At 61.8% G+C, this 56,071-nt stretch carries 57 protein-coding genes and 4 tRNA genes (1 of these 61 running past the window's edge); 9 read left to right on the top strand and 52 right to left on the bottom strand.

Annotation, left to right across the window (positions count from 1 at the left end; all coding sequences use genetic code 11):
* Positions 1-401 precede the first annotated feature (401 nt).
* The 4 genes from ABQU90_RS01560 (at position 402) to ABQU90_RS01545 (ending at position 6,703) form a co-directional block, all read left to right on the top strand.
* The gene (locus ABQU90_RS01560; protein WP_323517717.1) at positions 402-1,424 is read left to right on the top strand and encodes a zinc-binding alcohol dehydrogenase family protein; all 1,023 of its coding nucleotides are present in this window, start codon (positions 402-404) and stop codon (positions 1,422-1,424) included.
* 271 nt (positions 1,425-1,695) lie between these two features.
* Positions 1,696-3,735: an oxidoreductase gene (locus ABQU90_RS01555; RefSeq protein ID WP_323521775.1), complete on the top strand. Its 2,040-nt coding sequence runs from the start codon at positions 1,696-1,698 to the stop codon at positions 3,733-3,735.
* A gap of 224 nt (positions 3,736-3,959) precedes the next feature.
* Complete coding sequence (locus ABQU90_RS01550; protein ID WP_407078732.1) at positions 3,960-5,264, top strand: MFS transporter; 1,305 nt, start codon at positions 3,960-3,962, stop codon at positions 5,262-5,264.
* Positions 5,265-6,241: 977 nt separating this feature from the next.
* Entirely contained in the window at positions 6,242-6,703 is a 462-nt protein-coding gene (locus ABQU90_RS01545) for a cell wall hydrolase (RefSeq protein ID WP_055846073.1), read from the top strand.
* Positions 6,704-6,793: 90 nt separating this feature from the next.
* Here the strand turns inward: ABQU90_RS01545 and ABQU90_RS01540 are convergent, their stop codons facing one another.
* Entirely contained in the window at positions 6,794-7,033 is a 240-nt protein-coding gene (locus tag ABQU90_RS01540; RefSeq protein ID WP_323521772.1) for a CBS domain-containing protein, read from the bottom strand.
* A 198-nt stretch (positions 7,034-7,231) separates the two neighbouring features.
* Between ABQU90_RS01540 and ABQU90_RS01535 the strand changes: the two genes are divergently transcribed.
* On the top strand, positions 7,232-7,846 hold the full coding sequence (locus ABQU90_RS01535; protein ID WP_323521771.1) for a glutathione S-transferase family protein: 615 nt from the start codon (positions 7,232-7,234) through the stop codon (positions 7,844-7,846).
* 216 nt (positions 7,847-8,062) lie between these two features.
* Here ABQU90_RS01535 and ABQU90_RS01530 read toward each other — a convergent pair whose 3' ends face one another.
* Together ABQU90_RS01530 and ABQU90_RS01525 are read right to left on the bottom strand one after the other, a co-directional pair.
* Entirely contained in the window at positions 8,063-9,049 is a 987-nt protein-coding gene (locus tag ABQU90_RS01530; RefSeq protein ID WP_115512404.1) for a malate dehydrogenase, read from the bottom strand.
* Positions 9,050-9,167: 118 nt separating this feature from the next.
* Positions 9,168-9,662, bottom strand: a complete 495-nt coding sequence (locus ABQU90_RS01525) for a peptidylprolyl isomerase (protein ID WP_323521770.1) — start codon at positions 9,660-9,662, stop codon at positions 9,168-9,170.
* 243 nt (positions 9,663-9,905) lie between these two features.
* On the opposite strand from ABQU90_RS01525, the gene typA reads away from it, so the two are divergent.
* From typA to ABQU90_RS01510, 3 genes are all read left to right on the top strand, one after another.
* Positions 9,906-11,735, top strand: a complete 1,830-nt coding sequence (gene typA / locus ABQU90_RS01520; protein ID WP_055846087.1) for a translational GTPase TypA — start codon at positions 9,906-9,908, stop codon at positions 11,733-11,735.
* Between the two features lie 21 nt (positions 11,736-11,756).
* Positions 11,757-12,227: a DUF2127 domain-containing protein gene (locus ABQU90_RS01515; RefSeq protein WP_055846090.1), complete on the top strand. Its 471-nt coding sequence runs from the start codon at positions 11,757-11,759 to the stop codon at positions 12,225-12,227.
* 105 nt (positions 12,228-12,332) lie between these two features.
* Positions 12,333-13,946: an amidase gene (locus tag ABQU90_RS01510; RefSeq protein ID WP_323521822.1), complete on the top strand. Its 1,614-nt coding sequence runs from the start codon at positions 12,333-12,335 to the stop codon at positions 13,944-13,946.
* A gap of 91 nt (positions 13,947-14,037) precedes the next feature.
* Here the strand turns inward: ABQU90_RS01510 and ABQU90_RS01505 are convergent, their stop codons facing one another.
* Together ABQU90_RS01505 and ABQU90_RS01500 are read right to left on the bottom strand one after the other, a co-directional pair.
* The gene (locus ABQU90_RS01505; protein WP_115512406.1) at positions 14,038-15,165 is read right to left on the bottom strand and encodes a mechanosensitive ion channel family protein; all 1,128 of its coding nucleotides are present in this window, start codon (positions 15,163-15,165) and stop codon (positions 14,038-14,040) included.
* An 85-nt stretch (positions 15,166-15,250) separates the two neighbouring features.
* A complete protein-coding gene (locus ABQU90_RS01500; protein WP_323521769.1) occupies positions 15,251-16,648 on the bottom strand; it encodes a class II 3-deoxy-7-phosphoheptulonate synthase in 1,398 nt (465 codons plus the stop codon).
* 243 nt (positions 16,649-16,891) lie between these two features.
* Here ABQU90_RS01500 and ABQU90_RS01495 point away from each other — a divergent pair, with 243 nt between their 5' ends.
* On the top strand, positions 16,892-19,015 hold the full coding sequence (locus tag ABQU90_RS01495; RefSeq protein ID WP_323521768.1) for a TonB-dependent receptor: 2,124 nt from the start codon (positions 16,892-16,894) through the stop codon (positions 19,013-19,015).
* A gap of 454 nt (positions 19,016-19,469) precedes the next feature.
* On the opposite strand, the gene ABQU90_RS01490 is transcribed toward ABQU90_RS01495, so the two are convergent.
* The 47 genes from ABQU90_RS01490 to pth form a co-directional block, all read right to left on the bottom strand.
* A complete protein-coding gene (locus ABQU90_RS01490) occupies positions 19,470-19,988 on the bottom strand; it encodes a disulfide bond formation protein B (RefSeq protein WP_055846102.1) in 519 nt (172 codons plus the stop codon).
* 670 nt (positions 19,989-20,658) lie between these two features.
* Positions 20,659-21,042 (bottom strand): 50S ribosomal protein L17, encoded by a 384-nt coding sequence (rplQ, locus tag ABQU90_RS01485; RefSeq protein WP_003486665.1) that lies wholly within the window; start codon positions 21,040-21,042, stop codon positions 20,659-20,661.
* Between the two features lie 180 nt (positions 21,043-21,222).
* A complete protein-coding gene (locus ABQU90_RS01480; protein ID WP_002811635.1) occupies positions 21,223-22,221 on the bottom strand; it encodes a DNA-directed RNA polymerase subunit alpha in 999 nt (332 codons plus the stop codon).
* A 53-nt stretch (positions 22,222-22,274) separates the two neighbouring features.
* The gene (gene rpsD / locus ABQU90_RS01475) at positions 22,275-22,901 is read right to left on the bottom strand and encodes a 30S ribosomal protein S4 (RefSeq protein WP_002811641.1); all 627 of its coding nucleotides are present in this window, start codon (positions 22,899-22,901) and stop codon (positions 22,275-22,277) included.
* Between the two features lie 15 nt (positions 22,902-22,916).
* Complete coding sequence (gene rpsK / locus ABQU90_RS01470) at positions 22,917-23,309, bottom strand: 30S ribosomal protein S11 (protein ID WP_003486671.1); 393 nt, start codon at positions 23,307-23,309, stop codon at positions 22,917-22,919.
* Between the two features lie 10 nt (positions 23,310-23,319).
* Positions 23,320-23,676 carry a 30S ribosomal protein S13 gene (rpsM, locus tag ABQU90_RS01465; RefSeq protein ID WP_003486672.1) on the bottom strand — a complete coding sequence of 119 codons (357 nt, stop codon included), beginning with the start codon at positions 23,674-23,676 and terminating at the stop codon, positions 23,320-23,322.
* A 333-nt stretch (positions 23,677-24,009) separates the two neighbouring features.
* Complete coding sequence (gene secY, locus ABQU90_RS01460; protein WP_023902825.1) at positions 24,010-25,377, bottom strand: preprotein translocase subunit SecY; 1,368 nt, start codon at positions 25,375-25,377, stop codon at positions 24,010-24,012.
* A 7-nt stretch (positions 25,378-25,384) separates the two neighbouring features.
* Positions 25,385-25,828 (bottom strand): 50S ribosomal protein L15, encoded by a 444-nt coding sequence (gene rplO, locus ABQU90_RS01455; protein ID WP_012439114.1) that lies wholly within the window; start codon positions 25,826-25,828, stop codon positions 25,385-25,387.
* A 4-nt stretch (positions 25,829-25,832) separates the two neighbouring features.
* Positions 25,833-26,024: a 50S ribosomal protein L30 gene (gene rpmD, locus ABQU90_RS01450; RefSeq protein WP_006450646.1), complete on the bottom strand. Its 192-nt coding sequence runs from the start codon at positions 26,022-26,024 to the stop codon at positions 25,833-25,835.
* The gene (gene rpsE / locus ABQU90_RS01445; protein WP_055846109.1) at positions 26,017-26,559 is read right to left on the bottom strand and encodes a 30S ribosomal protein S5; all 543 of its coding nucleotides are present in this window, start codon (positions 26,557-26,559) and stop codon (positions 26,017-26,019) included. Before rpsE ends, rpmD begins: the two co-directional genes overlap by 8 nt.
* A 158-nt stretch (positions 26,560-26,717) precedes the next feature.
* Complete coding sequence (gene rplR / locus ABQU90_RS01440) at positions 26,718-27,077, bottom strand: 50S ribosomal protein L18 (protein WP_082473395.1); 360 nt, start codon at positions 27,075-27,077, stop codon at positions 26,718-26,720.
* Positions 27,078-27,165: 88 nt separating this feature from the next.
* The gene (rplF, locus tag ABQU90_RS01435) at positions 27,166-27,693 is read right to left on the bottom strand and encodes a 50S ribosomal protein L6 (protein ID WP_055846112.1); all 528 of its coding nucleotides are present in this window, start codon (positions 27,691-27,693) and stop codon (positions 27,166-27,168) included.
* A 15-nt stretch (positions 27,694-27,708) separates the two neighbouring features.
* Complete coding sequence (rpsH, locus tag ABQU90_RS01430) at positions 27,709-28,107, bottom strand: 30S ribosomal protein S8 (RefSeq protein ID WP_055846115.1); 399 nt, start codon at positions 28,105-28,107, stop codon at positions 27,709-27,711.
* A gap of 204 nt (positions 28,108-28,311) precedes the next feature.
* Positions 28,312-28,617, bottom strand: a complete 306-nt coding sequence (gene rpsN, locus ABQU90_RS01425) for a 30S ribosomal protein S14 (protein ID WP_005917137.1) — start codon at positions 28,615-28,617, stop codon at positions 28,312-28,314.
* A gap of 18 nt (positions 28,618-28,635) precedes the next feature.
* Positions 28,636-29,178 (bottom strand): 50S ribosomal protein L5, encoded by a 543-nt coding sequence (gene rplE / locus ABQU90_RS01420; RefSeq protein WP_055846118.1) that lies wholly within the window; start codon positions 29,176-29,178, stop codon positions 28,636-28,638.
* A gap of 11 nt (positions 29,179-29,189) precedes the next feature.
* A complete protein-coding gene (rplX, locus tag ABQU90_RS01415; RefSeq protein WP_006450639.1) occupies positions 29,190-29,507 on the bottom strand; it encodes a 50S ribosomal protein L24 in 318 nt (105 codons plus the stop codon).
* Between the two features lie 15 nt (positions 29,508-29,522).
* A complete protein-coding gene (gene rplN / locus ABQU90_RS01410; RefSeq protein WP_003486699.1) occupies positions 29,523-29,891 on the bottom strand; it encodes a 50S ribosomal protein L14 in 369 nt (122 codons plus the stop codon).
* 14 nt (positions 29,892-29,905) lie between these two features.
* Positions 29,906-30,175: a 30S ribosomal protein S17 gene (rpsQ, locus tag ABQU90_RS01405; protein WP_005993374.1), complete on the bottom strand. Its 270-nt coding sequence runs from the start codon at positions 30,173-30,175 to the stop codon at positions 29,906-29,908.
* Between the two features lie 11 nt (positions 30,176-30,186).
* Positions 30,187-30,372: a 50S ribosomal protein L29 gene (gene rpmC / locus ABQU90_RS01400; RefSeq protein WP_055846121.1), complete on the bottom strand. Its 186-nt coding sequence runs from the start codon at positions 30,370-30,372 to the stop codon at positions 30,187-30,189.
* Positions 30,372-30,785, bottom strand: a complete 414-nt coding sequence (rplP, locus tag ABQU90_RS01395) for a 50S ribosomal protein L16 (protein ID WP_003486706.1) — start codon at positions 30,783-30,785, stop codon at positions 30,372-30,374. Before rplP ends, rpmC begins: the two co-directional genes overlap by 1 nt.
* A 5-nt stretch (positions 30,786-30,790) precedes the next feature.
* Positions 30,791-31,525, bottom strand: a complete 735-nt coding sequence (gene rpsC, locus ABQU90_RS01390; protein ID WP_005993372.1) for a 30S ribosomal protein S3 — start codon at positions 31,523-31,525, stop codon at positions 30,791-30,793.
* A gap of 17 nt (positions 31,526-31,542) precedes the next feature.
* The gene (gene rplV, locus ABQU90_RS01385) at positions 31,543-31,878 is read right to left on the bottom strand and encodes a 50S ribosomal protein L22 (RefSeq protein ID WP_002811686.1); all 336 of its coding nucleotides are present in this window, start codon (positions 31,876-31,878) and stop codon (positions 31,543-31,545) included.
* A 12-nt stretch (positions 31,879-31,890) separates the two neighbouring features.
* Positions 31,891-32,160 (bottom strand): 30S ribosomal protein S19, encoded by a 270-nt coding sequence (gene rpsS / locus ABQU90_RS01380; RefSeq protein WP_005993369.1) that lies wholly within the window; start codon positions 32,158-32,160, stop codon positions 31,891-31,893.
* Between the two features lie 6 nt (positions 32,161-32,166).
* Positions 32,167-32,994, bottom strand: a complete 828-nt coding sequence (gene rplB / locus ABQU90_RS01375) for a 50S ribosomal protein L2 (RefSeq protein WP_003486715.1) — start codon at positions 32,992-32,994, stop codon at positions 32,167-32,169.
* A gap of 10 nt (positions 32,995-33,004) precedes the next feature.
* Positions 33,005-33,304, bottom strand: coding sequence for a 50S ribosomal protein L23 (gene rplW, locus ABQU90_RS01370; protein ID WP_002811694.1), 300 nt, complete (start codon positions 33,302-33,304; stop codon positions 33,005-33,007).
* Entirely contained in the window at positions 33,301-33,906 is a 606-nt protein-coding gene (rplD, locus tag ABQU90_RS01365; protein WP_055846344.1) for a 50S ribosomal protein L4, read from the bottom strand. The genes rplW and rplD overlap by 4 nt, the downstream gene beginning before the upstream one ends.
* A gap of 12 nt (positions 33,907-33,918) precedes the next feature.
* Positions 33,919-34,569 carry a 50S ribosomal protein L3 gene (gene rplC / locus ABQU90_RS01360; protein ID WP_055846123.1) on the bottom strand — a complete coding sequence of 217 codons (651 nt, stop codon included), beginning with the start codon at positions 34,567-34,569 and terminating at the stop codon, positions 33,919-33,921.
* Positions 34,570-34,580: 11 nt separating this feature from the next.
* Positions 34,581-34,892 (bottom strand): 30S ribosomal protein S10, encoded by a 312-nt coding sequence (rpsJ, locus tag ABQU90_RS01355; protein ID WP_003486723.1) that lies wholly within the window; start codon positions 34,890-34,892, stop codon positions 34,581-34,583.
* Between the two features lie 461 nt (positions 34,893-35,353).
* The gene (tuf, locus tag ABQU90_RS01350) at positions 35,354-36,544 is read right to left on the bottom strand and encodes an elongation factor Tu (protein ID WP_115527199.1); all 1,191 of its coding nucleotides are present in this window, start codon (positions 36,542-36,544) and stop codon (positions 35,354-35,356) included.
* Positions 36,545-36,590: 46 nt separating this feature from the next.
* Positions 36,591-38,708, bottom strand: coding sequence for an elongation factor G (fusA, locus tag ABQU90_RS01345; protein WP_055846638.1), 2,118 nt, complete (start codon positions 38,706-38,708; stop codon positions 36,591-36,593).
* A gap of 137 nt (positions 38,709-38,845) precedes the next feature.
* Entirely contained in the window at positions 38,846-39,313 is a 468-nt protein-coding gene (gene rpsG / locus ABQU90_RS01340; RefSeq protein ID WP_006450629.1) for a 30S ribosomal protein S7, read from the bottom strand.
* Between the two features lie 12 nt (positions 39,314-39,325).
* The gene (gene rpsL / locus ABQU90_RS01335; protein ID WP_002811712.1) at positions 39,326-39,700 is read right to left on the bottom strand and encodes a 30S ribosomal protein S12; all 375 of its coding nucleotides are present in this window, start codon (positions 39,698-39,700) and stop codon (positions 39,326-39,328) included.
* Between the two features lie 224 nt (positions 39,701-39,924).
* Positions 39,925-44,142, bottom strand: a complete 4,218-nt coding sequence (gene rpoC, locus ABQU90_RS01330) for a DNA-directed RNA polymerase subunit beta' (RefSeq protein WP_055846634.1) — start codon at positions 44,140-44,142, stop codon at positions 39,925-39,927.
* A 100-nt stretch (positions 44,143-44,242) separates the two neighbouring features.
* Positions 44,243-48,394 carry a DNA-directed RNA polymerase subunit beta gene (gene rpoB, locus ABQU90_RS01325; RefSeq protein ID WP_323521767.1) on the bottom strand — a complete coding sequence of 1,384 codons (4,152 nt, stop codon included), beginning with the start codon at positions 48,392-48,394 and terminating at the stop codon, positions 44,243-44,245.
* 298 nt (positions 48,395-48,692) lie between these two features.
* Positions 48,693-49,058 carry a 50S ribosomal protein L7/L12 gene (gene rplL / locus ABQU90_RS01320; protein WP_055846628.1) on the bottom strand — a complete coding sequence of 122 codons (366 nt, stop codon included), beginning with the start codon at positions 49,056-49,058 and terminating at the stop codon, positions 48,693-48,695.
* Between the two features lie 55 nt (positions 49,059-49,113).
* The gene (gene rplJ, locus ABQU90_RS01315; protein WP_055846625.1) at positions 49,114-49,647 is read right to left on the bottom strand and encodes a 50S ribosomal protein L10; all 534 of its coding nucleotides are present in this window, start codon (positions 49,645-49,647) and stop codon (positions 49,114-49,116) included.
* A gap of 546 nt (positions 49,648-50,193) precedes the next feature.
* Positions 50,194-50,892 (bottom strand): 50S ribosomal protein L1, encoded by a 699-nt coding sequence (gene rplA, locus ABQU90_RS01310; RefSeq protein ID WP_055846624.1) that lies wholly within the window; start codon positions 50,890-50,892, stop codon positions 50,194-50,196.
* Positions 50,893-50,895: 3 nt separating this feature from the next.
* Entirely contained in the window at positions 50,896-51,324 is a 429-nt protein-coding gene (rplK, locus tag ABQU90_RS01305) for a 50S ribosomal protein L11 (RefSeq protein ID WP_055846621.1), read from the bottom strand.
* Positions 51,325-51,521: 197 nt separating this feature from the next.
* Complete coding sequence (gene nusG / locus ABQU90_RS01300) at positions 51,522-52,079, bottom strand: transcription termination/antitermination protein NusG (protein ID WP_005993332.1); 558 nt, start codon at positions 52,077-52,079, stop codon at positions 51,522-51,524.
* Between the two features lie 13 nt (positions 52,080-52,092).
* Entirely contained in the window at positions 52,093-52,503 is a 411-nt protein-coding gene (gene secE, locus ABQU90_RS01295; protein WP_055846620.1) for a preprotein translocase subunit SecE, read from the bottom strand.
* A 49-nt stretch (positions 52,504-52,552) separates the two neighbouring features.
* Positions 52,553-52,628, bottom strand: a tRNA-Trp gene (locus ABQU90_RS01290).
* Between the two features lie 108 nt (positions 52,629-52,736).
* On the bottom strand, positions 52,737-53,927 hold the full coding sequence (tuf, locus tag ABQU90_RS01285; protein WP_115527199.1) for an elongation factor Tu: 1,191 nt from the start codon (positions 53,925-53,927) through the stop codon (positions 52,737-52,739).
* 46 nt (positions 53,928-53,973) lie between these two features.
* Positions 53,974-54,049: transfer RNA gene (locus ABQU90_RS01280), tRNA-Thr, on the bottom strand.
* A 33-nt stretch (positions 54,050-54,082) separates the two neighbouring features.
* Positions 54,083-54,156, bottom strand: a tRNA-Gly gene (locus ABQU90_RS01275).
* Positions 54,157-54,185: 29 nt separating this feature from the next.
* A tRNA-Tyr gene (locus ABQU90_RS01270) sits at positions 54,186-54,271 on the bottom strand.
* Between the two features lie 153 nt (positions 54,272-54,424).
* Positions 54,425-55,516: a redox-regulated ATPase YchF gene (ychF, locus tag ABQU90_RS01265; protein WP_323521766.1), complete on the bottom strand. Its 1,092-nt coding sequence runs from the start codon at positions 55,514-55,516 to the stop codon at positions 54,425-54,427.
* 71 nt (positions 55,517-55,587) lie between these two features.
* Positions 55,588-56,071, bottom strand: the 3' portion of a protein-coding gene (pth, locus tag ABQU90_RS01260; RefSeq protein ID WP_115527197.1) for an aminoacyl-tRNA hydrolase. Its footprint extends 101 nt past the window's final position; only the last 484 of its 585 coding nucleotides appear in the window; its start codon lies off the right edge, out of view; it ends in the stop codon at positions 55,588-55,590.

Below are 56,071 nucleotides of genomic sequence, written 5' to 3'. Positions count from 1 at the left end.
TTCTTTGGGAGATAAACCGATAGAGGCGTTGTTCTTGGTAAAGATGCTCGTCACATCCAGAGCCATCGGGGCGCAGATTAAGCCGGCCTCAGTGAAGATCGCGTTAACGGTCATATAACATGTGAAAGCAATCACCAGGGTTGCAAACCCCAGGCAATACTACGTATACAGTTTCATGAAGGAAAGGACCGGGCACTCACTTTCACCAGCCACCCCATCTGAACGGCAGCCGACTCAAGCCTGTTGAATACGGTTACAAGCCTGCTGGTTTTCAATGGTCACGACCATGCCAAAAACCACATTGGTGAACGCAAGGCCCCGTGCGAGCTGAATTGTGGGGCCGGTAGTTGCAGCTGACTCGCTTCACAACGCACCCTGAACTTCCCATCAGGAGAGCCCCGATGAAAGCCGTCGCCCTCACCCGCTATCTGCCGATCGACGATCCGGCATCGCTGCTTGACATCGACGTCCCCGTCCCTGCGGCGCCGTCGGGGTATGACTTATTGGTACGTGTCGAAGCGATCTCCGTGAATCCGGTCGATACCAAACTGCGGGCGCCGAAGCCGCAGCCCCTGACCGAGCCGAAAATCCTGGGATACGACGCGGCTGGCGTGATCGAAGCAGTTGGCCCGGAGGTCACCGCGTTTGCCGTGGGCGACGAGGTGTACTACGCCGGCGATATCGGCCGGCCCGGAAGCAACGCGCAGTACCAGCTGGTGGATGCGCGCATTGCCGGGTGCAAGCCCACCTCGCTGAGTTTTGCGCAGGCGGCCGCACTACCGTTGACCACACTGACTGCGTGGGAGCTTCTGTTCCAACGCATGCCGTTCGCGTTCGATGGCGCACGCAATCGCGGCCGGCATCTGTTGATCATCGGCGGTGCCGGCGGCGTGGGGTCGATCGCGATCCAGCTGGCGCGGCATGCCGGCTTCACGGTGATTGCCACCGCCTCGCGCCCGGAGAGCATCGAATGGGTGCGGCAGATGGGCGCGCAGCAGGTGATCGACCATCACCAGCCACTGCAGCCGCAGTTGCAGGCGTTAGGTCTGCCGCACGTGGATGCAGCGCTGAATCTGGCCGACACCGACCGCTACTGGCAGCAGCTGGGCGAGATCCTGGCGCCGCAGGGGCATGTCGGTCTGATCGTCGAGCCACGCGGCCCGCTGATGATTGGCGACCCGTACAAATCCAAGTGCATCGGCATCCATTGGGAGCTGATGTTTGCGCGGTCGCGCTACGCCACCGACGACATGGTGGAGCAGCATCGCATCCTCAACCGTACTGCGAGCCTGATCGATGCTGGTGAGCTGCGCACGACGCACACCGAGACGCTGTCGCCGATCAATGCCGACACCCTGCGCGAAGCGCATCGGCGACTGGAGGGCGGCAGCACGATCGGCAAATTGGTGCTGGCCGGGTGGTAGCCGCGGCGACTGGCGCCGCTTGTTTGCGGCAGTGAGACGCAATCCGAAGGCGCCCGCACCCGCCTTCGGGTTGCACGAGCGCTGTGATCGAGCGCCACCGCCGCAGCATGGGCAGACGCTCCGCAAGGCAGGTCTTGGCCTAGCGGACGGTGTGACGTCGGCCAACCTGCAGCTGCGTCGCGGCCGGCAGCGCGGAATTCGGCACCCAGGGCTTGCCGCCACGCCCGTTTGCCTGCATCGTGCGCACTCCGTACGCCAGCGTATCCATATCATGTCGCCCGCCACCGGCCCTTCCGCCTCCTCCTTTCCGCACCTGTTCACGCCACTCGATCTGGGTTTCACCCAGTTGCGCAATCGCGTCCTGATGGGCTCGATGCACACCGGGCTGGAAGATCGTGCGCGCGATTTCCCCAGGCTGGCCGCCTATTTCGCCGAACGCGCCGCAGGCGGAGTGGGCCTGATTGTCACCGGCGGCTTCTCGCCGAACGTGGTGGGTTGGCTCAAGCCGTTCGGCGGCAAGCTGTCGTGGCCCTGGGAAGTGCGCCCGCACCGCCAGGTCACCCGCGCGGTGCACCAACACGGCGCCAAGATCTGCATGCAATTGCTGCACGCCGGGCGCTATGCGTATCACCCGTTGTCGGTGGCGCCGTCCAAGCTGCAGGCGCCGATCAACCCGTTCACCCCGCGCGCGTTGTCGGCAGCGGCGGTGGACCGGCAGATTGCCGCGTATGCGCGCGCCGCGCGGCTGGCGCGCGAGGCCGGCTACGACGGTGTCGAGGTGATGGGCTCGGAAGGCTATCTGATCAACGAGTTCACCGCCGCGCGGACCAATAAGCGCAACGATGCCTGGGGTGGCGACGCAGCCAAACGCATGCGGTTTGCGGTGGAGATCGTGCGTCGCATCCGTGAAGCCTGCGGGCCGGACTTCATCATCATCTACCGGTTGTCGCTGGTGGACCTGGTCGAAGACGGCAACCAGTGGCAGGAGATCGTGGCGCAGGCGCAGGCAATCGAATCCGCGGGCGCGACCATCATCAACTCCGGCATCGGTTGGCATGAAGCGCGCGTACCGACCATCGCCACCTCGGTGCCACGCGCCGCATTCGCCGGCGTCACCGCCAAGCTCAAACCACACCTGCGCATTCCGGTGGTGGCGAGCAACCGCATCAACATGCCGGAAGTGGCAGAACGCATTCTGTCCGATGGCGCAGCGGACATGGTGTCGCTGGCGCGCCCACTGCTGGCCGACCCGGAGTGGACCAACAAGGCCCGCGCCGGGCAGTCGCACACCATCAATACGTGTATCGCCTGCAACCAGGCCTGCCTGGATCACGTGTTCGAAAACAAACTGGCTACCTGCCTGGTCAACCCGCGCGCGGTGCACGAAACCGAACTGATCTATACGCCCACCACGACACCCAAGCGCATTGCCGTGGTCGGCGCCGGACCGGCGGGGCTGGCGTGCGCGACGGTGGCGGCCGAGCGCGGGCATCGCGTCACCTTGTTCGATGCGAGCAGCGAGATTGGCGGGCAGTTCAATGTCGCCAGGCGTATCCCCGGCAAGGAAGAATTCAACGAAACGCTGCGCTATTTCCGTCATCGCATCGAAGCGACTGGCGTCCAGCTGCGTCTGAGTACCCACGTGCAGGCAGCAGACCTCAAGGACTTCGACGAGGTTGTATTGGCGACCGGCATCGAGCCGCGCAAGGTCGACTTCCCCGGCGCCGATCACCCGATGGTGGTGAACTACCTGGATGTGGTGCTGGGTCGGCATGTGGCCGCCCCCAAGGTGGCGATCATCGGCGCGGGTGGCATCGGTTTCGATGTCGGCGAATTTCTGGTGCACGCCGGGGAGTCGCCAGCGCTGGATCCGCAGCGCTGGATGGCCGAATGGGGCGTGGACCCGACCTTCGAAGCGCGTGGTGCGCTGGCCAAACCGCAACCCGAGCTCCCTACCCGTCAGGTCTGGCTGCTGCAGCGCAGCTCCGGCCGCCCCGGTGCCCGCCTGGGCAAGACCACCGGCTGGATCCACCGCGCAACGCTCAAGGCCAAGGGCGTCAAGATGCTCGGTGGCGTGGAGTATCTGGGCGTGGACGATGCCGGCCTGCGCATTCGCGTGGACGGCGCCGAGCAATTGCTCGATGTCGGCACGGTGGTGATCTGTGCCGGTCAGGAACCGCGACGCGAGCTGCTGGCCGCCCTGCAGGCCAATGGCCAGCAACCGCACCTGATCGGCGGCGCGGACGTGGCCGCCGAACTGGACGCCAAGCGTGCGATCAACCAGGCCAGCCGACTCGCGGCGGTGTTGTAATACGTCAGCCGATGACGCACCAGACAAGCCCGGGATAAGGTTGTGGTGCACCGCCCAGTCGCGATAGCAATCGAGCGGCAGGCCGCTTTCTCCAGGGGAAAGCGGCTTTAACGTTGCATCGGAACGGCTGCCACCCTCGCCTGCAATAACGTCCTCATCGCCTTCTCGCTGCCGTGGCATGCAGCGTTCTTCTTATTGTCTTGGATCGGGGCTATAAGCGGCGGATGCGGACGTCACCGACAACGCGCTTGCTTCCTCCCCTGTCAACGGACACGTTGCTGGCGTACACGGCTGCACACTTCGGCAAAAGCCTGCTCTGGTACACCGGCGAGTTGTTGCTGATCTTCGCCTTGACCGAATACGTGGAACTGAGTGCAACCGCTGCCGGCTTGTCGGTCGCAGCCGGGCTGCTCGTCAGTGCAGGCATGGGGGTGTTCGCTGCGCACCGCTGGCGTGCGGGTGTCAGCCTCGCATGGGCGGGGCGCGTGCAATGGCGAGGCATGTCGCTGGCGGCAGTGACGATGTCGTTGTTGTTTCTGGTTCCGGTATTGCCACCACCTGCACGCCTGCCTTGCGTGCTGTTACTCAGCCTGCCGTTTCGTGCGGCCTACGCCATGGGTGACGTCGCGCAGAACACGTTGCTTGGACTGTGCCGTTGGCCATGGCGCGGAGCGCAAGGCGTGAGTGCGCTGCGATTGATCGGCAGCGGCCTGGCCGCATTATTGATGAGTGCAGCGATCGGACTGCTGTTGCACACAGGGCATCATGCTGGGGCCGCGACTGCAATGACGGTTGTGGGCACGGTGAGTACCATCGCAATGACCTCGTCCTGGTGGCTGCGCCAGACGCTGCACACCCACACGCAGCACGTTAGTAGCCCAACTGCCGATCAATCGATCGCATCCTCGCGTAGCCATCCACGGTTGCCGATAGTGGTGATTGCGTTGCTGTCGCTAGCCTTGCCGACGTTTACCAAACTGGCGCCGTATCTGGCGCAGACGCTGGTCATCTCGCAGCGTTGGGGTAGCGCGCTCCTGATCAGCTACGCCATTGGCTCCGTGGTCGTACAACCGCTGGCCGCGCGCCTGCCTACCAGCGCGCGCCAGCGACTGGGATACAGCGGTATCGCGTTGGTCGGCTGCGGGCTGCTGTTTGCATTGCAGACAACGCGCAGCGTCTGGCCGGATGCGGCGCTGGCGCTTGGCGTGGGCATGGCGGCGGGCAGCGTAGGGCACTGGGTGTGGGCGCGTCATGCCGAACTCTCCATGCACTACGACCCGGCGCACCAAGCTCGCCGCTTTGCCATGCTGACCGCCGTCGCACAGATCGCGCTTGCGCTAGGCAGTGCTGTGGTCGGGCTGCTGCTCCATCTGTACAACGACCACGATGCACCTCAAGAGTCCCTGGCGTGGTCGATGGCGCTCGGGCCCATCGCCTGCGGCTTGGCCTGCCTGCTGCTGGCCTGGAGCACCCGCGCCTTCTCGCTTGCACGGCGATTGCCTGCAGAAACAACACCGACACCGCTATAAACTTGACCGCGCGCACCTAGTTGCACGTTACGCATTTTCTCGACGATTACCGCGCGAAAACGTGTCGCTGGTGCGTACCAAACACGCACGCGTCACTGTCGTGTTGGCCGACGTGGCCGAAGCACGATGCAGATCCAGTCGCTGCGTTAACCAACACCACGTTCGCAATCAAGACACGCAATCGTCCGAATCATTTCACCACCTCGAATATGCGCCTCTGAGCGATGCGCGTGATCGTAGATAGGACCTTGGACATCGATCACTGATGACGTAGCACCGCGACGACCACGCCATAAGACGTGGCGATCTCGGATGTCCGCCGATCCAGCAAGACACCGCGCAGATCTCGCTACAGTTGAGTAAAAGGTGATTGCGACGAAAGTGTCGTGGAGATCGTTGCGGCACCGATGCAGCAGCGCAGTTTTGCAATCGCCTACGACACTTCATGCGTACACGGGCAGACAACTGCTCGTTCAACAATGCCGCGGGATGTGCGACGCCGACGCGTACAAAACGTGCGACTGCTTGTGTGCGTCACTTCAACGACACGCGAATTCAATGACTGTTTTTTCGTTTCCAGATAACGCGTGCAGCCAGCGTGAAAGCAGAACTCATCAACGATCCAGGTGCGCCATCTGCGTAATTTCGAAACACGACCAACACACATGATCCCCTGTCGCCGCGCGAATGCGACGCGCATTGCATGGTGCGATGCATGAGGCATTACCGACGCAACCTAGGCGCAGCGGAGGCAAGCCCGCGTCAACCCCGCCCATTCAGCCAAGATTGTGTGATTGGCGCCTACCTTGCGCCAACTTTTTGACCCACCTCATGTGGTGGGCACCTTCGGTAGATCTCTCTTTCACCGAAGACCGGGCGGCCCGTGACAGGTCGCCTCCCCATGACGCCAAGCCTTTCGTACTGGTGCATTCACTTTGGATGCTCTACGAACCGGCCCATACGGAGCAAGGAGTTGTATGAAGATGATTTGGATATTCTGGCTGGCGCAGTTGATGCCGCAGCCAGCTGCAGATTCGCTGTGTTTGAGCACGACCGTTTATCTGGAAGCGCGCGACCAGACCTTGCGCGGCCAGCAGGCTGTTGCGGAAGTTGCGTTGCGTCGACTGGACAGCGGTTTGTGGGGCGACTCGATGTGCGAGGTAGTCACTGCACGTAAGCAGTTCGCACCGACAATCGTCGCGCCGGGCACGCAGTTGAAGAACGACGATGCCTGGAACAAGGCATTGGGCGTTGCACTCGCCGCAGAACGTAACTGGGCATTGCCTGTGGGTCAGCGCAAGGAGATCGTGCCTGGCGCCAGCCACTTTGCCGCAAGCGCGATTGCTAGCCCGAGTTGGCGGAATGCGTATCAGGTTGCCACCATCGGCGATCACACGTTCTACCGCGTGCAGAAGTTGCGGCCGCGTACTGCGTCGTAAAGACGTAGTGGACCGATAGCGCGTTGCAACGTGTCCACACCGTTGCGATACCGCATTCGGCTAGTAGCGCGGCGTTGTCGCACCAGCCGATCAGTGCGTAGCTCTATGCACGGTGTCTCGCGATCCACGCAAGCGCCCGGCGTGCGCCGCCAGCAAATCGCTACGCGTGATGATGCCGATGACGCGCAGCGTTTGTAGCGTGTCTCTGACAACCAAGCACCTGACGTCGGCGCCGGCCATGTGATCGGCTGCTTCGCGTAGCGAATGCTGTTCGCCAATGACAACCGCCGCGCCGCACGTGCGCGATTGCAGCACTGATGCGATCGCCATTGATGCGGCAACAGCGTCAGTACACGCGGCCGTGTCGTCTCGCACGAAAACGCTTTTCCACGTTACGCAGTGCGCTACACGTCGCGCTGCAGGTCGCAGTGCGCCCAGCGTTACAGCGCATTGCCGTTGATCCCATGGCGGCACAGCTGACCGCCCAACCCGGCTAAGCTTGCACCCCCTAGTCCTCACTGGATGCACATGAAGCTCTACACCAAGCCCGGCGCCTGTTCACTTGCAGACCACATTGTGCTGCGTTGGTCCGGGCTGCCGTTCGACCTGGTCGTGGTCGATGCAGCCACCATGAAGTCGCCCGAGTATCTGCAGCTCAATCCCGCAGGCGCAGTGCCGTTGCTGGTGGTCGATGATTGGGCGTTGACCCAGAACGCGGCCATCCTGAATTACATCGCCGATGTTGCGCCGCTCACCAGCCTGGGCGGTGACGGCAGTGCGCGTAGCCGCGCCGAAATCAATCGCTGGATCGCCTTTTCGAATGCCGATGTGCACCCGACCTTCAAGCCGATCTTCGGCAGCACCGCGTATCTGCAGGACGAGGCATTGATCGCGCGCAGTCACGACGATGCACGCAACAAGTTGCGCGCGCTCTACACGCGCGTCGATGCGCACCTGCAGGGCCGCGAGTGGTTGGCCGGCGACAGCCATACCGGCGCCGATGCCTATCTATTCGTGACCTTGCGCTGGGCCAATAAGGCAGGCGTGGACCTCAGCGGCCTGACCGCACTGGATGCGTTCTTCAAGCGCATGCAGACCGATGCGGATGTGCAGGCCGCCCTGAACGCCGAAGGCCTGTCGTAATCGGCACTGCGGTGTAACGGGTGACGTGATGCCACGTCACACGATAAGGCAGCCCATCGCAGCGCGTGCAGATCATCGCGTTGCGTCGCCCGCAGACCATCGCAGCAAATCGAACTCCGCATGCACGTTCATCGCCTGCATGCAGACAAAAAAACGCCGGGCAATGCCCGGCGTTCTTGTAGCAAATACAGCTTGTAGCAACTACAGCTGCGAACCTCAGCCCAGCAGGTGCGACACGCCGCTGCGCTCTTCTTCCAGCTCGGCCAGGGTCTTGTCGATGTACTTCTGGCTGAAGTCGTCGATCGGCAGATCCTTGACCAGGGTGTACTGGCCGTTTTCGGTGATCACCGGGAAGCCGAAGATCACGCCTTCCGGAATCCCGTAGGAGCCGTCGGACGGCACGCCCATGGTGACCCACTTGCCGTTGCTGCCCAGCACCCAATCACGCACGTGATCGATGGCGGCATTGGCAGCCGATGCGGCCGAGGACAGGCCGCGCGCTTCGATGATCGCCGCGCCGCGCTTGCCCACGGTCGGGATGAAGGTAGACGCGTTCCATTCCTGGTCGTTGATCGCATCGCCGATGGACGCGCCATCGGAGGTGGCGAAACGGTAGTCCGGGTACATGGTCGGGCTATGGTTACCCCACACCACCAGCTTTTCGATGCCGCCGACCGGCTTGCCGAGCTTCAGCGAGAGCTGGCTCAGGGCGCGGTTGTGGTCCAGACGCAGCATGGCGGTGAAGTTCTTCGGGTTCAGATCAGGCGCCGACTTCATCGCGATGTAGGCATTGGTGTTGGCCGGGTTACCGACCACCAGCACCTTGACGTCACGCTTGGCCACCTTGTTCAACGCCGCGCCCTGCGCGGTGAAGATCTTGGCGTTCTCCAGCAGCAGGTCCTTGCGCTCCATGCCCGGGCCGCGCGGACGCGCACCGACCAGCAGGGCCACGTCGATGTCCTTGAACGCCACTTCGGCGTCGTCGGTGCCGACCATGCCGGCCAGCAGCGGGAACGCGCAATCTTCCAGCTCCATCATCACGCCCTTGAGCGCGGCCTGGGCCTTCTCGTTGGACAGTTCCAGCAATTGCAGGATCACCGGCTGATCCTTGCCCAGCATTTCGCCCGAAGCGATACGGAACAGCAGGGCGTAGCCGATCTGGCCGGCAGCGCCGGTCACAGCAACACGAACAGGTGCTTTCATGGGGTGTTTCCTCTGCTAAAAAGCGTTGGTGGGGGTCGCGCGCTGGCGTGGCGCAAGGCCTGGCGGCGCGCTTTGACAAGCAAACGGCCGCACATGGCGGCCGTTCGATGGGGTGCGATCAGGCGGCGAGGATCTTGTTCCACTCCGCAACGCGGTCGGCCTTGGCGGCCAGCACGGCGTCGGTGTCGCCTTCGATGGTGAGCGTGTTGATGGTGTCGCCCTGGGCAACGCTATCCACCACGTCCAGGCCCTGGGTAACCTTGCCGAACACGGTGTGCTTGCCGTCCAGCCACGGGGTGGCGGTGTGGGTGATGAAAAACTGGCTGCCATTGGTGTTCGGGCCGGCATTGGCCATGGACAGCACGCCGCGCTCGTGGCCGACGCCATTGTTGGCTTCGTCTTCGAAGCGATAGCCCGGGCCGCCGCGGCCGGAACCTTCCGGGCAACCGCCCTGGACCATGAAGTCGGCGATGACGCGATGGAAGCTCAGGCCGTTGTAGAAGCCGCGCTTGGCCAGGTTGACGAAGTTGGCGACGGTGAGCGGTGCCTTCTCCGGGTACAGCTCAACAACGATCGGGCCGCGGGACGTGTCGAAAGTGGCGATCAGGGACATGGAAATCCTTGCAGGTTCTGGGGTGATCAACAGCCCATTAGGATACACCCGGGCGCGTGGACGACCGCGCAGTTACGACCATGGTCCAAGGCCGTCGCCGGGCCTGGATCCGCTCGCCGTCACGCTGCCTGAATGGGGGATCTGAATCGCCTTCAGGTAATCCGCAACGGCAGCGCAACGAAACCGCTATAATATTCGGCTTACCTCATCTCAAGACTGGCGCCAGACAGGGGCCCTTTCCGCATGTCCATTGAAAAACTCCGCAATATCGCCATCGTCGCGCACGTCGACCATGGCAAGACCACCCTCGTCGACTGCCTGCTGAAGCAGTCCGGCACCCTGTCCGAACGCACCGTCTTGGCTGAGCGTGTGATGGACAGCAACGATCAGGAAAAGGAACGTGGCATCACGATCCTGGCCAAGAACACGGCCATCACCTGGCAGGGCAACCGCATCAACATCGTCGACACCCCGGGACACGCCGACTTCGGTGGCGAAGTCGAGCGCGTGCTGTCGATGGTGGATTCGGTGCTGATCCTGGTCGACGCGATGGACGGCCCGATGCCGCAGACGCGCTTCGTGACCCAGAAGGCCTTTGCGATGGGCTTCAAGCCGATCGTGGTGGTCAACAAGATCGACCGTCCCGGCGCACGTCCGGACTGGGTGATCGACCAGGTGTTCGACCTGTTCGACAAGCTCGGCGCAACCGACGAGCAGCTGGACTTCCCGATCGTCTACACCTCCGCATTGAACGGCTACGCCAGCCTGGATTCGGACGTGCGCGACGGCGACATGACCCCGCTGTACGAAGCGATCATGCAGCACGTGTCGGCACCGGACGTTGATCCGGACGGCCCGTTCCAGATGCGCATCAGCCAGCTGGATTACAACAATTTCGTCGGTGTGATCGGCATCGGCCGCATCCAGCGCGGCGTGTTGAAGAAGAACATGCCGGTCAGCGTGATCGACCGCGAAGGCAAGAAGCGTCAGGGCAAGGTGCTGCAGGTGCTGGGCTTCCTGGGCCTGGAGCGCATCGAGCAGGACACCGCCGAGGCCGGCGACATCGTCGCCATCTCCGGCGTGGCCGAGCTGACCATCTCCGACACCGTGTGTGCGCTCGACGCCCCGGAAGGCCTGCCGCCGCTGACCGTGGACGAGCCGACCATCTCGATGACCTTCCAGGTCAACAACTCGCCGTTCGCCGGCAACAAGGACCTGTCCGGTGGCAAGTTCCTGACCAGCCGCCAGCTGCGCGATCGTCTGGACCGCGAGCAGGTGCACAACGTGGCACTGAAGGTCGAGGAAGGTTCCGACGCCGACAAGTTCCTGGTCTCCGGCCGTGGCGAACTGCATCTGTCGGTGCTGATCGAAAACATGCGTCGTGAAGGCTACGAACTGGCCGTGTCGCGTCCGGAAGTGATCATCAAGGAGATCGACGGCAAGCAGATGGAGCCGATCGAACAGCTCGTGGTGGACATCGAAGAACAGCACCAGGGCGGCGTGATGGAAAAGCTGGGCAGCCGCAAGGGCCAGCTGAAGAACATGGAATCGGACGGCAAGGGCCGCGTGCGTCTGGATTACATGATCCCGGCGCGTGGCTTGATCGGCTTCCAGAACGAGTTCCGCACCCTGACCCAGGGCTCGGGCCTGCTGTTCCACGTGTTCGACCATTACGGCCCGAAGGAACAGGGCGCCATCGCCAAGCGCCAGAACGGCGTGATGATTGCCAACGCACCGGGCGCCACTCCGGCCTATGCGCTGGGGCCGTTGGAAGAGCGTGGCCGTCTGTTCGCCGCTGAAGGCGACAACGTGTACGAAGGTCAGCTGATCGGTATCCACTCCAAGGACAACGATCTGACCGTCAACGCGATCAAGACCAAGCCGCTGACCAACATGCGTGCTTCGGGCAAGGACGATGCGATCAAGCTGACCCCTGCGATCAAGTACACGCTGGAGCAGGCACTGGACTTCATCGAGGACGACGAGCTGGTCGAAGTCACCCCGAAGGAAATCCGTCTGCGCAAGAAGGGTTTGACCGAAAGCGACCGTAAGCGCTCTGGCCGTTCCGGCTGAGTTACTGACTAAGCCACAGTCGTGAGCAACAAGCCTTACAGCCCGGATCCGCGCGCGCATCCGGGCCTCCACGCGATCGCCTTGCTAGAGGCGGTCAAGGGCGGGCTTGCGCTATTGGCGGCGACGGGCCTGGAAATTCTGGGCCCGCTCCCGCTGCAACATGCGGTCAGTACGCTGATTCGCCGTTTCAATCTGGATCCGGACCACGGCGCATTGCCGTCGTTACTCAAGACCATCAGCCCCGATGCAGTGCATCTGGCGGCCGCCGCAATGCTGGCCTACGGCCTGCTGCATGTGGTGGAAGCCTGGGGTCTGTGGCGTGCCAAGGCCTGGGCCTCGGTACTGGGCTGCCTGTCGGCGGCCATCTATCTGCCCTTCGATATCTACGCCATCGTCCGCCATCCTGGCTGGACCGCTTGGGCCGTGCTGGCGATCAACCTGATCGTGGTCGGCGTACTGGCACGCGATCTGGTCAAGCGCCGACGTCGCTGACCCTGCCTGCCCGTCCACGGGCGCGCGATCACGTTGTCACCCCGACGCAGCGACGTTAGCCTGCGGAAGGTCCCCCGCGGAAAACCTCCCATGCGCTCCACCACCTTGTGCTTTGCGCTGCTGCTGGCGTTGTGCGGCTGTGCGCATGCCGATGACACGATGCGTCCGGCAACCGACGCCGCTTCGGCTACCAAACCGCTTGACCTGATCGATGCCGACGTCGCCGGCCTGCAAGCGCGCATGGCCCGTGGCGACACCACCAGCCTGGCACTGACGCGCGCCTATCTGCAGCGCATCGAGACCATCGACCGCGCCGGCCCCACGCTCAACGCCGTGATCGAGCGCAATGCGCAGGCCGAAACGGATGCCCGCACCCTGGACGCAGAACGCGCCGCCGGACGCGTGCGCGGACCGCTGCATGGCATCCCGGTGCTGCTCAAGGACAACATCGACGCGCTGCCGATGGTCAACAGTGCCGGCTCGCTGGCGCTGGCCGAGTTTCGCCCTGCTCGCGACGCGTTTCTGGTGCAGCGCCTGCGCGCGGCCGGCGCGGTGATCCTGGGCAAGACCAACCTGAGCGAATGGGCCAACTTCCGCTCCACCCAGTCCAGCTCCGGCTGGAGCGCCCGCGGCGGGCTGACCCGCAATCCCTATGCGCTGGATCGCAATCCGTGCGGTTCCAGCGCCGGCACCGGCGCGGCGATCGCCGCCAGTCTGGCCACGGTAGGCATCGGCACCGAAACCGACGGCAGCATCACCTGCCCGGCTGCCGTCAATGGCCTGGTCGGGCTCAAACCCACCGTCGGCCTGGTCAGCCGCGACGGCATCATTCCGATCTCGGCCAGCCAGGACACCGCCGGCCCGATGACCCGCAGCGTCGCCGACGCCGCCGCGCTGCTGCAGGCGATCGCCGCGCCCGATCCGCAGGACCCGGCCACGCGCCATGCGCCGTCGTCCACACCAAACTATCTCGCCCACCTCAAGCCCGATAGCCTGCGCGGCGCGCGCCTGGGCCTGCTGCGCAATCCACTGCGCGAGGATCCCGCGATCGCCGCGGCATTGGATCGCGCCGTACAGACCTTGCGCGCGGCCGGCGCCACGGTAGTTGAGACCGCCCTGGTCACGGATGGCAAGTGGGATGCTGCTGAGCAGACGGTCCTGTTGGTCGAATTCAAGGCCGGTTTGAATGCCTATCTGCGCAGCCACGCTGCGCCGATCAAAGATCTGGACGCACTGATCGCCTTCAATCGCGCCAATGCGCAGCGCGAAATGCCCTACTTCGGACAGGAATTGTTCGAGCAGGCGCAGGCTGCGCCCGGCCTGGAGGACCCGGGCTATCTGAGCGCGCGCGCCAGCGCCAGGCGGCTCGCTGGCGAGCAAGGCATCGACGCAGCCCTGAAAGCCGACCGACTGGACGCACTGATCGTGCCGACCACCGGCGCTGCCTGGGTCACCACGCTCGGCAAGGGCGACACCTTTCCCGGCGCCGGCTACGGCGCCGCAGCAGTGGCCGGGTATCCCAGCCTGAGCGTGCCGATGGGGCAAACCCAGGGTCTGCCACTCGGATTGCTGTTCATGGGCACCGCCTGGAGCGAGCCGCGCCTGATCGAACTGGCCTACGCCTACGAGCAACGCAGCCACGCGCGATTTGCGCCCGGCTACGCGCCAAGCGCATCGCCGGCGACACCGGCCGCACCGCAGCCGAAGGCGCCCGACTGACTGAGAGTCTGCAAAGCAGCACTGGTCATCGATTGATGCGCACGCCGCACGCCGCACTACCGAACCTGCCGCAGCCTGTCGGCAGGCACAGCTAGATCGAAGCCGCAGGCTCGCCGTCTTCTGCACCTGGCGAACGCACGCTGTCCGGTGCGATCGGCTCCTTCGCGCCTGATGACGGTTTTTCCTGCGTTGCAATTTCGGCGCGGATTCTGGGCAGCGCATAAGCGTGCTCGCGGGTCAGAAAATCGATCATGCGTTCGCGCACCAGACAACGCAGATCGAACGCATCGCCGGAATTGCGCGCGCTCACCAGCAAACGCACCTGGATGGTGTTGTCGCTGGTGTCGGTGATCTGGGTGACGCAGACGCGCCCATCCCATAACGGCTCGCTGTGGCAGATGCGCTCCAGCTCCGCGCGCACTGCCGCAATCGGCGTGCGGTAATCCAGCCACAGGAACGCGGTACCGAGCAGGTCCGCACTGGCGCGCGTCCAGTTCTGAAACGGGTTTTCGATGAACCAGGTCAACGGCACCACCATGCGCCGTTCGTCCCAGATCCGCACCACCACGTACGAGCTGCCGATCTCTTCGATACGGCCCCATTCCCCTTCCACGATCACCACGTCATCCAGGCGGATCGGCTGAGTCAGCGCAATCTGCAAGCCGGCGATCAGGTTGCCGAACACCGGCTTGGCCGCAATACCTGCCACCAGCCCGATGATCCCCGCCGACGCCAGCAGCGTCTTGCCGATCTGGCGCACCTGCTCAAAACCGAGCAGCACCACCGAGATACCGAGCAGGATCACCGTGCCCATCACCACGCGACTCAAGACCCGTGTCTGGGTCTGGATACGCCGCGCGGTGAGATTGTCCGACACCTCGATCGGATTGCTGCGCAGAATCGCCATTTCGCCGGCGGCGACCGCACGCACCAACAACCAGGTGACGCAGCCGACAATGCCGACATGCAACAAGTGCTGCACCGCTGCCAGCGCCTTGCCGGATAGCGGCGTGGCCTCGGTGGCGATGCCCAGAAACAGCAGCGGCAGAATAAAGGCGGCCGGCAGCGTGACCACGCGAATGATGCGTGCGCGGCGGTAATCGCGGCCCTGCATGCGGCGAAACAGCCACAGCATCAGCGACCAGGTAACGACGCCCGCCAGCAGCGCGGCGCCCAGCGGGATTGCGTATTCGCGGATGACGTTCCAATCGGCAGTCAAACCGTTCCTCCTGTGGGGGGAAAGAGGGATGGCTGCAAGAGCATGCCGCATGCGGCATGAGCGTCACGTCATACGCACACTGACTTCATGCGCCCAGCGGCTGCGATGCCACCTGTTGCTGCTTGCGCACGATCGCCATCGCAATTTCCAGCGACTGCTCATAGTTCAAGCGCGGGTCCACGCTGGAGCGATACGCACGCTCCAGATCGCGTTCGGTCAACTCGCGCGCGCCGCCAGTGCATTCGGTGACATCTTCGCCGGTGAGTTCCAGATGCACGCCACCCAGCCGCGTGCCGGCCGCCGCATGCAGATCGAACGAGGTTTCCACTTCGCTGCGAATATTGTCAAAACGCCTTGTTTTATAGCCATTTCCGGTGCTTTCGGTGTTGCCATGCATCGCATCGCAGACCCATAGCACGCGTCGGCCATCGCGCTTGACCGCATCCAGCAACGGCGGCAGTTTCTCGGCAATCTGCGTGGCACCCATGCGATGAATGAAACTCAGGCGGCCAGGTTCGTCTTCCGGATTGAGCACATCGATCAGGCGCAGCAGCTGGTCCGGCTGCACCGACGGCCCCACCTTGATCGCGATCGGATTGCGCACGCCACGCAGATACTCCACGTGCGCGCCATCCAGCGCCGCGGTACGCATGCCAATCCACGGGTAATGCGTGCTGAGATTGAACCAGCCCCACTGGCGCGGCACCTGCCGGGTCAGGCCTTCTTCGTACGGCAGCAACAGTGCTTCGTGAGATGTGTAGAAATCGATGCGATTGAGGTTGTACACCTCCGATCCGGACAGGGTTTCCATGAAGCGCACTGCATCGCCGATCGACGCCACCATCTTCTGGTAGTCCGCCGCCAGCGGCGAATAGCCCACCCAATCCAGATTCCAGTATTCGGGGTGATGCAGGTCGGCGAAGCCGCCATCGATCAACGCGCGCACGAAGTTCATCGTCATCGCCGAACGCGAGTGCGCGGTGATCATGCGGCGCGGGTCAGGCACACGCGCCGCCTCGGTGAAGGCCGGCGCATTGATCACATCGCCGCGGTAGCTGGGCAAGGTCACGCCATCGCGCGTTTCGGTATCGGCCGATCGCGGCTTGGCGTACTGCCCGGCAAAGCGCCCTACCCGCACCACCGGCAGGTGCAGGCCATGCACCAGCACCAGGCTCATTTGCAGCAGCACTTTCAGCCGATTGGAGATCGTGCCCGACTCGCAATCGCTGAAGTTCTCCGCACAATCGCCGCCCTGCAGCAGGAAGCGCTTGCCCTCCTGCGCTTCTGCCAGCTGGCGTTTGAGCGCGAAGATCTCCCAAGAGGTCACCAACGGTGGCAACTGCCCCAACTCGTCCATGGCGCTCTGCAGTGCGGCTTGATCCGGATACACCGGCAGCTGCAGTGCGGGTTTGCCACGCCAGCTACCGGGCGCCCACACGGAGGCAGCGGAATCGGAAACGAGAGAAGGGGCGGAAAGATTCATGGCAACAGCACTCCTGGACAGCCTGCGATGGTGGCAGAGCCGGCGCGTCTCGCAAAGCGCTCTGCACCGATGCCGTCCAGGGACGAAAGCACTGTTGGCGCGGCAACGCCTGCCAAGCGGTCGCGAGCGACTGAACCGCAAGCAAAGCCATCGGCCCAGGCATGACTTTCGGCCTACGCTAGCGCCCGCCCGCAAGCAGAATGTTATGAGGTAACACCCCTCCCTAGCCGTCCTGCGACCGCCATGACCCCTCGCCGCCTCCCAGCCGCCATCGTTTCCATCCTGCTGTCTTCCTGTGCCGGTACCGCAATCGCCGCAGATGCCGTTGCCGACCAAACCACCGATCTGGACACCGTCAACGTAATCGCCAAGCTCGAGGCGGCGCGCAACGCCTTGTCACCGGATATCGGCAGCAGCCAGTACGCCATCACCGCTGAAGACATCGACCGCCTCCCGCTCGGCGCCTCCACACCGCTCAACCAGGTGCTGTTGCAGGCGCCGGGCGTGGTGCAGGACTCGTATGGCGGCATTCACGTGCGCGGCGATCACGCCAACCTGCAGTACCGCATCAATGGCGTGATGCTGCCCGAATCCATCTCCGGCTTCGGCCAGAGCCTGGAGCCGCGCATCATCAAGAACCTCAAACTGCTCGATGGCGCCTTGCCCGCGCAGTTCGGCGACCGCACCGCCGCAGTTGTCGACATCACCACCAAGAACGGCGCCGAGCTGGGCAATGGCGGCAGCGTCGGCATCACCGGCGGCTCCTACGACACCGTCAATCCGAACGCCTCGCTGTGGGGCAGCAGTGGGCGCTGGAGCTGGTTTGTGACCGGCGACTACGAACAGAACAGCCACGGGCTGGAAAACCCGGTCGACAGCCGCTCTCCCGAACACGACAAGACCCATCAGGGCAAAGGCTTTGCCGATCTGAGCTATCTGATCGACGAAAATACCCGCCTCAGCCTGTTGGTCGGCTATGCCAACAATCGCTTTCAGATTCCCAATAATCCCGGCCAGACTCCGGCCTTCGATTACCTTGGCACCACCGATTTCGATTCCTCGCGTCTGGACGAAAACCAGCGCGAAACCACCCGTTTTGGCACCTTGGCACTGCAGGGCACGCTCGGCGACACCAGCTATCAGCTGTCGGCTGGCCAGCGTTACAGCAGCGTCGCCTTCTCGCCCGATGTGGCCGGCGACCTGATCTTCAACGGCATCGCCTCGCAGGTGGACCGCAGCAATCGCGCCAATACGGTGCAGACGGATTTCTCCACGCCTTGGGGCAATGCGCACACGCTGCGCTATGGCCTGTACGGCAACTTTGAACACGCCATCGCCAGCAACAATTCCTTTGTTTTCCCGGCCGATGCCGACGGCAACCAGAGCAGCAACGTGCCGGTGTTCATTGCCGATGGCAGCCGCTTCCACGCCAGCACGTACGCGCTGTATCTGCAGGACGAATGGAAGATCGCCGACGACTGGACCGTCAACTACGGCGTGCGTGGCGACCGCTACAAGGCCTTCGGGGCAAGCGAGGGCCAGCTCAGTCCGCGCCTGGGCGTGGTCTGGACCGCAAGCGACAGCACCACCGTGCATGCGGGCTACGCGCGCTACTTCACGCCGCCTGCCAGCGAGCTGATCTCTACCAGCGATATCGCGCTGTACGACGGCACCACCAACCAGCAGTCCACCGGCGGCGGACCGACCACGCCGCTCAGCGAACGCAGCGATTACTACGACCTCGGCATCTCGCAAGTAGTGAGCGATCACCTGACCTTGGGCCTGGACACTTACTACCGCAAGGCCGACCGTTTGCAGGACGAAGGCCAGTTCGGCGCCGCTTATGTCTATTCCACCTTCAACTACCGCAACGGCCGCATCCGTGGTGCGGAATTCAGCGCTGACTACAGCAATGGCCCTGTCACCGCGTATTTCAATCTGGCCTACAGCAAGGCGATGGGCAAACAAGTCCTGACCAGCCTGTACAACTTCGACCCGGACGCATTAGCGTACGCGCAAAACAACTGGATCCATCTGGACCACGACCAGAAGCTGACCTCCTCCGGCGGCATCAACTACGCCATCAGCGACAGCAGCCGGATCGGTGCGAATTACCTCTACGGCAGCGGCCTGCGCACCGATACCGACACTGTGCCCAATGGCGGAGAACTGCCCTCGTACTTCCAGTTGAATCTCAGCGCCGGGCACGATTTCGCGCTTACCGCGCATCCGCTCCACGCGCAGCTGGCCGTCCTCAACGTGCTCGATCGCAGCTACCAGCTACGCGATGGCGGCGGCATCGGCGTGTTCGCGCCGCAATGGGCGCCGCGCCGTGGTGTTTATCTAAGTCTGCAGCAGACATTCTGAGCGCAACACGCGGCGCACCGGAAACTGCGCAACGCAGCAGAAGGACCCGGTCGATTCCGGGTCCTTCTGCTTTTTCAGGCACAACGAAAATCAGGGTATTGGATCTGAGTGGTCAAACGCCTGTACCTGCCATGTCGCTAGCTCAAGCTCAGCGCTTCGGCACGTCATAACGTCCATCAACGTAACGCCTTACCCACGCGCCGCCCAGAGCGTGCCGGTGCCAGCGCTGACGCAATTGGCCGACCTCACGAAAGCACCATGCTCAACCAAACCAGCCGCAGCACCTGTGCGCAACGCAACGCACAGCCGCGCGCGACGAGTAACGGCCAGCAAGCGGAGAGTGAGCGCGCAGCGCACTGCGCACAGAAGCGGACTGCTTACAGAACGCGATTTCGCGCAGCGGCCCTACTGCCCCGGTCACCGGAGCAGTTCTCTCGCCGGCGATCAACGCCCGTCAGTGATGCACAGACGTCCGGCGTGCTTTGAAGCCGGCGTACAGCGCCCACAAGGCTAGCGACACGAACCAGACCATGCTCCACATCGGCATGCTCAGGCCCAGAAACCGCCAGTCGATGTTGCCGCAATCCCCGGTGCCGGTCAGCACGGTGCGGAACACTTCGAACGGCCCCATCGTCTCGCTCAGAAAGCTCAGCGGCGGGCCGCATGACGACATCATGTCCTTGGGCCGGATCTGCACCCAGACGTGCCGTGCCGCGATACCCATACCCACACCGGCGGCGATGAAACTCAGCACGCCATACACCTTGCGCCCACCAGCAGCACGCGGCCCATGCAGCGCACCCAGCAAGAAAAACACAGCCAACGCCGCAAACGCGATCCGCTGAAAAATACACAACGGGCAAGGCTCGAGCCCCAGGTGCAATTGTACATAGATCGCGTAGGCCAGCAGTCCTGCGCAAGCAACAAACCCCAACAGAAACTGTGCCCGGAAACCCCAACGGAATGGATTCATCGTGACCGCTTGCCTAGGACCAAGGCGTCGATTATCAGCCATGACCGCCGCCGTGACCACGGATGCATGCGTCTGACGGAGCGCCTGCTGCGAAGCGCTGCAACAGCTACGTTGTGCCGTCGACCTTAGCGATTAGGTGCAGAGCACTCAGCCGACCCTCGGGGATGGTGGAGCCATCCAGATCGCTCGGCGTGGATGGTGATTAGGGTCGGGCACGAACAGGTGACGCACATTGACCACATCACCGCTAATTGCCTGACACGGACACAGATGAAGGCGTTACACGCGGAATCCGCCCCCCTTCTCTGCGCTCTCAACCAGGTCCTTGGGAGCCCAACGGATACTGGAAACAAGCCTTCGACCCACGCCCCGCCCAAGACGTTGGTGGCTCTCACTTGATTTGCGGCGCGTCGCTCCAGCGCCCCAATACGGCCTCGCCTATCCCACACACCCCCCGACTTCCCCGGGCTCCAAACTCGCATTTCTGCCCCCAAACGCAGGCGACACGAACTGGCGGATTCTTCAACCCACGCAGGCAGTACCGCAGCGCCACGTAAGCGCACCAAACCAGCCGCGCACCCCATGCCGCGTCCATCGATAATCCAAACGCCCCAATAAAAAAGCCCGGCGTGAGCCGGGCTTTTTCGAGAATCTGTATGAAGCGATCCGATTACTCGGCCACTTCTTCTGCCACGACCGGACGGTCGACCAGCTCGACATACGCCATCGGCGCATTGTCACCGGCACGGAAGCCGGCCTTCAGGATGCGCAGGTAGCCGCCGGGACGGGTCGCGTAACGCGGGCCCAGTTCGACGAACAGCTTGCCCACGGCTTCCTTGTCGCGCAGGCGAGCAAACGCCAGACGACGATTGGCCACGCCATCGACCTTGCCGATGGTGATCAGCGGCTCGGCGACGCGACGCAGTTCCTTGGCCTTCGGCAAGGTGGTCTTGATCAGCTCGTGCTTGAACAGCGAAGCCGCCATGTTGCGGAACATGGCTTCGCGGTGCGCGCTGGTGCGGTTGAACTTACGACCGGATTTCTGGTGACGCATGAGTGTGATTTCCTAAGGAATGTTGAGACTACTGAGAGACGTTGTCGCCATCCTGGCGCTGTTGAATGGACTGCGGTTGGTCCGAACCGGCCGTCCTTCGACCGGGTGTCATCGCGGGCTTTGGCCCGTCGATGTGGAAAAACAAACATGGGCGCCCGAAGACGCCCATGCCTTGAAACATTAACCAAGCATGCCGTGCTGGGCGACACCGGCCGGCGGCCAGTTTTCCAGCTTCATGCCCAATGCAAGGCCGCGCTGTGCCAGCACTTCCTTGATTTCGGTCAGCGACTTCTTGCCCAGATTCGGGGTCTTGAGCAGCTCAACTTCGGTCTTCTGGATCAGATCGCCGATGTAGTAGATGCTCTCCGCCTTGAGGCAGTTGGCCGAACGCACGGTCAGCTCGAGGTCGTCGATCGGGCGCAGCAGCACCGGATCCACGCCGCTGGCAGCCGGCTTGGCCGCACCACGATCGCGGTGGGTGAAGTCACCAAACACCGAGAGCTGATCGCTGAGGATGTCGGCGGCGGTGCGCACGGCTTCCTCGGCATCGATCGTGCCGTTGGTTTCGATATCGATGACCAGCTTGTCGAGGTCGGTGCGCTGTTCGACGCGTGCAGCTTCCACGGCGTAGGCAACGCGACGCACCGGCGAGAACGACGCATCCAGCATCAGACGACCGATGGTACGGGTCTCTTCGTCCGGACGACGACGTGCAGCAGCCGGCTGATAGCCGAACCCACGCTCGATCTTCAAACGCATGTTCAGTGCGGTGTCTTTGGTCAGGTGGCAGATCACATGGTCACCGTTGATGATCTCAACGTTGTGATCGGTCCTGATGTCGGCCGCAGTGACCGTACCCGGACCCTGCTTGGACAGCGAAAGCGTGGCGCTGTCGCCACTGTGCATACGAATCGCCACGTCTTTCAGGTTCAGCAGGACGTCAAGCACGTCTTCCTGCAAACCCTCGACCGTGGTGTACTCGTGCAGCACGCCGTCGATTTCGACCTCGGTAATCGCAAAACCGGGGATCGACGACAACAGCACACGACGCAGGGCATTGCCCAGCGTGTGCCCGTAACCGCGCTCCAAGGGCTCGATCACGACCTTGGCACGGTTGTCGGTAAGACGTTCGATCTGCGGACCACGAGGGCGCAGAACCTGGTTGGCGGTAACCGTCATGTTGCGGGGTCTCCTGCGAACCTCCGGCAGTGCCGGAGGCTCTCCAATGTGAATTACTTCGAATACAACTCGACGATCAGCGCTTCGTTGATATCCGAAGGCAGGTCAGCGCGATCCGGCACGGCCTTGAACACGCCGCTGAACTTCTTCGAATCGACTTCAACCCACGACGGCGTCATGTCGTGCTGCTCAGCCACGGTCAGGGCTTCCTGCACGCGGAGCTGCTTCTGTGCCTTTTCCGACAGCGTGATCGCATCGCCAGCCTTGATCTGGTACGAGGCCAGATTCACCGACTTGCCATTGACCAGTACGCCACGGTGCGACACCAGCTGGCGCGCGGCCGGACGGGTGACGGCAAAGCCCATGCGGTAGCAGACGTTGTCCAGACGGGTTTCCAACAACTGCAGCAGGTTCTCGCCGGTGTTGCCCTTCTTGGTCGAGGCCTTCTTGTAGTAGTTGCGGAACTGACGTTCCAGCAGACCGTAAATACGCTTGACCTTCTGCTTTTCACGCAGCTGGGTAGCGTAGTCGGAGAGCTTGCCCTTGCGAGCCGCGCCGTGTTGGCCGGGCTTCTGCTCAAGCTTGCACTTGGAGTCCAGCGCACGCGCCGGGCTCTTGAGGGAAAGGTCGGCGCCTTCACGGCGCGCGAGCTTACAGGTAGGACCGATATAACGAGCCATTTCTTATCGCTCCCTTTAGACGCGACGCTTCTTCGGCGGACGGCACCCGTTGTGCGGGATTGGCGTCACGTCGATGATGTTGGTGATCTTGTAGCCCACGTTGTTCAACGAACGCACGGCCGACTCACGGCCCGGACCCGGACCCTTGATACGTACTTCCAGCGACTTCACGCCGTAGTCGAGCGCAGCGCGGCCAGCCTTTTCGGCGGCAACCTGAGCAGCGAACGGGGTCGACTTACGCGAACCACGGAACCCGGCACCGCCGGACGTAGCCCACGACAAGGCGTTGCCCTGACGATCGGTGATGGTGACGATGGTGTTGTTGAACGAAGCGTGGACGTGAGCGACGCCGTCAGTGATGACGCGCTTGATCTTCTTCTTCGTTTTCTTTTCTGCTGGCTTTGCCATGATCTATCCCTTACTTCCTGATCGCCTTGCGCGGACCCTTACGGGTGCGGGCGTTGGTACGGGTGCGCTGACCACGCAGCGGGAGACCACGGCGATGACGCAGACCGCGATAGCAACCCAGGTCCATCAGTCGCTTGATCGCGATACCGATTTCGCGGCGCAGGTCGCCTTCGACGACATACTTGCCGACTTCGGCGCGCAGGCGCTCGATTTCGGGTTCGGACAGATCACGAATCTTCGTGGTCGAGGTAACGCCTGCGGATTCGCAGAGCTTCTTCGAACGGGTACGGCCGATGCCGTAGATGCTTTGCAACCCGACCCAGACGTGCTTCTGGGCTGGCAGGTTGACGCCTGCAATACGCGCCATGACGCGATTCTCCAACTGAGTGATGGCCCGACAGCGCCCAGGCGCCATCCGGCAGGATGGATCAAAAAGTGAACTCGGAATTATAGCAAGGCCTCGGATTGCTTTGAAGCCCGTGGAACCAGAAGTTCCATGGACCCGGCGTGGGGAGTGTGCCCTCGCTCCGGCGCCGGACGGTGTTGATCCAGAAAACTTCTCCAAATCGCCTGTGCTACTCCCGCACAGGACCACCCCGTCACACCCGCGCGCGAGACGTCGCGCGAGCCGCCCTTCTGATCGGAAGATCGTGGCCCGGGAACCAGGCCGTCTTCACGTAATGAAGATCTAGTGTACCACTTAACCGCGAGCGAGACCGCCGCGCGAGCCGCCCTTCAGGTTGGCCTTCTTCAGCAAGCTCTCATACTGATGCGACATCAGGTGCGCCTGGATCTGTGCAATGAAATCCATCACCACCACCACCGCAATCAACAGCGAGGTGCCGCCGAAGTGAAACGACGTGCCGAGCTGCGTGCGCATGATTTCCGGCAGCAAGCAGACGATCACCAGGTACAACGAACCCGCCGCCGTCAGCCGCGTCAGCACGCCATCGACATAATCGGCCGTGGCCTTGCCCGGACGGATACCCGGAATCAACGCGCCAGACTTCTTGAGGTTGTCGGCGGTTTCCTGCGAGTTGAATACCAGCGCCGTGTAGAAGAACGCGAAGCCGATGATAAGCGCCGCGAACACCAACATGTGCACCGGCTCACCCGGCCCAAGCGCATTGGCGATCTTCTGCAGCCACGAACCAACACCACTACCCGATGCAGCCTGACCGGACCACATCGACAACGTGGCGGGAAATGCCAGGATGCTCGATGCGAAGATCGGCGGAATCACACCTGCCATATTGAGCTTCAACGGCAGGAACGAGGTCTGATTCATATACGCATTGCGACCGCCCTGACGGCGCGCGTAGTTGACCGTGATGCGCCGTTGCCCGCGTTCGACGAACACCACAAACAGCGTAAACGCCAGGATGGTAATGACGATCAGCAACAGCGAGATGAAGCTCAGGTTGCCTTCGCGGAATGCTTCGACGGTTTGAATCGCGCCCGACGGCAGACCAGCAACGATGCCTGCGAAGATGATCAGCGACACGCCGTTACCGATACCACGCTCGGTAACCTGCTCGCCAACCCACATCAAAAAGATAGTGCCAGCGGTCAACGCAATGACTGCGGTCAACACGAAGCCCATGCCTGGCGCGTAGACAACCGGAGCGCCACCCGGCGCCGTCTGGTTCTGCAACGCGAGCGCGATACTGCCGCCCTGCACTACTGCCAGAAGCACCGCGCCGATACGCGAATATTGGGTGATCTTGCGTCGACCGGACTCGCCTTCCTTCTGCATCGCCTTGAGGGCGGGAAAGATGTGCGTGGCCAACTGAATCACGATCGATGCCGAAATGTACGGCATGACGTTCAATGCAAAAATGCTGAAACGGTGCAGGGCGCCGCCCGAGAACATGTTGAACATGTCCACGATGCCGCCACCCTGCGCCTGCATCAACGAAAGCATGGCATCGGGATTCACGCCCGGCACCGGCACATAGCAGCCGATGCGATAGACGATCAATGCCCCGAGGACGAACAGTAGCCGCTGACGAAGTTCCGTGAACTTGCCGAGCCCGCCACCGAGGTTACCAATGCCAGCCTGCGCCATCTGCCGATTACTCCTCTACGCTGCCGCCGGCAGCTTCGATTGCTGCCTTGGCGCCTGCGGTAGCCGCAACGCCCTTCAGCACGAACTTCTTGCTCAGCTCGCCCTTCAGCACGATCTTCGCCTTCTTGGCGCGGCTCGGGACCAGATTGGCCGCACGCAGCGCTGCAAAGTCGATTTCACCTGCTTCCAGCTTATCCAGCTGGTAGGACAGCACTTCTGCGCTGTCGCGCGCCATCTTGGAGCGGAAACCGATCTTCGGCAGACGACGCTGCATCGGAGTCTGGCCGCCTTCGAAGCCAGCCTTGATCTTGCCGCCGCCCTTACGCGCGAACGAGCCCTTGTGGCCACGGCCACAGGTCTTGCCAAGGCCAGAACCGATACCGCGACCGACCCGCGTACGCTCGGTACGGGCACCATCGGCGGGCTTGAGGTCATTGAGATGCATAGTCATTGGATTAGTCCTCAACCTTGACGAGGTAGTGAACCGTATTGATCAGGCCACGCACCTGCGGGCTGTCCTTGAGTTCACGCACATCGTTGATCTTATTCAGGCCCAACGCGTGCACCGACAGGCGGTGACGCGACTGGGTACCACGCAGGCCACGCACCAGGCGCACCTTCACAGTCTTGCCAGTGTCCTTAGCCATGGTTGAGCTCCTCCACCTTCTTGCCGCGCTTGGCCGCAACACGCGTCGGCGACTGCACTTCCGACAGACCCTTCAGGGTTGCACGGACCAGGTTGATCGGATTACGCGAACCAACTGCCTTGGCCAGCACGTTCTTCACGCCAACCGCTTCCAGCACAGCGCGCATGGCGCCACCAGCAATGACGCCAGTACCTTCCGAGGCGGGCTGCATGTAAACACGCGCTGCGCCATGGCCGGACTTGACGGCGTGCCACAAGGTGCCGTTATTCAGATCGACGCTGGCCAGGTTCTTGCGCGCCTGTTCCATCGACTTCTGGATGGCGACCGGCACTTCGCGCGCCTTACCATAACCGAAACCAACCTTGCCCAAACCATCACCGACCACGGTCAGCGCGGTAAAGGTGAACTGACGACCGCCCTTGACCGTCTTGCTGACGCGATTAACCGCGACCAGCTTTTCGATCATGCCATCGTCGACTTTCTCTTCGCGGTTACGGTCGCGATCACGACCCCGCGGTGCACGTTCTTCTGCCATCTTGATTCCTTGATTGATTGAGTATGTACGGCTCTAGGCCGCTTATGGTTGTGGAGTGAAACGGTGTTCCCATAGCCGTTGCAAAAGAACGGGACGGTCCGGCATCTCCCTGCCGGCGGAAACGCGGATGCAGCCGATGGCCACATCCGCAGCAGTGCTTAGAACTGCAGGCCGCCTTCGCGAGCTGCATCGGCCAGCGCCTTGATGCGGCCGTGGTAGCGGTAGCCCGAGCGATCGAATGCGACCTTCTCGATACCGGCAGCCTTGGCGCGCTCGGCGATCAACCTGCCAACCTTGACGGCTGCATCGCTGTTCTTGCCGTTCTTCAGACCATCCTTGACGTCGGCCTGCAGGGTATTCGCCGCAGCGATCACCTTGGAACCATCGGCAGTGAAGACCTGTGCATACAGGTGCTGACCGGTGCGCAGCACCGACAGACGGGCGACACCCAGTTCGCGGATGTGCGAGCGGGTGGATTTGGCGCGACGCAGACGGGCGATGTTCTTGTTGATGCTCATGATATTTATCCTACGGAAGCTGAAGGAAAAGCGCGCTCCTGTTAAAAGTCCGCACATGGATGTGCGGGCTCTTGCGAGGGACTCGCCATTAAGCCTTCTTGGCTTCCTTGCGAATGATGACTTCACCGGCGTACTTCACACCCTTGCCCTTGTAGGGCTCCGGCGGACGGAAACCGCGAATCTTGGCGGCGACTTCGCCGACGCGCTGCTTGTCGGCGCCCTGGACCAGAATTTCGGTCTGGGTCGGGGTCGACAACGTGATGCCTTCCGGCGCCACGAACACCAACGGGTGCGAGAAACCGAGCGCCAGGCTCAGATCCTTGCCCTGCATGGCAGCACGGTAACCGACGCCGACCAGCTCGAGCTTGCGCTCGAAACCTTCGGACACACCCTTGACCATATTGGCAAGGATGGCGCGCACAGTGCCGGTGATGGCGAGCTGCGACGGATCGTTGGCCGACAGCGTCGCAACATCGCCGTCGATGGCGATTTCCACGCCAACCGGCTTCGGAAGGGTCAACGTGCCCTTCGGGCCCTTGACGCTAACCAGCTCAGGCTGGACGTTAAGCTCAACACCCTTCGGAAGGGAAACAGGCTTCTTGGCTACACGGGACATGTTCGATTCCTTCCCTTAGGCCACGAAGCACAGGACTTCACCACCAACGCCGGCTTCGCGAGCCTGCGCATCGGTCATGATGCCCTTCGACGTGGAGATGATGGCGATACCCAGGCCACCGAGGACCTTGGGCAGCTCGGTCTTGCCGCGGTACTGACGCAGACCCGAGCGCGAGAAACGCTTCAGGGACTCGATGACCGGACGGCCTTCGAAATACTTCAGCACGATTTCCAGCTCCGATTTATTGTTCTCGGTGGCCGTTACGCGCAGGTCGGTGATGTAACCCTCGTCCTTCAGGACTTGGGCGATCGCAACCTTGATCTTGGATGACGGCAATTTCACCGTCTGCTTACCAACCGCGGCCGCATTCTTGATGCGAACCAGCAGGTCGGCGATGGGATCAGTCATGCTCATGTGAGTACCTTTGAGTGCACCGATATCCGCTTTCGCGAAAATCTTGTGTTTTCCTGGGGATGGGCCAGGACCCTTGACGCTACGCCGAGCCCGTACGGGCAAGACAGGAGCGGAAGTATACGACAAAAGAGCCCGACTTGCGTCGGACTCCCTTGTTGAACAGAACAATCCTGCTCAAACCGGCCGCGAACGGCCGGAATGCTGTTACCAGCTTGCCTTACGCAGACCCGGAACGTCGCCGTTCATCGTGGCCTTGCGGAGCATGTTGCGACCCAGACCGAACTTGCGGTACACACCGCGCGGACGACCGGACAGCTCGCAACGGTTGCGGTGGCGGCTCGGCGACGAATCGCGCGGCAGCTTCTGCAACTTGGTCGAAGCATCGATCTTCTCTTCGTAGGACGCATCCTGACTGGAGAGGATCTTCTTCAGCGCATCACGCTTGCCAGCGAATTTCTTCGCCAACTTTGCACGCTTGATGTCGCGGTGGATCATGGAGGTCTTTGCCATTTCGGATGTCCTCGACGGTCAGTTACGGAACGGGAACTTGAACGCTGCCAGCAGCGCCTTCGCTTCCGCATCCGTCTTGGCGGTGGTGGTGATGGCGATATCCATACCGCGAATCGCGTCGACGGCGTCGAAGTCGATTTCCGGGAAGATGATCTGTTCCTTCACACCCATGTTGAAGTTGCCACGACCGTCGAAGGAACGACCGGACACACCACGGAAGTCGCGCACGCGCGGCAACGAGATGTTGATCAGGCGATCCAGGAACTCGTACATCTTGGCGCGACGCAAGGTGGTCTTGCAGCCGATCGGCCAACCGTCACGAATCTTGAACGATGCGACCGAAACGCGCGACTTGGTGACCACCGGCTTTTGACCGGAGATCTTGGACATGTCGGCGACCGCATTTTCAAGAATCTTCTTGTTGGTAGCCGCCTCGCCCACGCCCATGTTGAGCGTGACCTTGACCAGCTTCGGCACTTCCATCGGATTGGAGTAGCCGAATTCCTTCATCAGGGCCGGCACCACGTTTTCCTTGTAAAACTTTTCGAGACGAGTGTTCATGATCTCATTCCTCAGGCGTCGAGCGCCTCACCGCTGGAGCGGAACACACGCAATTTGCGTCCATCCTCCAGCACCTTGAAGCCAACGCGCTCGCCCTTGCCCGTTGCCGGGTTGACGATATTGACGTTGGAGATATGGATCGACGCTTCACGCTCGACCACGCCGCCGGCGACACCCGCCTGCGGGTTCGGCTTGGTGTGGCGCTTGATGATGTTGGCATTGGAGACGATCACGCGATCGCCGTCCACACGCACAACTTCACCCTGCTTACCCTTGTCCTTGCCGGTGTTGATGACGACCTGGTCGCCCTTCTTGATACGGTTAGCCATGTGTATGTCCTCCGCTCACAGCACTTCGGGAGCGAGCGAGACGATCTTCATGAACTTCTCGGAACGCAGCTCGCGCGTCACCGGCCCGAAGATGCGGGTCCCGATCGGCTCCTGCTTATTGTTCAACAGCACAGCGGCATTGCCATCGAAGCGGATCAACGAACCGTCGGGACGGCGCACACCCTTGCGGGTACGCACCACGACGGCGTCGTAGACTTCGCCTTTCTTGACCTTGCCACGCGGAATGGCGTCCTTGACGGTCACCTTGATGATGTCGCCAATGTGTGCGTAGCGGCGCTTCGAGCCGCCCAGCACCTTGATGCACATCACTTCCTTGGCACCCGAATTGTCGGCCACATCGAGGTAGCTCTGCATCTGGATCATGATTCAGATCTCCCTTAGCCGGCCGAACGGGTGACGATTTCGACCACCCGCCAGTTCTTGGTCTTGGACATTGGAGCAATCTCGGTCACACGCACGACGTCGCCTTCATTACAGGCATTGTCGGCATCGTGTGCGTGCAGCTTGGTCGAGCGCTTGATGTACTTACCGTACAGAGCATGCTTGACCTGGCGCTCCACCAACACGGTGACCGTCTTGTCCATCTTGTTGCTGACGACACGGCCTTCGACCGTGCGCAGCGCTTGCTTTTCGTTGTTGTCGCTCATCGCGGCCGTCCTTACTTGGTGCTGCCGAGCAGGTGCTTGACGCGAGCAATCTCGCGGCGCACCCGGCGGGTATCGTGGGTCTTCGGCAGCTGGCCGGTGACCTGCTGCATGCGGAGCGAGAACTGCTCCTTACGCAGATCGGTCAGGTGGGCCTTCAGTTCGTCAGCCGACTTCTCGCGGAGTTGTTTGATATCCATCAGCGCACCGTCCGGGTCACGAAAGTGGTCGTCACCGAGAGCTTGGCAGCGGCAAGGCGGAACGCCTCACGTGCAGTCTCTTCGGGAATACCCTCGATTTCATAGATCATGCGGCCCGGCTGAATCTGCGCGACCCAGTACTCCACGTTGCCCTTACCGGAGCCCATGCGGACTTCGATCGGCTTCTTGGTGATCGGCTTGTCGGGGAACACACGGATCCACATCTTGCCGCCCTTCTTGACGTGGCGGCTGATCGTGCGGCGTGCTGCTTCAATCTGGCGTGCGGTCAGCTGACCGTGCGCCGTGGCCTTGAGACCGTATTCGCCGAAGCTGACGGCGTTTCCGCTCCATGCCAGGCCGTCATTGCGGCCCTTGTGCATCTTGCGATATTTGGTTCGCTTGGGTTGCAACATTGCCGTTACCTCGCTTCACGAGCCGGGCGCGACGGGCGGTCACCACGGTCGCCGCGATCGTTACGATCGTTGCGCGGGCTGTCGTCCTGCTTTTCCTGGCCAACCTGAGAGAAGTCGAAGACTTCGCCCTTATAGATCCAGACCTTGATGCCGATGATGCCGTACGTCGTGGACGCCTCGGCAAAACCGTAATCAATGTCGGCACGTAGCGTGTGCAGCGGCACGCGGCCTTCGCGGTACCACTCCGAACGGGCGATTTCTGCACCGTTGAGGCGGCCAGCCACATTGACCTTGATGCCCAGGGCACCCAAGCGCATCGCGTTACCGACCGAGCGCTTCATTGCGCGGCGGAACATGATGCGACGCTCAAGCTGCTGCGCGATCGATTCAGCGACCAGCTGCGCATCCAGCTCCGGCTTGCGCACTTCGGTGACGTTGATGTGCGCCGGAACGCCCATCAGCTCGCTCACTTCCTTACGCAGCTTTTCGATGTCCTCACCACGCTTGCCAATCACCACGCCCGGACGGGCAGTGTGAATCGTCACGCGGGCGGTTTTGGCAGGGCGCTCGATCAAGATCTTGCTGACACCTGCCTGCGCGAGCTTCTTGCGCAGCATTTCACGCACTTTCAGGTCGGCTGCCAAATAGGCAGCGAAATCGCCCTTGTTTGCGTACCACTTGGAATTCCAGTCTTTGGAGATACCAAGACGGATTCCAGTCGGATGAACTTTATGACCCATGGTCTTTTCCTTTCCGCTTACTTGGCGGCGCCAACAATCACAGTGATGTGACTGGTGCGCTTGAGGATGCGGGTACCGCGGCCTTTCGCCCGCGCCATGAAACGCTTCAGGGACGGACCTTCATCAACCATGATGGTCTTGACCTTCAGCTCGTCGACATCCGCGCCCTGATTGTTCTCGGCATTGGCAATAGCCGACTCCACAACCTTTTTGATCAGGTGTGCAGCCTTTTTGTCCGAGAACTTCAGCAGATTGACCGCACGCTCGGCGGACAAACCACGCACCTGATCAGCGACCAGGCGGGCCTTCTGCGGGGAGATGCGCGCGGTGCGCAGGATTGCTTTCGCTTCCATCGTCATCTCTCCTTACCTGCTCGACTTCTTGTCGCCACCGTGACCCTTGAAGGTCCGGGTGACGGCAAATTCGCCGAGCTTGTGGCCGACCATATTCTCGTTGACGAGCACCGGAATGTGGTTCTTGCCGTTATGCACGGCGATGGTGATACCTACCATTTCCGGCAGGATCATCGAACGGCGCGACCAGGTCTTGATCGGCTTCTTGCTACCCGCAGCGGACTCCACCTTCTTTGCAAGGTGGTGATCGACGAACGGGCCCTTCTTAAGTGAACGTGCCATGGTCGATTAGCCCCTACGATCGCGGACGATGAATTGCTGGGTGCGCTTGTTCTTGCGCGTCTTGTAACCCTTGGTCGGAACACCCCACGGGGTGACCGGATGCGGATTACCCTGACCAGCCTTCGCTTCACCACCACCGTGCGGGTGATCGACCGGGTTCATGGCCGCACCGCGAACGGTCGGGCGAACACCGCGCCAACGCTTTGCGCCGGCCTTGCCCAACTTCTCGAGGTTGTGCTCGTCGTTGCCGACTTCACCGATGGTGGCGCGGCATTCGACAGGCACCTTGCGCATTTCGCCCGAGCGCAGACGCAGCGTGGCATAGATGCCTTCGCGAGCGACCAGCTGGACAGCTGCACCGGCAGCACGTGCGATCTGAGCGCCCTTACCCGGCTTCAGCTCGATACCGTGCACCGTCGTACCGACCGGGATGTTACGCAGCGGAAGCGTGTTACCGGTCTTGATCGGTGCATTGGCACCGGCAATAACCTGGTCGCCAGCCTTCAGGCCCTTGGGGGCGATGATGTAGCGACGCTCGCCGTCGACGTAGCACAGCAGGGCGATATGAGCGGTACGGTTCGGATCGTATTCGATCCGCTCCACACGCGCCGGAATACCTTCCTTGTTGCGCTTGAAGTCGATGATGCGGTAGTGCTGCTTATGACCACCACCGACGTGACGCACGGTGATGCGGCCATGGTGGTTACGACCACCGGACTTGCTCTGCGAATCGAGCAGCGCCGCGTGCGGTGCGCCCTTGTGCAGATCGGGAGTAACCACGCGCACGGCGGAACGACGGCCGGGAGAGGTGGGTTTGAACTTCATCAATGGCATGGGATGGACCTCAGGCCTTGGCCGTTACGTCGATGGACTGACCATCAACCAGGCGGACGTACGCCTTGCGCCAATTGCCACGGCTGCCAGCACGGTTACGGAAGGACTTGCTCTTGCCCTTGACGTTGACCACGTTGACTGCCTTGACCTTGACGTCGAACAGCTGCTCAACCGCGGCCTTTACATCGGCTTTGGTGGCTTCGTTCGAAACTTCGAAGACATACTGGTTGGAGATTTCCTGCAGGCGCGCGGTCTTTTCAGAGACTCGCGGAGCACGCAGCACGCTGAAGATTTTTTCGTTGCTGCTCATGCCAGCCACTCCTCGATCTTCTTGACCGCATCGGCGGTGATCACGACCGTATCGGCCCCGACCAAAGCGACCGGATCCAGACCCTGCACATCACGCACCTGCACATACGGCAGATTGCGAGCGGACAGATACAGGTGCTCGGAAGCTTCTTCGGTGACGATCAGCGGGCGCTTACCCACATCCAGCCCCTTCAACTTCTCGATCAGACCCTGGGTCTTGGTGGTTTCGACGTCGAACGCATCGACGATCATCAGGCGACCCTGGCGATTAAGCTCAGAGAAGATCGCGCAGATGGCCGCACGGTACATCTTGCGGTTGACTTTCTGCTCGAAGCTGCGCGGCTTGGCCGCGAAGGTCACGCCGCCGCCGACGAAGATCGGAGCCGTCAACGCGCCATGACGCGCACCGCCGCCCTTCTGCTTCTTCGACTTCTTGGTCGTGCCCGCAACTTCCGAACGCGTCTTCTGTGCCTTGGTACCAGCGCGACCGGCGTTGCGATAAGCGACGACGACCTGGTGAACCAGATCTTCGCTGAATTCGCGACCGAACACGGCATCGGAGACCGAGACCTTGTTATTGCTACCCGTGATAACGAGTTCCATCGTCATCTCTCCTTATGCCTTGCTCGCCGGACGGACGATCACGTCGCCACCAGCTGCGCCAGGCACGGCGCCGCGGATAGCAATCAGACCACGCTCGACGTCGACCTTGACCACTTCCAGGTTCAGCGTGCTTTGCTGCACGGCGCCCATGTGGCCCGACATCTTCTTACCCGGGAAAACGCGACCCGGGGTCTGGCGCTGACCCAACGAACCCGGCGCGCGATGCGACAGCGAGTTACCGTGAGTTGCATCGCCCATACGGAAGTTGTAGCGCTTGATGGTGCCCTGGAAACCCTTACCCTTGGTGACGCCCTGGACGTCGACCTTTTGGCCGACCTCAAAGATGTCCGCCTTGATTTCGCCGCCGACGGCGAAATCGCCGAGCTGCGCATCTTCAACGCGGAATTCCCACAAGCCGCGACCCGCTTCGACCTTCGCCTTGGCGAAGTGACCGGAGGCCGGCTTGTTGACCAGTGCGGCGCGACGCGCGCCAACGGTAATCTGCACTGCGCTGTAGCCGTCGGTTTCAACGGTCTTGATCTGCGCGATGCGGTTCGGAGTTGCTTCGATCAGCGTAACCGGCACGGAGCGGCCATCTTCAGTGAAGACGCGGCTCATGCCAGCCTTGCGGCCTACGAAGCCCAACGAATATTTCTTCGTCATGGTCGTAGTCCTCAGGTCAACTTGATCTGTACGTCGACGCCAGCCGCGAGTTCGAGCTTCATCAGCGCGTCCACGGTCTTGTCGTTCGGGTCGACTATATCGAGCACACGCTTGTGCGTGCGGGTTTCGTATTGGTCACGCGCATCCTTGTCGGCATGCGGGGATACGAGGATGGTGTAACGTTCGATCTTGGTCGGCAACGGGATCGGGCCACGCACTTGCGCGCCGGTCCGCTTAGCCGTTTCGACGATCTCGCTGGCCGAACGGTCGATCAAACGATGATCGAACGCCTTCAACCGAATCCGGATCTTTTGTTCCGACATGACGGAAGCTTCCTTCGTTAAAAGAGCGACGGGCAAGGCCTCTGGGATACCTGCCCCGGTATTCCTGCATTGGTGAAATCGCCAGACATCCTGCCGACGAGGGCTTTCCTCCGCCCAAAAACTGAGGCAGCCCGGTAAACCGGCCTGCCCAGACGGAAAAGTATAATGCGCAGCTAGAGCACGGTCAACAACGACTGAGTTGTTGAGTGCTCCATGCAACGCGACCTTCCCGGTCTGGCGAACACGAGCGGCTTCCTGCCGTTCTTTTCGCTGTGAACTCAGCGCCCTACCCAGGGACACCGAGCCGCGCATTATAGCGAGCGATGTTTAGGTGCGCAAGCGTCCATTCAATTAATCCTACTTCTCGCCCACCTCGCCCACCTGCAGCCAAAAAAAGGGCCGGCTTGCGCCGACCCTTTTGATTGCGCCGGCGGCCAGAGCCGCCGAACTGCAGGCATTGCTTACTTGACGATCTTGGCAACCACGCCGGCGCCGACGGTCCGGCCGCCTTCGCGAATTGCGAAGCGCAGACCTTCATCCATCGCGACCGGGTTGATCAGCGTCACGACCATCTTCACGTTGTCGCCCGGCATCACCATTTCCACGCCTTCCGGCAGCTGGCAGGCGCCAGTGATGTCGGTGGTACGGAAGTAGAACTGCGGACGGTAGCCCTTGAAGAACGGGGTATGACGACCACCCTCATCCTTGGACAGCACGTAAACTTCGGCTTCAAACTCGGTATGCGGCTTGATCGAACCCGGCTTGCACAGCACCTGGCCGCGCTCGACGTCGTCACGCTTGGTGCCGCGCAGCAGCAGACCGGCGTTGTCGCCTGCCTGACCCTGATCCAGCAGCTTGCGGAACATTTCCACGCCGGTGACGGTGGTCTTCTGCGTATCGCGGATACCGACGATTTCGATTTCGTCGCCAACCTTGATGATGCCGCGCTCGATACGACCGGTCACCACGGTGCCGCGGCCGGAGATCGAGAACACGTCTTCGACCGGCATCAGGAACGGGCGGTCCACGTCACGGGTCGGATCCGGAATGAAGCTGTCCAGTGCGTCGACCAGCTTCAGGATCGCCGGCACGCCGATTTCGCTCTGATCACCGTCCAGCGCAAGACGCGCCGAACCATGAATGATCGGGGTGTCGTCGCCCGGGAAGTCGTACTTGCTCAGCAGCTCGCGCACTTCCATTTCGACCAGCTCGAGCAGCTCGGCGTCGTCGACCATGTCAGCCTTGTTCAGGAACACCACGATATGCGGCACGCCGACCTGACGCGACAGCAGGATGTGCTCACGGGTCTGCGGCATCGGGCCGTCAGCGGCCGAACACACCAGAATCGCGCCATCCATCTGCGCAGCACCGGTGATCATGTTCTTGACGTAGTCGGCGTGGCCGGGGCAGTCAACGTGTGCGTAGTGACGGTTCGGGGATTCGTATTCGACGTGTGCGGTCGAGATCGTGATACCACGCGCCTTCTCTTCCGGCGCTGCGTCGATCGCGTCGTACGCCTTGAACTCACCACCGAAACGCTCAGCACCGATCTTGGTCAGCGCAGCGGTCAACGTGGTCTTGCCATGGTCAACGTGACCAATGGTGCCGACATTGACGTGCAGCTTGTTGCGCTCGAATTTAGCTTTTGCCATGACTTGCTACCTCTAATTAGAAAATTTTTGAAGCGGCTGAGCGAACTCAGCCCTTCTTGGTGACGGCGTCGGCGATGTTGGTCGGCGCCTCTTCGTAATGGTCGAATTCCATCGAGAACGTTGCACGCCCCTGGCTCATCGAGCGCAGCGAGGTCGCGTAACCGAACATCTCACCCAGCGGAATCATCGCATTGATGATCTTGCCCGACGGGCTGTCGTCCTGACCCTGCAACACGCCGCGACGGCGGCTCACGTCGCCCATCACGTCGCCCAGGTAATCCTCCGGGCTGACGATCTCGACTTTCATGATCGGCTCGAGCAACACCGGGCTGGCTTTCGCAAAGCCCTGCTTGAACGCCATCGACGCGGCCAGCTTGAACGCCATTTCTGAGGAGTCGACATCATGGTACGAGCCGAACACCAGCTTGACCTTGACACCCACTACCGGGAAGCCAGCGATCGGACCACTGGTGATCGTTTCGCGCAGGCCCTTCTCAACCGAGGGGATGAATTCCTTCGGAATGATGCCGCCGGTGATGTCGTTGATGAAGAGGAAATCGTCCTTGACGCTGTCGTTCTTGCGATCTTCTTCGGTCATCGGCGACAGCTCGATCACGACGTGACCGTACTGACCCTTACCACCGGACTGCTTGGCGTGCTTGTAGTCGGACTTGACGTCGGTCTTGCGGATCGTTTCGCGATACGCAACCTGCGGCTTGCCAACGTTGGCCTCGACATTGAACTCGCGACGCATGCGGTCGACGATGATGTCCAGGTGCAGCTCGCCCATGCCGGAGATGATTGTCTGGCCGGATTCTTCGTCGGTCTTGACGCGGAACGAGGGATCTTCCTGCGCCAGGCGACCCAGCGCCGTACCCATCTTTTCCTGGTCCGACTTGGTCTTGGGCTCCACCGCCATCGAGATCACCGGCTCCGGGAAAATCATGCGCTCCAGGGTGATGATCTTGTCCTGCGCACACAGCGTGTCGCCGGTGGTGACGTCCTTCAGACCCACGGCCGCGGCGATGTCACCAGCGCGCACTTCCTTGATCTCTTCGCGATTGTTGGAATGCATCTGCAGGATGCGGCCCACGCGCTCTTTCTTCGACTTGACCGGGTTATAGACCTGGTCGCCGGAGTTCAGCGTGCCCGAGTAGACACGGAAGAACGTCAGCGAGCCCACGAACGGATCGGTCATGATCTTGAACGCCAACGCCGAGAACGGCGCGGTGTCGGTCGCAGGACGGCTGTCTTCCTTCTCGTCTTCGTCGATGCCGGCAACCGGCGGGCGGTCAGCCGGCGACGGCAGCAGATGCACAACGCCGTCGAGCATGGCCTGCACGCCCTTGTTCTTGAACGCCGAGCCACAGAACACCGGCACGATCTCGACCTTCAGGGTGCGCTCGCGCAGACCCACAAGGATCTCTTCTTCGCTCAGGTCGCCTTCGTTGAGGTACTTGTCCATGAGTTCTTCGCTGGCTTCTGCAGCCGCTTCGACCATGAACGAACGCGCCTCGGTCGCAATCTCGACCAGGTCGGCCGGGATGTCGCCGTATTCGAAGGTGGTGCCCTGCGACGCGATATCCCAGTGAATCGCCTTCATCTTCAACAGGTCGACCACGCCCTCGAAACCGTCTTCGGCGCCGATCGGCACCTGCATCGGCACGGCGTAGGCACCCAGACGGGCTCTCAGCTGCTCGACGACCTTGTCGAAGTTGGCACCGGTACGGTCCATCTTGTTGACGAAGGCCATGCGCGGCACGGAATACTTGTTGGCCTGGCGCCACACAGTCTCGGACTGCGGCTGCACGCCACCCACGGCGCACAGCACGAACACCGCACCGTCGAGCACGCGCAAGGAGCGCTCCACTTCGATGGTGAAGTCGACGTGCCCAGGGGTGTCGATGATGTTCAGGCGATGCTGCGGCATGGACTTGTCCATGCCCGACCAGAACGCAGTGGTCGCAGCGGAGGTGATGGTGATACCACGCTCCTGCTCCTGCTCCATCCAGTCCATCACTGCAGCGCCGTCATGGACTTCGCCGATCTTGTGACTGACACCGGTGTAGAACAGGATGCGCTCGGAGGTGGTGGTCTTGCCGGCATCGATGTGGGCCATGATGCCGAAGTTGCGGTAACGCTCGATAGGGGTGGTGCGGGCCACGGGGAGCCTCTCAATTTCTTGGATTTCGGATGGCCGAACGCCGCCTTTCGGCGGCCTTCGGATTGAATGCGACGCGAGACGCGTCGCAAACAGCACTCATATGGTGCTGAAGGGCCCCGTTACCAAGGCCCCCGAGGTCACCAGCGGTAGTGTGCGAACGCCTTGTTCGCTTCCGCCATACGGTGAGTCTCTTCGCGCTTCTTGATCGCGCCGCCACGGCTTTCCGAGGCGTCCAACAGTTCTGCAGCCAGCTTGCGCGGCATGGTGTTCTCGCCACGCTTGCGCGCGGAATCGATCAACCAGCGCATTGCCAGCGCCGTGCGACGGGAGGAGCGCACTTCGACGGGCACCTGATAGGTAGCACCACCAACGCGACGCGATTTAACTTCGACAGCCGGGGCCACGTTGTCCAGTGCTTTCTGCACTAGCTCGACGGCATTCGGATTCTTTTCGCCAATGACGTCCATCGCGCCATAGACAATTTTCTCAGCAACCGACTTCTTGCCACTTTGCATCACCATATTGATGAAGCGGGCAATGGTTTCGCTGCCATGCTTTGGATCAGGCAGGACGGTGCGCTGCGGAGTAGAACCTTTACGGGACATTGGAGTATTTCCTTAGCTCTTCGGGCGCTTGGCGCCGTACTTGGAACGACCTTGACGGCGCTTTGCGACGCCGGCGGCGTCCAGCGAACCACGGACGGTGTGATAACGCACACCGGGAAGATCCTTGACGCGGCCACCACGAATCAGGACCACGGAGTGCTCCTGCAGGTTGTGACCTTCACCACCGATGTAGCTGATGACCTCTTCCTGATTGGTCAGGCGCACTTTGGCAACCTTACGCAGGGCCGAGTTCGGCTTCTTCGGGGTAGTGGTATAGACGCGTGTGCAGACGCCGCGGCGCTGCGGACACTTGTCCAGTGCCGGGGAGGCACTCTTGTAGGTGGTCGCTTGCCGAGGCTTGCGGACCAGCTGATTGATCGTCGTCATCAGTTGATTCTTCTGATTAGAGAGGCCGAGACGGCCTTGCACGAAAACGAAGGCAGGCCGAAAAACGGCCCGCCGAGACAGGGAAGTATAGCTGGCAGGACGAAACTCCGTCAACTTCACGGAAACCCAACCCTGCTGGCCCGTCCAAAGGCCCGAAAACGGAAGGCCTCCTGCCCTCCTTGTCGCTTGGCTGACGGCGCTCTTGCGAGCGCCGTCGCAAGCGCTTACTCCTCGTCCGCGCCGGCGTCTGCCACAGCGACGACCGGTTCGGCAACCGTCGGCTTGCCCGACAAGGTTTCCATTTCCGAGTCGGTCAGACCGGACGATTTACGACGCCCGGCGTGGTAGGCAAGACCGGTACCGGCCGGGATCAGGCGACCCACGATCACGTTTTCCTTCAGGCCGCGCAGGTTGTCGCGGGTACCGCGCACGGCAGCCTCGGTCAACACACGCGTGGTCTCCTGGAACGAGGCCGCCGAGATGAACGACTCGGTGGCCAGCGAGGCCTTGGTGATACCCAGCAGGACCGGATCGTACTTGGCCGGCAGTTCGTTGCGCTTGACCAGGCGGACATTTTCCTCGATGACGCGCTGGCGCTCGACCTGCTCGCCATTGAGGAACTTGCTGGTGCCCTGGTCGGTGATCTCGACCTTGCGCAGCATCTGGCGAGTGATCACCTCGATGTGCTTGTCGTTGATCTTCACGCCCTGCAGGCGATACACGTCCTGGATTTCCTTGACCAGATACGCGGCCAGCGGCTCGACACCCAGCAGACGCAGGATGTCCTGCGGGCTCGGCTCGCCGTCCACCACGGTCTCGCCCTTGGTCACATGCTCGCCTTCGAACACGATGATCTGGCGGTACTTCGGGATCAGCTCTTCGTGTTCCGACCCATCGGTGTCCTTGATGATCAGACGCTGCTTGCCCTTGGTGTCCTTACCGAAGCTGATGATGCCCGAGCGCTCGGCCAGGATCGCCGGATCCTTCGGCTTGCGTGCTTCGAACAAGTCGGCAACGCGCGGCAGACCACCGGTGATGTCGCGGGTCTTGGACGCTTCCTGCGGGATCTTGGCGACCACGTCGCCCACGCCGACAGCGGCGCCGTCCTGCAGGTTGACGATGGAGCGCGGCGGCAACAGGTACTGCGCCGGCAGATCCGTATTCGGGATCGTCAGGTCGTTGCCCTTGCCATCGACGATGCGCACGATCGGGCGCAGTTCCTTGGCATGCGCACCGCGACGCTTCGGGTCGGTGATTTCGCGCGAGGCCAGGCCAGTCAGTTCGTCGGTCTTCTCGATGACGGTGACGCCGTCGACGAAGTCGATGAAGCGAATGAAACCGGCCACTTCCGACACGATCGGGTGGTTATGCGGATCCCAGTTGGCAACGCCCTGCCCGGCCTTGACCGCATCGCCGTCTTTGGCGGTGATGGTGGCGCCGTACGGCAGCTTGTAACGCTCGCGCTCGCGGCCATGGCCATCGAGCACGGACAGTTCGCCAGAACGCGAGACCGCAACCAGTGCGCCGCTGGCATGCGCCACCGACTTGAGGTTGTTGAACTTCACCGAACCGGTGGTCTTGACGGTGATGTTGTCCACCGCAGCCGCACGCGATGCCGCACCACCGATGTGGAACGTACGCATGGTCAGCTGGGTACCCGGCTCACCGATGGACTGGGCGGCGATGACGCCGACCGCTTCACCGATGTTGACCTGGTGACCACGTGCAAGATCGCGACCGTAGCAACGTGCGCACACGCCGAACGACGATTCGCAGCTGATGGTCGAACGCACCTTCACCGACTGCACACTGGCGTCTTCCAGCTTGGCAACCCAGGCTTCGTCGAGCAGCGTATTGCGGGTGACGATCGGCTCTTCGTCGTTGCCCGGCAGGTACACGTCCTCGGCCACGACACGGCCCAGCACGCGCTCCTTCAACGGCTCCACCACGTCGCCGCCTTCCACGATCGGGGTCATGATCAACCCTTCGGTGGTGCCGCAATCGACTTCGGTGATCACCACGTCCTGCGCGACGTCGACCAGACGACGGGTCAGGTAACCCGAGTTCGCCGTCTTCAACGCGGTATCGGCCAGACCCTTACGCGCACCGTGGGTGGAGTTGAAGTACTCCTGCACGTTCAAGCCTTCGCGGAAGTTCGCCTTGATGGGCGTCTCGATGATCGAGCCGTCCGGACGCGCCATCAGGCCGCGCATACCGGCCAGCTGACGGATCTGCGCCTGGCTACCACGCGCACCGGAGTCGGCCATGATGTAGAGCGAGTTCATCGACTTCTGGTCGATGGTTTCGCCCTTGGCATTTTCGACCTTCTCGGTACCGATGGTGTCCATCATCGCCTTGGCGATGCGCTCGCTGGTACGCGACCAGATGTCCACGACCTTGTTGTAACGCTCGCCGGCGGTGACCAGGCCCGACTGATACTGCTCCTGGATTTCCAGCACTTCGGCTTCTGCCTCAGTGAGGATGCCCTTCTTCTCGTCCGGGATCAGCATGTCGTCGATGCCGATCGACACGCCTGCGCGGGTGGCGTAGGCATAGCCGGTGTACATCAGCTTGTCGGCGAACACGACGGTGTCCTTCAAGCCCAGCAGACGGTAGCTGGAGTTGATCAGACGCGAGATGTTCTTCTTGGTCATCTCGGTGTTGGCCAGCTGGAACGGCAGGCCTTCGGGCAGGATTTCGCTCAGCAACGCACGACCGACCGTGGTGTCCACGATCGAGGTGCCGCTGGTGCGCTTGCCGTCGACGGCGTCGACGTCCACCTGGGTGATGCGAACCTTGACCTTGGCGTGCAGTTCCACCACGCGGTTGTCGTAGGCGCGCTTCACTTCGCTGGTGTTCGCAAACACCATGCCCTCGCCCTTCTTGTTCTCCAGGGCGCGGCTCATGTAATACAGGCCCAACACCACGTCCTGCGACGGCACGATGATCGGCTCGCCGTTGGCCGGCGACAGGATGTTGTTGGTGGACATCATCAGCGCACGCGCTTCCAGCTGGGCTTCCAGCGAGAGCGGCACGTGGACAGCCATCTGGTCACCGTCGAAGTCGGCGTTGAAGGCGGTACATACCAGCGGATGCAGCTGGATGGCCTTACCTTCGATCAACACCGGCTCGAACGCCTGGATGCCCAGACGGTGCAGGGTCGGCGCACGGTTCAGCAGCACCGGATGCTCGCGGATGACTTCTTCGAGGATGTCCCACACCTCGGCCTCTTCGCGCTCGACGAGCTTCTTGGCGGCCTTGATGGTGGTGGCCAGGCCACGACGCTGCAGCTTGGCGAACACGAACGGCTTGAACAGCTCGAGCGCCATCTTCTTCGGCAGGCCGCACTGGTGCAGCTTGAGGTACGGACCGACGGTGATGACCGAACGACCGGAGTAATCCACGCGCTTGCCGAGCAGGTTCTGACGGAACCGGCCCTGCTTGCCCTTGATCATGTCGGCCAGCGACTTCAGCGGACGCTTGTTGGTGCCGGTGATGGCACGGCCGCGACGGCCGTTGTCCAGCAGCGCATCGACCGATTCCTGCAGCATGCGCTTTTCGTTGCGCACGATGATGTCCGGCGCATTGAGCTCCAGCAGGCGACGCAGACGGTTGTTGCGGTTGATCACGCGGCGGTACAGATCGTTCAGATCCGAGGTCGCGAAGCGGCCGCCATCCAGCGGCACCAGCGGACGCAGGTCCGGCGGCAGCACGGGAAGCACGGTCATGACCATCCACTCCGGACGGTTGCCCGACTCCAGGAAGGCTTCGATCAACTTGATGCGCTTGGTCAGGCGCTTGAGCTTGGTTTCCGAACCGGTGCTGGCGATTTCTTCGCGCAGGCGTGTCATTTCCGACTGCAGGTCGATCGTGCGCAGCAGCTCGTACACGGCCTCGGCGCCCATGGCGGCGTCGAAGTCGTCGTTGTACTCCTGGCGTGCAGTCAGGTACTGCTCTTCGGTCAGCAGCTGGCGGCGCTCGAGCGGGGTCAGACCCGGCTCGGTGACCACGTAGGCTTCGAAGTACAGCACGCGCTCGATGTCACGCAGGGTCATGTCCAGCATCAAACCGATACGCGAGGGCAGCGACTTGAGGAACCAGATGTGCGCGACCGGCGAGGCCAGGTCGATGTGACCCATGCGCTCGCGACGCACCTTGGCCAGGGTGACTTCGGTGCCGCACTTTTCGCAGACCACACCGCGGTGCTTCATGCGCTTGTACTTGCCGCACAGGCACTCGTAATCCTTGATCGGGCCAAAGATCGCGGCGCAGAACAGGCCGTCACGCTCCGGCTTGAAGGTGCGGTAATTGATGGTTTCGGGCTTCTTCACTTCGCCGTAGGACCACGAACGGATCAGGTCAGGCGATGCCAGCGCGATCTTGATCGCGTCGAAATCCAGCGTCTGGCGCTGTTGATTGAAGAGGTTGAGCAGGTCTTTCATTGGATATCTCCGGGTCGGAGGAATTTTGTATCTGAGATGAAACCGAGGGCATTACGTTCCGGATCCAGGCACCGCATTACGGCGCCTGGATCCAGCTCGATCACTCTTCCAGTTCCATGTTGATCGCCAGCGAGCGGATTTCCTTCACCAACACGTTGAAGGACTCCGGCATGCCCGCGACCATCTCGTGCTCACCATCGACGATGTTCTTGTACATCTGGTTACGGCCCTGCACGTCGTCGGACTTCACCGTCAGCATTTCCTGCAGGGTGTAGGCCGCGCCGTAGGCTTCCAGCGCCCAGACTTCCATTTCGCCGAAGCGCTGACCACCGAACTGCGCCTTGCCGCCCAGCGGCTGCTGGGTCACGAGCGAGTACGGGCCGGTCGAACGGGCATGCATCTTGTCGTCGACCAAGTGGTTCAACTTCAGGTAATGCATGTAGCCGACCGTGGTCTTGCGATCGAACGCTTCGCCGGTGCGACCGTCGTACAGCTGGGTCTGACCGCTCTGCGGCAGTTCGGCCAGTTCCAGCATGCGCTTGATTTCCGCTTCGCTGGCGCCGTCGAACACCGGGGTGGCCATCGGCACGCCGTCGATCAGGTTCTTGCCCAGGTTGAGCAGTTCCTCATCGCTGAACTGCGACAGATCCACACGCTGCGCATTGATCGCGCTGTCGTGGTTGTAGATGTCGTCCAGGAACTTGCGCAGCTCGCTGACCGCGGTCTGCGCTTCCAGCATGCGCTGGATCTTGCGACCCAGGCCCTTGGCGGCCCAGCCCAGATGCACTTCCAGAATCTGGCCGATGTTCATACGCGACGGCACGCCGAGCGGGTTCAGCACGATGTCCACCGGCTCGCCGGTCGCCATGTACGGCATGTCTTCGACCGGCACGACGTTGGAGACCACACCCTTGTTGCCGTGGCGGCCTGCCATCTTGTCGCCCGGCTGGATGCGGCGCTTCACCGCCAGGAACACCTTGACCATCTTCAGCACGCCCGGTGCGAGGTCGTCGCCCTGGGTGATCTTGCCGCGCTTGTCGGCAAAGCGTGCTTCGAATTCCTTCTCGTGCGCCTGGATCTGCTTCTGCGCGCGTTCGATGGCGTCGGCAGCGTCTTCGTCCTTCATGCGCAGCTGGAACCAATCGGACTTCTTCAGCCCGTCCAGATACGCGTCGGTGACGTTGTCGCCCTTCTTCAGGTTCGGGCCGCCATTGGCGACTTTGCCCACGATCTGCGAGCGCAGACGTGCGTAGATGGCCGCTTCCAGGATGCGGAACTGGTCGTCGAAGTCCTTCTTGACGCGCTTGATCTCGGATTCTTCGATCTGGCGCGCACGCTTGTCCTTCTCGATGCCGTCGCGAGTGAAGACCTGCACGTCGATGACGGTGCCGTCCATGCCCGGGGGCACGCGCAGCGAGCTGTCCTTCACGTCGGACGCCTTCTCACCGAAGATCGCACGCAGCAGTTTTTCTTCCGGGGTCAGCTGGCTTTCGCCCTTCGGCGTGACCTTGCCGACCATGATGTCGCCAGCGCGCACTTCTGCACCGATGTACACCACGCCGCTTTCGTCCAGACGGTTCAAAGCCTGCTCGGACACGTTCGGGATGTCGGCGGAAATTTCCTCCGGCCCCAGCTTGGTGTCGCGTGCAACGCAGGTCAGTTCTTCGATGTGGATCGTGGTGTAACGATCCTCTTCCACCACGCGCTCGGAGAGCAGGATGGAGTCTTCGAAGTTGTAGCCGTTCCACGGCATGAAGGCGATCAGCATGTTCTGACCCAGCGCCAGCTCACCGATGTCGGTGGACGGGCCGTCGGCCAGCACGTCGCCGCGCGCGATCACGTCGCCCACATTCACCAGCGGACGCTGGTTGATGCAGGTGTTCTGGTTGGAGCGGGTGTACTTGATCAGGTTGTAGATATCCACGCCGGCATCGGTGCCGCCGCCAATTTCTGCCTCGTTGACCTTGACCACGATGCGGGCCGCATCGATCTGCTCGATCACGCCACCACGCAGCGCGTTGACGGTCACGCCCGAGTCGCGCGCAACCGCACGCTCGATGCCGGTACCGACCAGCGGCTTCTGCGAACGCAACGTCGGCACGGCCTGGCGCTGCATGTTGGCGCCCATCAGTGCGCGGTTCGCGTCATCGTGTTCCAGGAACGGCACCAGCGCCGCTGCGACCGACACGGTCTGCATCGGCGAGACGTCCATGAAATGGACTTCTGCCGGCGGCTTGAGCAGCGACTCACCCTGGAACCGGCACGGCACGAACTGCTCGGTGAGCATGTTCTTGACGTCGGTCAGCGCGTTCGCCTGGGCGATCACGTACTCGTTTTCTTCGATCGCCGACAGGTATTCGACGTCGTCGGACACCTTGCCGTCCAGCACCTTCCGGTACGGCGTTTCGAGGAAGCCGTACTGATTGGTGCGGGCGAACACGGCCAGCGAGTTGATCAGGCCGATGTTCGGGCCTTCCGGCGTTTCGATGGTGCAGACGCGGCCGTAATGGGTCGGATGCACGTCGCGCACTTCGAAGCCTGCACGCTCGCGGGTCAGACCGCCCGGGCCCAGTGCGGAGACGCGACGCTTGTGCGTCACTTCCGACAGCGGGTTGTTCTGGTCCATGAACTGCGACAGCTGCGAGGAACCGAAGAATTCCTTGATCGCGGCGGCCACCGGCTTGGCGTTGATCAATTCCTGCGGGGTCAGACCTTCCGACTCCGCCATCGACAGACGCTCCTTGACCGCGCGCTCGACGCGGACCAGGCCCACGCGGAACACGTTCTCAGCCATTTCGCCGACCGAACGCACGCGACGGTTGCCCAGGTGATCGATGTCATCGACCACGCCGCGACCGTTGCGGATTTCGGTGAGCACCTTGATCACTTCCAGAATGTCGGACGTGTCGGTGTGCTCGGCGACCAGACGCTTGGATTCTTCGTCGTTACGCTCGGCAAAATACTTCTTGTCGTACAGCACCGACTCGCCCAGCACTTCCTTGCGGCCGACGCGACGGTTGAACTTCATGCGGCCGACCGTGGACAGGTCGTAGCGCTCGAAGGTGAAGAACAGGTTGTGGAACAGGTTCTGCGCGGCTTCCTTGGTGGGCGGCTCGCCCGGACGCATCATGCGGTAGATTTCGACCAGCGCTTCGAGCTGCGTCTTGGTCGGATCGATGCGCAAGGTGTTGGACAGGTACGGACCGCGATCCAGATCGTTCACCCAAAGGGTGCCGACCGCATCGACGCCGGCCTTACGGAAGGCAGCCAACTGGTCTTCGCTGATTTCGTCGTTGGCATTGGCCAGCAGTTCGCCGGTCGAACCATCGACCACGTCGTGCGACAGGATGCGGCCGACCAAATAGTCGTCCGGCACGGCCAGCGCGGCAACGCCGGCGGCTTCCAGCTGCTTGACGTGACGGGCGGTGATGCGCTTGCCCGCTTCCACGATGACTTTGTCGCCATCGGCCAGGTCGAAGTTCAGCGTTTCACCACGCAGACGCTCCGGCACCAGCTCCAGCTGCACGCCTTCGTCCGGATTGATGTGGAACGTGTTGATCTCGAAGAACTCGGCCAACATCTCTTCGTTGTTATAGCCAAGCGCGCGCAACAGGATCGACACCGGCAGCTTGCGGCGACGGTCGATACGGGTGAACAGTGCGTCCTTCGGGTCGAACTCGAAGTCCAGCCAGGAACCGCGGTACGGAATGATGCGGGCGCTGTACAGCAGCTTGCCCGAGCTGTGGGTCTTGCCACGGTCGTGGTCGAAGAACACGCCCGGCGAGCGGTGCAGCTGCGACACGATCACGCGCTCGGTGCCGTTGACGATGAAGGTACCGTTGCCGGTCATCAGCGGGATTTCGCCGAGATAGACCTCCTGCTCCTTCACGTACTTGATGGCCTTGGTCGACGACTCACGGTCGTAGATCACCAGACGCACGGTCACGCGCAGCGGCGCGCCATAGCTCATGCCGCGCTGACGGCATTCGCGCTCGTCAAACACCGGCTGACCCAGCTTGTAGCCCACGTACTCGAGCGCAGCGTTGCCGCTGTAGCTGGAGATCGGGAACACCGACTTCAGAGCAGCATGCAGACCGAGGTCTTTGCGCTTGATCGGCTCCACATCTTCCTGCAGGAATTCGCGATAGGAATCCACCTGGATGGCAAGCAGAAACGGCACTTCGAGAATCGAGCGCTGCTTACCGAAATCCTTGCGGATACGCTTTTTTTCGGTGAACGAATAAGACGTCATGAGGTCTTCACCCTAGGCTGCGGGGGCCGCGTCGCGGCGGCCCTGAAATAACAAAATTGTCAGTTGGAAGTCGCTGGTATTGCCGGCACCAGCACGCCTTCTCTTGCTACTTCCAACTACCAACTCGGTGAGGCCGGGAATCGGGAGTGGAGATGCGGGGTTCGGAAAAGCACAACCTTGCAGTTGCAGATCTCCAACTCCCATTCCCGACTCACGTCCGAAACGGCCAAAGGCCGGGGGCTTTGGGCCCCCAGCCTTCAGTGCATCACCGTAAAACGCTGGCGATGCAAGATGCTGCTTACTTGACTTCGACGGTCGCGCCGGCTTCGGTCAATTCCTTCTTGATCTTCTCGGCTTCGTCCTTGGACGCGCCTTCCTTCAGGATGCCACCGGCTTCGGTCAGATCCTTGGCTTCCTTCAGACCCAGGCCGGTCACGGCACGGACGGCCTTAATGACGCCGACCTTATTGGTGCCGCAGTTGACCAGCACCACGTTGAACTCGGTCTGCTCTTCGACCACAGCAGCCGGACCAGCTGCAGCGGCAGCGACCGGAGCGGCGGCGGAGACGCCGAACTTCTCTTCGATGGCCTTGACCAGCTCCATCACTTCCATCAGGGACTTCTCGGCGATGGCGTCGACGATCTGTTCGTTGGTAAGGGACATTGTGATTACCTTTTAGAAATTAATTCTGGAATGGTTTCTAGCAGACGCTAGGACATCAAGCTTCGGCAGTCTCGGCGACCGGCTCGGCGGCTTCGTCGCCACCGCCCTGCTTGTCGCCAACGGCCTTGACGGCACGGGCGAACATGGCAGCCGGTTCGGACAGCACGCGAGCCAACATGGCCAGAGCCTGGTCACGGGTCGGCAGCGAAGCCAACACGTCGACGTGGCTCGCCGGGAACAGTTCCCCGCCGATTGCCACAACCTTGGCCTGCAGCTTGTCGTTGCTCTTGGCGAATTCCTTGATCAGGCGACCGGCAGCGCCGGGCTCCTCCATCGAAAACGCATACACCAAAGGACCGACCAGCTTGTCAGACGCGACAGCAAATTCGGTACCTTCGACGGCGCGCACAGCCAGGGTGTTCTTGACAACTTTCAAGAACACACCGGTTTCGCGGGCCTGCTTGCGCATCGCGGTCATCTGGGAGACCGTGGTGCCAGCGTATTCGGCGGCGATCAGGGAGTGGGCCTTGGCGGCGATGTCTGCCAGCTCGGCGACTACTTCTTGCTTCTGGGACAGATTGAGAGCCATTGCACTCCTCCGTTAAAGCTGGGACGCGAGATTTGCGATTCGGGATTCGCCCAAGGCCATGCAGCAGCCCTGAAAATCCCCAATGCCAACCCTTTCATCCCCGCTTCAAACTACTCCGCTCGCGGCTCCTGCCGGTTGCGGTCCAGGGCAGCTTCCATCCTGGAAGCCGGGAACATCGACCGATGTTCCTTTGGTGGCCGTTCTAGACCTGGAGTGGACTCGATCCGGGATGTCCCAGACGCGCGTAAACCAGAAAACTCCAGAAGGGCGACACCATCTACGCCGGCCAGTTCGAAACGAACCAATTAAGCGATCCCGCTGCATCGACGGCGACTCCATGCCAGTGCGAGCATCCCTGCCCGTCGTCGATCTGCGCTGACCGCGCCTGCGGTCTTTGACGGCTACCGCCGGACATGCCGGCGATCGCCTTCAAAATGTCCGTTACCCCAAAGGAGGGAACGGACTCCCAGCACACGGTTACCCGGGCCGGAAAAACAATGCAGTACTGCACAAACACGTCAGGCGCATGACGCCCGACGGATTCGATTACTTCAGCGACAGACTCGACTGATCAACCGTCACGCCCGGACCCATGGTCGAGCTGACCGATACCTTCTGCAGGTAGGTCCCCTTCGAGGTGGCCGGCTTGGCCTTGATCAGGTCCAGCAGCAGCGCCTGCAGGTTCGACTTCAGCGCTTCGTCGTCGAAGCTGGCCTTGCCGATCGTGCAGTGAATGATGCCGGCCTTGTCGGTGCGGTAACGCACCTGGCCCGACTTGGCGTTCTTGACCGCTTCGCCCGGATTCGCCGACACGGTGCCGACCTTCGGATTCGGCATCAGACCGCGCGGACCCAGCAGGGTGCCGAGCTTACCGACAACGCGCATGGCATCCGGGGTCGCGATGACCACGTCATAGTTCAGATCGCCGGCCTGCATCTTCTCGGCCAGGTCGTCCATGCCCACTGCCTCGGCGCCTGCAGCCAGGGCTTCGTCAGCCTTGGCGCCCGCCGGTGCGAACACCGCAACGCGCACGCTCTTGCCGGTACCGGCCGGCAGCACGGTCGAACCGCGCACCTGCTGGTCGGACTTCTTGGCGTCCACGCCCAGGCGCACAGCAACGTCGATGGATTCGACGAACTTGGCCTTGGTGGCGGTCTTCAGGATCTTGATTGCGTCTTCGAAGGCATAGTTCTTGCCCGGGACGACAGCGGCCGCAATGGCCTTAACGCGCTTGTTCTGTGCCATGTCTTAGCCCTCCACCGTCAAACCCATGCTGCGGGCAGTACCCGCAATCGTGCGAACTGCCGCTTCGAGCTCGGCTGCCGTCAGATCGGCTTCCTTGGTCTTGGCGATCTCTTCCAGCTGCTTGCGTGTCACCTTGCCGACCTTGTCGGTATTGGGACGCTTCGAACCGGAAGTAACACCTGCCACCTTCTTGAGCAACACGCTGGCGGGCGTGCTCTTGGTGACGAAGGTGAAGGTACGGTCGGAATACGCGGTGATGATCACTGGCGTCGGCAGACCCGGCTCCAGCTTGGAAGTCGCAGCGTTGAACGCTTTGCAGAATTCCATGATGTTCAAACCACGCTGACCCAGTGCAGGGCCGACCGGCGGTGCAGGATTGGCCTGGCCGGCCTTAACCTGCAACTTGATGTAGGAAGTAATCTTCTTAGCCATTTCGATGCTCTCCGGGTGCTAACGCCTGACAACAGGCTCCCCATCGGACCGGGAGAATCACGCGTCCCGGCGTCGCGCTGTGTACCACACGCAGATGGCTGCCATGCGGCAGCCATTATTTCCCGGCGGTCGCCAGGTCAGCGAGCCGCGCACTATAGCAGTATTTAGAGCAGGCGCCTAGCAGGCGCCCGCCCAGGTCAGCCCTTCTCGACCTGGCCGAACTCGAGCTCGACCGGCGTGGAGCGACCAAAGATGAGCACAGCGACACGCAACCGGCTCTTCTCGTAGTTGACTTCTTCGACAACGCCATTGAAGTCGTTGAACGGACCATCGGTGACGCGCACCATCTGACCCGGCTCGAACAACACCTTCGGACGCGGCTTTTCGACGCCATCCTGCACACGCTGCAGGATCGCATCGGCCTCTTCGTCGCGAATCGGCAATGGACGATCAGCCGTACCGCCGATGAAACCCATGACCTTGGAAGTTTCCTTCACCAAGTGCCAGCTTTCATTGTCGATGCGCGGAATACCGGCTTCTTCGTGGGTTTCGATCTGCACCAGCACGTAGCCGGGGAAGAACTTGCGTTCGGACCGACGCTTCTGGCCGGCGCGCATTTCAATCACTTCTTCGGTCGGCACCAGCACGTCACCAAAACGATCTTCCATTTCGGTGCGGACGATGCGATCGCGCAATGCCTGCGCAACCGATTTTTCAAAGCCTGAATAGGCGTGAACGACATACCAACGCTTCACTGCTTGATTCTCCTTAACGAGCCAGGAACCACTGCGTGAGCTTCTGGATGACGAAGTCGAAGCCGCCCAACAGCAAACTCAGAATGATCACAACAACAATCACCACCCAGGTAGTGCGAATGGCTTCCTGACGCGTCGGCCAGACCACCTTGCGCAACTCAAACCTGGATTCGGACATGAATTCGCGGGTTTCCCGGCCTTTGCCAGTCCCCAAAAACACAAATGCACCCGCCGCCAATCCGACAATGACAGCCAGCGCGCGCAACTGCGGCGTCCAAGCTCCCAACTGCGTGGCGCGCTCGGGCGCAGAAAACCAGAACCACACAAACAACCCCGCAACCACAAGGATCGCGGAGAGAACGTATTTCACAATATCAGCGCTGGCAGAAGACGCGCTTTTGGAAGGCTCGATTTTGCTATTCATCCGGCTCTAGTTACCGATCTGACCCGAGTCGCTGGGCCGGAAAGAGGAGTGGCACGCCAGGAGGGACTCGAACCCCCAACCTGCGGTTTTGGAGACCGCTGCTCTGCCAATTGAGCTACTGGCGTATGTACTCGTTTACCGCAAACCCTAAGACAACGAAGGCGGACCGATGTTCAGCCGGCCCGCCATTCGCGCAGTGTCGGCGGCCAAAGCCGCCGAACTGCAGGCATTGCTTACTTGACGATCTTGGCAACCACGCCGGCGCCGACGGTCCGGCCGCCTTCGCGAATTGCGAAACGCAGACCTTCATCCATCGCAACCGGGTTAATCAGCGTCACAACCATCTTCACGTTGTCGCCCGGCATCACCATTTCCACGCCTTCCGGCAGCTGGCAGGCGCCAGTGATGTCGGTGGTACGGAAGTAGAACTGCGGACGGTAGCCCTTGAAGAACGGGGTATGACGACCACCCTCATCCTTGGACAGCACGTAAACTTCGGCTTCAAACTCGGTATGCGGCTTGATCGAACCCGGCTTGCACAGCACCTGGCCGCGCTCGACGTCGTCACGCTTGGTGCCGCGCAGCAGCAGACCGGCGTTGTCGCCTGCCTGACCCTGGTCCAGCAGCTTGCGGAACATTTCTACGCCGGTGACGGTGGTCTTCTGCGTATCGCGGATACCGACGATTTCAATTTCGTCGCCAACCTTGATGATGCCGCGCTCGATACGACCGGTCACCACGGTGCCGCGGCCGGAGATCGAGAACACGTCTTCGACCGGCATCAGGAACGGGCGGTCCACGTCGCGGGTCGGATCCGGAATGAAGCTGTCCAGTGCATCGACCAGCTTCAGGATCGCCGGCACGCCGATTTCGCTCTGATCACCGTCCAGCGCAAGACGCGCCGAACCATGAATGATCGGGGTGTCGTCGCCCGGGAAGTCGTACTTGCTCAGCAGCTCGCGCACTTCCATTTCGACCAGCTCGAGCAGCTCGGCGTCGTCGACCATGTCAGCCTTGTTCAGGAACACCACGATGTGCGGCACGCCGACCTGACGCGACAGCAGGATGTGCTCACGGGTCTGCGGCATCGGGCCGTCAGCGGCCGAACACACCAGAATCGCGCCGTCCATCTGCGCAGCACCGGTGATCATGTTCTTGACGTAGTCGGCGTGGCCGGGGCAGTCAACGTGTGCGTAGTGACGGTTCGGGGATTCGTATTCGACGTGTGCGGTCGAGATCGTGATACCACGTGCCTTCTCTTCCGGCGCTGCGTCGATCGCGTCGTACGCCTTGAACTCACCACCGAAACGCTCAGCACCGATCTTGGTCAGCGCAGCGGTCAACGTGGTCTTGCCATGGTCAACGTGACCAATGGTGCCGACATTGACGTGCAGCTTGTTGCGCTCGAATTTAGCTTTTGCCATGGGTGCAGGTCTCGGTAATCGTTTGGAGTTTAAGACGATTGAGTAATGGTGCTCACGAAAGGAATCGAACCTTCGACCTCCTCCTTACCAAGGAGGTGCTCTACCGACTGAGCTACGTGAGCGAGTTTTGCATTATGCCATGCATTTGCGTTCAATGGAGCGGGAGACGGGAATCGAACCCGCACCATCAGCTTGGAAGGCTGAGGTTCTACCGTTGAACTACTCCCGCGCCGGGAACTGCATGCCACAACGTGAAACTGGTGGAGGGAGGTGGATTCGAACCACCGAAGGCGTAAGCCAGCAGATTTACAGTCTGCCCCCGTTGGCCGCTTGGGTATCCCTCCAGCTTTTACTACCGGACCGTTGCGCCGTGAGGCGAATCGGTTCGGGGTGAAGCAGCCCGTTATTTTGTTGTGGGACGCACCCGGTGTCAACAAAAATTTTGAACTCTTCGTCACTACTGAGTAGGCGCGACGCTCAGCGCCGCGCGCACCGGATCAGACGTTGAAACGGAAGTGCAGCACGTCGCCTTCCTGGACCCGATATTCCTTGCCTTCCAGGCGCAGACGACCCGCGTCGCGCGCGCCAGCTTCGCCGCGATACTTGATGAAATCATCGAAGCCGATCGTCTCGGCGCGAATGAAGCCCTTCTCGAAATCGGTATGGATGACCGCCGCCGCCTGCGGTGCAGTGGAGCCGGCCCTGACCGTCCACGCACGCACTTCCTTGACGCCCGCAGTGAAGTAGGCCTGCAGGCCGAGCAGCTTGTAGGCCGCGCGAATGACGCGATTCAGGCCGGGCTCGCTCAGGCCGAGATCGGCGAGGAAGGTGTCGCGGTCCTCGTCGTCGAGCTGGGACAGCTCTTCTTCGATGGCGGCCGAGACCGGCACCACTTCTGCACCTTCGGCGGCGGCATGCGCGCGCACTGCGTCCAGGTGCGGATTATTTTCAAAGCCGTCTTCGAGCACGTTGGCGATGTACAGCACCGGCTTGAGCGTCAGCAGAAACAGATCGCGCACCAGCGCCTTCTCTTCCTCGTCCAGACCCGCTGCACGGCCGGATTTACCCTCGGCCAGCGCGGCCTGCAACTTGGCCAGCACCGGCTTGCGTGCCGCTGCGTCCTTGTCGCCGCCCTTGGCACTGCGTTCGGCGCGATTGAGCGCTTTCTCCACGCTGTCCAGGTCGGCCAACGCCAGCTCGGTATCGATGGTTTCGATATCGGCGATCGGGTCGACCTTGTTGTTGACATGGATGACGTCGTCGTTCTCGAAGCAACGCACCACGTGGGTGATCGCATCGACTTCGCGAATGTGCGCCAGGAACTTGTTACCCAGCCCTTCGCCGCTCGCCGCACCGGCAACCAGGCCGGCGATATCGACGAACTCGACCGCGGTGGGAATCAACTTTTGCGGCTTGACGATCTCGGCCAGCTGGTTGAGCCGCAGATCCGGCACCGGCACGATGCCGACGTTCGGCTCGATGGTGCAGAACGGAAAATTGGCCGCAGCGATGCCCGCCTTGGTCAGCGCATTGAACAGGGTCGACTTGCCGACGTTGGGCAGGCCGACGATGCCGCATTTGATACCCATGGGTCACATCCGGGATTCGGGATTCGGGAGTGGAGATTCGTCGCCTACGGCTGCGAATCCCCACTCCCCAATCACGCGTCCCTGGCGGTATGCAGCCGCTTCATCGCTTCGTTGAAATTGCCGTCCATCGCCAGCGGCAGGACATCGATGGCCGCATCCACCGCACTACCGATCGCAGCATCGTCGTCACGCCCTGCCCGTCCCAGCACCCACGGCACCACACGGTCCTTGTGACCAGGGTGACCGATGCCGACGCGCAAGCGGTGAAATTTGCCGTGCCCGAGCAGGCGGATCGTGTCACGCAGGCCGTTCTGACCACCGTGTCCGCCGTCGAACTTGAGCCGTGCCGTGCCCGGCGCCAGATCCAGTTCGTCGTGTGCGACGAGCATCTGCTCCGGTTCGATCTTCCAGAACCGCAGGGCGGCGGTGATCGATTTGCCACTGAGATTCATGAAAGTGGCCGGCTTGAGCAGCCAGACCGGCTGTCCTGCGATATCGACCTTGGCCGTTTCGCCGAACAACTTGCTGTCCAGACCCCAACGGGCGCCACTGCGC

This window comes from Xanthomonas sp. WHRI 10207 (assembly GCF_040202975.1).
GTDB lineage: Bacteria > Pseudomonadota > Gammaproteobacteria > Xanthomonadales > Xanthomonadaceae > Xanthomonas.
Note: the sequence above shows the minus strand (reverse complement) of the source record. Positions and strands in the feature narration are given on the sequence as shown.

What these genes read in the sequence shown, in the direction of transcription:
- ABQU90_RS01560 (WP_323517717.1), top strand. Translation starts at nt 402, where the DNA reads ATGAAAGCCGTCGCCCTCACCCGCTATCTGCCGATCGACGATCCGGCA.
- ABQU90_RS01555 (WP_323521775.1), top strand. Translation starts at nt 1,696, where the DNA reads ATGTCGCCCGCCACCGGCCCTTCCGCCTCCTCCTTTCCGCACCTGTTC.
- ABQU90_RS01550 (WP_407078732.1), top strand. Translation starts at nt 3,960, where the DNA reads ATGCGGACGTCACCGACAACGCGCTTGCTTCCTCCCCTGTCAACGGAC.
- ABQU90_RS01545 (WP_055846073.1), top strand. Translation starts at nt 6,242, where the DNA reads ATGAAGATGATTTGGATATTCTGGCTGGCGCAGTTGATGCCGCAGCCA.
- ABQU90_RS01540 (WP_323521772.1), bottom strand. Translation starts at nt 7,033, where the DNA reads ATGGCGATCGCATCAGTGCTGCAATCGCGCACGTGCGGCGCGGCGGTT.
- ABQU90_RS01535 (WP_323521771.1), top strand. Translation starts at nt 7,232, where the DNA reads ATGAAGCTCTACACCAAGCCCGGCGCCTGTTCACTTGCAGACCACATT.
- ABQU90_RS01530 (WP_115512404.1), bottom strand. Translation starts at nt 9,049, where the DNA reads ATGAAAGCACCTGTTCGTGTTGCTGTGACCGGCGCTGCCGGCCAGATC.
- ABQU90_RS01525 (WP_323521770.1), bottom strand. Translation starts at nt 9,662, where the DNA reads ATGTCCCTGATCGCCACTTTCGACACGTCCCGCGGCCCGATCGTTGTT.
- typA (WP_055846087.1), top strand. Translation starts at nt 9,906, where the DNA reads ATGTCCATTGAAAAACTCCGCAATATCGCCATCGTCGCGCACGTCGAC.
- ABQU90_RS01500 (WP_323521769.1), bottom strand. Translation starts at nt 16,648, where the DNA reads ATGAATCTTTCCGCCCCTTCTCTCGTTTCCGATTCCGCTGCCTCCGTG.
- ABQU90_RS01495 (WP_323521768.1), top strand. Translation starts at nt 16,892, where the DNA reads ATGACCCCTCGCCGCCTCCCAGCCGCCATCGTTTCCATCCTGCTGTCT.
- ABQU90_RS01490 (WP_055846102.1), bottom strand. Translation starts at nt 19,988, where the DNA reads ATGAATCCATTCCGTTGGGGTTTCCGGGCACAGTTTCTGTTGGGGTTT.
- rplQ (WP_003486665.1), bottom strand. Translation starts at nt 21,042, where the DNA reads ATGCGTCACCAGAAATCCGGTCGTAAGTTCAACCGCACCAGCGCGCAC.
- ABQU90_RS01480 (WP_002811635.1), bottom strand. Translation starts at nt 22,221, where the DNA reads ATGACGGTTACCGCCAACCAGGTTCTGCGCCCTCGTGGTCCGCAGATC.
- rpsD (WP_002811641.1), bottom strand. Translation starts at nt 22,901, where the DNA reads ATGGCTCGTTATATCGGTCCTACCTGTAAGCTCGCGCGCCGTGAAGGC.
- rpsK (WP_003486671.1), bottom strand. Translation starts at nt 23,309, where the DNA reads ATGGCAAAGCCAGCAGAAAAGAAAACGAAGAAGAAGATCAAGCGCGTC.
- rpsM (WP_003486672.1), bottom strand. Translation starts at nt 23,676, where the DNA reads ATGGCGCGTATTGCAGGCGTCAACCTGCCAGCCCAGAAGCACGTCTGG.
- secY (WP_023902825.1), bottom strand. Translation starts at nt 25,377, where the DNA reads ATGGCGCAGGCTGGCATTGGTAACCTCGGTGGCGGGCTCGGCAAGTTC.
- rplO (WP_012439114.1), bottom strand. Translation starts at nt 25,828, where the DNA reads ATGACTATGCATCTCAATGACCTCAAGCCCGCCGATGGTGCCCGTACC.
- rpmD (WP_006450646.1), bottom strand. Translation starts at nt 26,024, where the DNA reads ATGGCTAAGGACACTGGCAAGACTGTGAAGGTGCGCCTGGTGCGTGGC.
- rpsE (WP_055846109.1), bottom strand. Translation starts at nt 26,559, where the DNA reads ATGGCAGAAGAACGTGCACCGCGGGGTCGTGATCGCGACCGTAACCGC.
- rplR (WP_082473395.1), bottom strand. Translation starts at nt 27,077, where the DNA reads ATGAGCATCAACAAGAACATCGCCCGTCTGCGTCGCGCCAAATCCACC.
- rplF (WP_055846112.1), bottom strand. Translation starts at nt 27,693, where the DNA reads ATGTCCCGTGTAGCCAAGAAGCCTGTTTCCCTTCCGAAGGGTGTTGAG.
- rpsH (WP_055846115.1), bottom strand. Translation starts at nt 28,107, where the DNA reads ATGAGCATGACTGATCCCATCGCCGACCTGCTGGTTCGCATCAAGAAT.
- rpsN (WP_005917137.1), bottom strand. Translation starts at nt 28,617, where the DNA reads ATGGCAAAGACCTCCATGATCCACCGCGACATCAAGCGTGCAAAGTTG.
- rplE (WP_055846118.1), bottom strand. Translation starts at nt 29,178, where the DNA reads ATGAACACTCGTCTCGAAAAGTTTTACAAGGAAAACGTGGTGCCGGCC.
- rplX (WP_006450639.1), bottom strand. Translation starts at nt 29,507, where the DNA reads ATGGCTAACCGTATCAAGAAGGGCGACCAGGTCGTCATCAACACCGGC.
- rplN (WP_003486699.1), bottom strand. Translation starts at nt 29,891, where the DNA reads ATGATCCAGATGCAGAGCTACCTCGATGTGGCCGACAATTCGGGTGCC.
- rpsQ (WP_005993374.1), bottom strand. Translation starts at nt 30,175, where the DNA reads ATGAGCGACAACAACGAAAAGCAAGCGCTGCGCACGGTCGAAGGCCGT.
- rpmC (WP_055846121.1), bottom strand. Translation starts at nt 30,372, where the DNA reads ATGGATATCAAACAACTCCGCGAGAAGTCGGCTGACGAACTGAAGGCC.
- rplP (WP_003486706.1), bottom strand. Translation starts at nt 30,785, where the DNA reads ATGTTGCAACCCAAGCGAACCAAATATCGCAAGATGCACAAGGGCCGC.
- rpsC (WP_005993372.1), bottom strand. Translation starts at nt 31,525, where the DNA reads ATGGGTCATAAAGTTCATCCGACTGGAATCCGTCTTGGTATCTCCAAA.
- rplV (WP_002811686.1), bottom strand. Translation starts at nt 31,878, where the DNA reads ATGGAAGCGAAAGCAATCCTGCGCACCGCGCGCATCTCCCCGCAGAAG.
- rpsS (WP_005993369.1), bottom strand. Translation starts at nt 32,160, where the DNA reads ATGGCACGTTCACTTAAGAAGGGCCCGTTCGTCGATCACCACCTTGCA.
- rplB (WP_003486715.1), bottom strand. Translation starts at nt 32,994, where the DNA reads ATGCCATTGATGAAGTTCAAACCCACCTCTCCCGGCCGTCGTTCCGCC.
- rplW (WP_002811694.1), bottom strand. Translation starts at nt 33,304, where the DNA reads ATGAGCAGCAACGAAAAAATCTTCAGCGTGCTGCGTGCTCCGCGAGTC.
- rplD (WP_055846344.1), bottom strand. Translation starts at nt 33,906, where the DNA reads ATGGAACTCGTTATCACGGGTAGCAATAACAAGGTCTCGGTCTCCGAT.
- rplC (WP_055846123.1), bottom strand. Translation starts at nt 34,569, where the DNA reads ATGACGAAGAAATATTCGTTGGGCTTCGTAGGCCGCAAGGCTGGCATG.
- rpsJ (WP_003486723.1), bottom strand. Translation starts at nt 34,892, where the DNA reads ATGTCGGAACAAAAGATCCGGATTCGGTTGAAGGCGTTCGATCATCGT.
- tuf (WP_115527199.1), bottom strand. Translation starts at nt 36,544, where the DNA reads ATGGCAAAAGCTAAATTCGAGCGCAACAAGCTGCACGTCAATGTCGGC.
- rpsG (WP_006450629.1), bottom strand. Translation starts at nt 39,313, where the DNA reads ATGTCCCGTAAAGGTTCTACTCCGCAGCGCACCGTCCTGCCTGATCCA.
- rpsL (WP_002811712.1), bottom strand. Translation starts at nt 39,700, where the DNA reads ATGACGACGATCAATCAGCTGGTCCGCAAGCCTCGGCAAGCGACCACC.
- rpoC (WP_055846634.1), bottom strand. Translation starts at nt 44,142, where the DNA reads ATGAAAGACCTGCTCAACCTCTTCAATCAACAGCGCCAGACGCTGGAT.
- rpoB (WP_323521767.1), bottom strand. Translation starts at nt 48,394, where the DNA reads ATGACGTCTTATTCGTTCACCGAAAAAAAGCGTATCCGCAAGGATTTC.
- rplL (WP_055846628.1), bottom strand. Translation starts at nt 49,058, where the DNA reads ATGTCCCTTACCAACGAACAGATCGTCGACGCCATCGCCGAGAAGTCC.
- rplJ (WP_055846625.1), bottom strand. Translation starts at nt 49,647, where the DNA reads ATGGCTCTCAATCTGTCCCAGAAGCAAGAAGTAGTCGCCGAGCTGGCA.
- rplA (WP_055846624.1), bottom strand. Translation starts at nt 50,892, where the DNA reads ATGGCACAGAACAAGCGCGTTAAGGCCATTGCGGCCGCTGTCGTCCCG.
- rplK (WP_055846621.1), bottom strand. Translation starts at nt 51,324, where the DNA reads ATGGCTAAGAAGATTACTTCCTACATCAAGTTGCAGGTTAAGGCCGGC.
- secE (WP_055846620.1), bottom strand. Translation starts at nt 52,503, where the DNA reads ATGAATAGCAAAATCGAGCCTTCCAAAAGCGCGTCTTCTGCCAGCGCT.
- tuf (WP_115527199.1), bottom strand. Translation starts at nt 53,927, where the DNA reads ATGGCAAAAGCTAAATTCGAGCGCAACAAGCTGCACGTCAATGTCGGC.
- ychF (WP_323521766.1), bottom strand. Translation starts at nt 55,516, where the DNA reads ATGGGTATCAAATGCGGCATCGTCGGCCTGCCCAACGTCGGCAAGTCG.